This window comes from Alicyclobacillus fodiniaquatilis, from assembly GCF_042678105.1.
Classification (GTDB): Bacteria; Bacillota; Bacilli; order Alicyclobacillales; family Alicyclobacillaceae; genus Alicyclobacillus; species Alicyclobacillus fodiniaquatilis.
On sequence record NZ_JBHUCX010000102.1, the window covers coordinates 1 to 57,671 of the forward strand.

52 protein-coding genes and 1 pseudogene (1 of these 53 running past the window's edge) are annotated in these 57,671 nt (G+C 51.3%); 43 read left to right on the top strand and 10 right to left on the bottom strand.

Annotated elements, in window-relative coordinates; all coding sequences use genetic code 11:
• The first annotated feature begins 304 nt into the window (after positions 1 to 304).
• The 11 genes from menC (at position 305) to ACFSB2_RS26275 (ending at position 14,463) form a co-directional block, all read left to right on the top strand.
• Positions 305 to 1,426, top strand: coding sequence for an o-succinylbenzoate synthase (menC, locus tag ACFSB2_RS26225; protein WP_377946183.1), 1,122 nt, complete (start codon positions 305 to 307; stop codon positions 1,424 to 1,426).
• 138 nt (positions 1,427 to 1,564) lie between these two features.
• Positions 1,565 to 2,251: a cell division ATP-binding protein FtsE gene (gene ftsE / locus ACFSB2_RS26230; protein ID WP_377946311.1), complete on the top strand. Its 687-nt coding sequence runs from the start codon at positions 1,565 to 1,567 to the stop codon at positions 2,249 to 2,251.
• The gene (ftsX, locus tag ACFSB2_RS26235) at positions 2,241 to 3,128 is read left to right on the top strand and encodes a permease-like cell division protein FtsX (protein ID WP_377946185.1); all 888 of its coding nucleotides are present in this window, start codon (positions 2,241 to 2,243) and stop codon (positions 3,126 to 3,128) included. The genes ftsE and ftsX overlap by 11 nt, the downstream gene beginning before the upstream one ends.
• 89 nt (positions 3,129 to 3,217) lie before the next feature.
• Positions 3,218 to 4,516, top strand: coding sequence for a PDZ domain-containing protein (locus ACFSB2_RS26240; protein ID WP_377946186.1), 1,299 nt, complete (start codon positions 3,218 to 3,220; stop codon positions 4,514 to 4,516).
• Positions 4,517 to 4,561: 45 nt separating this feature from the next.
• On the top strand, positions 4,562 to 5,365 hold the full coding sequence (locus tag ACFSB2_RS26245) for a flagellar motor protein (RefSeq protein WP_377946188.1): 804 nt from the start codon (positions 4,562 to 4,564) through the stop codon (positions 5,363 to 5,365).
• Positions 5,334 to 6,170, top strand: coding sequence for a flagellar motor protein MotB (locus ACFSB2_RS26250; RefSeq protein WP_377946189.1), 837 nt, complete (start codon positions 5,334 to 5,336; stop codon positions 6,168 to 6,170). The genes ACFSB2_RS26245 and ACFSB2_RS26250 overlap by 32 nt, the downstream gene beginning before the upstream one ends.
• 158 nt (positions 6,171 to 6,328) lie before the next feature.
• A complete protein-coding gene (gene uvrB / locus ACFSB2_RS26255; RefSeq protein ID WP_377946312.1) occupies positions 6,329 to 8,353 on the top strand; it encodes an excinuclease ABC subunit UvrB in 2,025 nt (674 codons plus the stop codon).
• Between the two features lie 73 nt (positions 8,354 to 8,426).
• The gene (uvrA, locus tag ACFSB2_RS26260) at positions 8,427 to 11,306 is read left to right on the top strand and encodes an excinuclease ABC subunit UvrA (protein ID WP_377946191.1); all 2,880 of its coding nucleotides are present in this window, start codon (positions 8,427 to 8,429) and stop codon (positions 11,304 to 11,306) included.
• Positions 11,307 to 11,361: 55 nt separating this feature from the next.
• On the top strand, positions 11,362 to 12,309 hold the full coding sequence (hprK, locus tag ACFSB2_RS26265; RefSeq protein WP_377946193.1) for an HPr(Ser) kinase/phosphatase: 948 nt from the start codon (positions 11,362 to 11,364) through the stop codon (positions 12,307 to 12,309).
• A gap of 413 nt (positions 12,310 to 12,722) precedes the next feature.
• A complete protein-coding gene (locus tag ACFSB2_RS26270) occupies positions 12,723 to 14,057 on the top strand; it encodes a M23 family metallopeptidase (RefSeq protein ID WP_377946194.1) in 1,335 nt (444 codons plus the stop codon).
• Between the two features lie 13 nt (positions 14,058 to 14,070).
• On the top strand, positions 14,071 to 14,463 hold the full coding sequence (locus ACFSB2_RS26275) for an NUDIX domain-containing protein (RefSeq protein WP_377946195.1): 393 nt from the start codon (positions 14,071 to 14,073) through the stop codon (positions 14,461 to 14,463).
• An 86-nt stretch (positions 14,464 to 14,549) separates the two neighbouring features.
• Here the strand turns inward: ACFSB2_RS26275 and argS are convergent, their stop codons facing one another.
• Entirely contained in the window at positions 14,550 to 16,250 is a 1,701-nt protein-coding gene (argS, locus tag ACFSB2_RS26280) for an arginine--tRNA ligase (protein WP_377946197.1), read from the bottom strand.
• 159 nt (positions 16,251 to 16,409) lie between these two features.
• Between argS and ACFSB2_RS26285 the strand changes: the two genes are divergently transcribed.
• The 8 genes from ACFSB2_RS26285 (at position 16,410) to ACFSB2_RS26320 (ending at position 23,589) form a co-directional block, all read left to right on the top strand.
• A complete protein-coding gene (locus ACFSB2_RS26285; RefSeq protein WP_377946199.1) occupies positions 16,410 to 18,140 on the top strand; it encodes a tetratricopeptide repeat protein in 1,731 nt (576 codons plus the stop codon).
• 212 nt (positions 18,141 to 18,352) lie between these two features.
• Positions 18,353 to 18,922 (top strand): NUDIX domain-containing protein, encoded by a 570-nt coding sequence (locus tag ACFSB2_RS26290; RefSeq protein ID WP_377946201.1) that lies wholly within the window; start codon positions 18,353 to 18,355, stop codon positions 18,920 to 18,922.
• Positions 18,919 to 19,785, top strand: a complete 867-nt coding sequence (gene rapZ / locus ACFSB2_RS26295; RefSeq protein WP_377946202.1) for an RNase adapter RapZ — start codon at positions 18,919 to 18,921, stop codon at positions 19,783 to 19,785. Before ACFSB2_RS26290 ends, rapZ begins: the two co-directional genes overlap by 4 nt.
• Before the next feature lie 3 nt (positions 19,786 to 19,788).
• A complete protein-coding gene (locus ACFSB2_RS26300; protein ID WP_377946204.1) occupies positions 19,789 to 20,937 on the top strand; it encodes a gluconeogenesis factor YvcK family protein in 1,149 nt (382 codons plus the stop codon).
• A gap of 72 nt (positions 20,938 to 21,009) precedes the next feature.
• On the top strand, positions 21,010 to 21,951 hold the full coding sequence (gene whiA / locus ACFSB2_RS26305; protein ID WP_377946206.1) for a DNA-binding protein WhiA: 942 nt from the start codon (positions 21,010 to 21,012) through the stop codon (positions 21,949 to 21,951).
• Positions 21,952 to 22,059: 108 nt separating this feature from the next.
• Positions 22,060 to 22,323, top strand: coding sequence for an HPr family phosphocarrier protein (locus ACFSB2_RS26310; protein WP_377946313.1), 264 nt, complete (start codon positions 22,060 to 22,062; stop codon positions 22,321 to 22,323).
• 96 nt (positions 22,324 to 22,419) lie between these two features.
• Positions 22,420 to 22,965: a hypothetical protein gene (locus tag ACFSB2_RS26315; protein ID WP_377946207.1), complete on the top strand. Its 546-nt coding sequence runs from the start codon at positions 22,420 to 22,422 to the stop codon at positions 22,963 to 22,965.
• A gap of 108 nt (positions 22,966 to 23,073) precedes the next feature.
• Entirely contained in the window at positions 23,074 to 23,589 is a 516-nt protein-coding gene (locus ACFSB2_RS26320; RefSeq protein WP_377946209.1) for a DUF402 domain-containing protein, read from the top strand.
• A gap of 175 nt (positions 23,590 to 23,764) precedes the next feature.
• Here the strand turns inward: ACFSB2_RS26320 and ACFSB2_RS26325 are convergent, their stop codons facing one another.
• Positions 23,765 to 23,998: a hypothetical protein gene (locus ACFSB2_RS26325; protein WP_377946210.1), complete on the bottom strand. Its 234-nt coding sequence runs from the start codon at positions 23,996 to 23,998 to the stop codon at positions 23,765 to 23,767.
• 87 nt (positions 23,999 to 24,085) lie between these two features.
• Here ACFSB2_RS26325 and ACFSB2_RS26330 point away from each other — a divergent pair.
• From ACFSB2_RS26330 to ACFSB2_RS26370, 9 genes and pseudogenes are all read left to right on the top strand, one after another.
• Positions 24,086 to 24,885 (top strand): annotated as a pseudogene (locus tag ACFSB2_RS26330) (RNA-guided endonuclease InsQ/TnpB family protein).
• A 131-nt stretch (positions 24,886 to 25,016) separates the two neighbouring features.
• Entirely contained in the window at positions 25,017 to 26,192 is a 1,176-nt protein-coding gene (gene mutY, locus ACFSB2_RS26335) for an A/G-specific adenine glycosylase (protein WP_377946211.1), read from the top strand.
• Positions 26,193 to 26,266: 74 nt separating this feature from the next.
• The gene (locus ACFSB2_RS26340; protein WP_377946213.1) at positions 26,267 to 26,914 is read left to right on the top strand and encodes a Bax inhibitor-1/YccA family protein; all 648 of its coding nucleotides are present in this window, start codon (positions 26,267 to 26,269) and stop codon (positions 26,912 to 26,914) included.
• 227 nt (positions 26,915 to 27,141) lie between these two features.
• Entirely contained in the window at positions 27,142 to 29,550 is a 2,409-nt protein-coding gene (gene leuS / locus ACFSB2_RS26345; RefSeq protein ID WP_377946215.1) for a leucine--tRNA ligase, read from the top strand.
• Between the two features lie 270 nt (positions 29,551 to 29,820).
• Positions 29,821 to 30,507, top strand: coding sequence for a FadR/GntR family transcriptional regulator (locus tag ACFSB2_RS26350; RefSeq protein ID WP_377946216.1), 687 nt, complete (start codon positions 29,821 to 29,823; stop codon positions 30,505 to 30,507).
• Positions 30,508 to 30,605: 98 nt separating this feature from the next.
• Positions 30,606 to 31,034 carry a hypothetical protein gene (locus tag ACFSB2_RS26355; RefSeq protein WP_377946217.1) on the top strand — a complete coding sequence of 143 codons (429 nt, stop codon included), beginning with the start codon at positions 30,606 to 30,608 and terminating at the stop codon, positions 31,032 to 31,034.
• 384 nt (positions 31,035 to 31,418) lie between these two features.
• Entirely contained in the window at positions 31,419 to 31,607 is a 189-nt protein-coding gene (locus tag ACFSB2_RS26360; protein ID WP_377946218.1) for a hypothetical protein, read from the top strand.
• Between the two features lie 59 nt (positions 31,608 to 31,666).
• Positions 31,667 to 32,764, top strand: coding sequence for a sporulation integral membrane protein YtvI (ytvI, locus tag ACFSB2_RS26365; protein ID WP_377946220.1), 1,098 nt, complete (start codon positions 31,667 to 31,669; stop codon positions 32,762 to 32,764).
• Positions 32,761 to 33,258: a DUF402 domain-containing protein gene (locus ACFSB2_RS26370; protein WP_377946221.1), complete on the top strand. Its 498-nt coding sequence runs from the start codon at positions 32,761 to 32,763 to the stop codon at positions 33,256 to 33,258. The genes ytvI and ACFSB2_RS26370 overlap by 4 nt, the downstream gene beginning before the upstream one ends.
• Here ACFSB2_RS26370 and ACFSB2_RS26375 read toward each other — a convergent pair.
• Positions 33,243 to 33,821: an RsfA family transcriptional regulator gene (locus tag ACFSB2_RS26375; RefSeq protein WP_377946222.1), complete on the bottom strand. Its 579-nt coding sequence runs from the start codon at positions 33,819 to 33,821 to the stop codon at positions 33,243 to 33,245. The genes ACFSB2_RS26370 and ACFSB2_RS26375 overlap by 16 nt on opposite strands.
• A gap of 486 nt (positions 33,822 to 34,307) precedes the next feature.
• On the opposite strand from ACFSB2_RS26375, the gene ACFSB2_RS26380 reads away from it, so the two are divergent.
• From ACFSB2_RS26380 to queG, 11 genes are all read left to right on the top strand, one after another.
• Positions 34,308 to 36,578, top strand: a complete 2,271-nt coding sequence (locus ACFSB2_RS26380; protein WP_377946224.1) for a DEAD/DEAH box helicase — start codon at positions 34,308 to 34,310, stop codon at positions 36,576 to 36,578.
• 93 nt (positions 36,579 to 36,671) lie between these two features.
• Positions 36,672 to 37,958, top strand: a complete 1,287-nt coding sequence (locus ACFSB2_RS26385; protein WP_377946225.1) for a ribonuclease H-like domain-containing protein — start codon at positions 36,672 to 36,674, stop codon at positions 37,956 to 37,958.
• 187 nt (positions 37,959 to 38,145) lie between these two features.
• Positions 38,146 to 38,763 (top strand): YktB family protein, encoded by a 618-nt coding sequence (locus ACFSB2_RS26390; RefSeq protein ID WP_377946226.1) that lies wholly within the window; start codon positions 38,146 to 38,148, stop codon positions 38,761 to 38,763.
• Positions 38,764 to 38,840: 77 nt separating this feature from the next.
• Positions 38,841 to 40,259: a bifunctional metallophosphatase/5'-nucleotidase gene (locus ACFSB2_RS26395; protein ID WP_377946227.1), complete on the top strand. Its 1,419-nt coding sequence runs from the start codon at positions 38,841 to 38,843 to the stop codon at positions 40,257 to 40,259.
• A gap of 27 nt (positions 40,260 to 40,286) precedes the next feature.
• Complete coding sequence (gene nth / locus ACFSB2_RS26400; RefSeq protein WP_377946229.1) at positions 40,287 to 40,934, top strand: endonuclease III; 648 nt, start codon at positions 40,287 to 40,289, stop codon at positions 40,932 to 40,934.
• A gap of 14 nt (positions 40,935 to 40,948) precedes the next feature.
• Complete coding sequence (locus tag ACFSB2_RS26405) at positions 40,949 to 41,557, top strand: DUF2140 family protein (RefSeq protein ID WP_377946230.1); 609 nt, start codon at positions 40,949 to 40,951, stop codon at positions 41,555 to 41,557.
• Between the two features lie 135 nt (positions 41,558 to 41,692).
• Positions 41,693 to 43,510 (top strand): spore germination protein, encoded by a 1,818-nt coding sequence (locus ACFSB2_RS26410; RefSeq protein ID WP_377946232.1) that lies wholly within the window; start codon positions 41,693 to 41,695, stop codon positions 43,508 to 43,510.
• Complete coding sequence (locus tag ACFSB2_RS26415) at positions 43,507 to 44,670, top strand: GerAB/ArcD/ProY family transporter (RefSeq protein WP_377946233.1); 1,164 nt, start codon at positions 43,507 to 43,509, stop codon at positions 44,668 to 44,670. The genes ACFSB2_RS26410 and ACFSB2_RS26415 overlap by 4 nt, the downstream gene beginning before the upstream one ends.
• A 2-nt stretch (positions 44,671 to 44,672) precedes the next feature.
• The gene (locus ACFSB2_RS26420; RefSeq protein ID WP_377946234.1) at positions 44,673 to 44,846 is read left to right on the top strand and encodes a hypothetical protein; all 174 of its coding nucleotides are present in this window, start codon (positions 44,673 to 44,675) and stop codon (positions 44,844 to 44,846) included.
• A gap of 125 nt (positions 44,847 to 44,971) precedes the next feature.
• Entirely contained in the window at positions 44,972 to 45,415 is a 444-nt protein-coding gene (rnhA, locus tag ACFSB2_RS26425; RefSeq protein WP_377946235.1) for a ribonuclease HI, read from the top strand.
• Complete coding sequence (queG, locus tag ACFSB2_RS26430) at positions 45,412 to 46,557, top strand: tRNA epoxyqueuosine(34) reductase QueG (RefSeq protein ID WP_377946236.1); 1,146 nt, start codon at positions 45,412 to 45,414, stop codon at positions 46,555 to 46,557. Before rnhA ends, queG begins: the two co-directional genes overlap by 4 nt.
• 76 nt (positions 46,558 to 46,633) lie before the next feature.
• Here queG and ACFSB2_RS26435 read toward each other — a convergent pair whose 3' ends face one another.
• The 5 genes from ACFSB2_RS26435 to ACFSB2_RS26455 form a co-directional block, all read right to left on the bottom strand.
• Positions 46,634 to 47,539: a YihY/virulence factor BrkB family protein gene (locus ACFSB2_RS26435; RefSeq protein ID WP_377946238.1), complete on the bottom strand. Its 906-nt coding sequence runs from the start codon at positions 47,537 to 47,539 to the stop codon at positions 46,634 to 46,636.
• 195 nt (positions 47,540 to 47,734) lie between these two features.
• Positions 47,735 to 48,631, bottom strand: coding sequence for an oxidoreductase (locus tag ACFSB2_RS26440; protein ID WP_377946239.1), 897 nt, complete (start codon positions 48,629 to 48,631; stop codon positions 47,735 to 47,737).
• A gap of 174 nt (positions 48,632 to 48,805) precedes the next feature.
• A complete protein-coding gene (locus tag ACFSB2_RS26445; RefSeq protein ID WP_377946240.1) occupies positions 48,806 to 50,146 on the bottom strand; it encodes a CotS family spore coat protein in 1,341 nt (446 codons plus the stop codon).
• Between the two features lie 130 nt (positions 50,147 to 50,276).
• A complete protein-coding gene (locus ACFSB2_RS26450; protein WP_377946314.1) occupies positions 50,277 to 51,362 on the bottom strand; it encodes an isocitrate/isopropylmalate family dehydrogenase in 1,086 nt (361 codons plus the stop codon).
• Positions 51,363 to 51,551: 189 nt separating this feature from the next.
• Positions 51,552 to 52,412, bottom strand: coding sequence for an IclR family transcriptional regulator (locus ACFSB2_RS26455; protein WP_377946242.1), 861 nt, complete (start codon positions 52,410 to 52,412; stop codon positions 51,552 to 51,554).
• Positions 52,413 to 52,464: 52 nt separating this feature from the next.
• Between ACFSB2_RS26455 and ACFSB2_RS26460 the strand changes: the two genes are divergently transcribed.
• From ACFSB2_RS26460 to ACFSB2_RS26475, 4 genes are all read left to right on the top strand, one after another.
• Entirely contained in the window at positions 52,465 to 53,421 is a 957-nt protein-coding gene (locus ACFSB2_RS26460) for an amidase domain-containing protein (protein ID WP_377946243.1), read from the top strand.
• A gap of 88 nt (positions 53,422 to 53,509) precedes the next feature.
• Positions 53,510 to 53,974, top strand: a complete 465-nt coding sequence (gene trmL, locus ACFSB2_RS26465; protein ID WP_377946244.1) for a tRNA (uridine(34)/cytosine(34)/5-carboxymethylaminomethyluridine(34)-2'-O)-methyltransferase TrmL — start codon at positions 53,510 to 53,512, stop codon at positions 53,972 to 53,974.
• Positions 53,975 to 54,104: 130 nt separating this feature from the next.
• The gene (locus ACFSB2_RS26470) at positions 54,105 to 54,818 is read left to right on the top strand and encodes an HAD family hydrolase (protein ID WP_377946245.1); all 714 of its coding nucleotides are present in this window, start codon (positions 54,105 to 54,107) and stop codon (positions 54,816 to 54,818) included.
• 256 nt (positions 54,819 to 55,074) lie between these two features.
• Positions 55,075 to 55,530: a hypothetical protein gene (locus ACFSB2_RS26475; RefSeq protein WP_377946246.1), complete on the top strand. Its 456-nt coding sequence runs from the start codon at positions 55,075 to 55,077 to the stop codon at positions 55,528 to 55,530.
• A gap of 81 nt (positions 55,531 to 55,611) precedes the next feature.
• Here ACFSB2_RS26475 and lpdA read toward each other — a convergent pair whose 3' ends face one another.
• Both lpdA and ACFSB2_RS26485 read right to left on the bottom strand, forming a co-directional pair.
• Positions 55,612 to 57,024, bottom strand: coding sequence for a dihydrolipoyl dehydrogenase (gene lpdA, locus ACFSB2_RS26480; protein WP_377946248.1), 1,413 nt, complete (start codon positions 57,022 to 57,024; stop codon positions 55,612 to 55,614).
• A 3-nt stretch (positions 57,025 to 57,027) separates the two neighbouring features.
• Positions 57,028 to 57,671 carry the 3' portion of a dihydrolipoamide acetyltransferase family protein gene (locus ACFSB2_RS26485; RefSeq protein ID WP_377946249.1) on the bottom strand. The gene runs 691 nt beyond the window's last position, so the window shows 644 of its 1,335 coding nt (coding positions 692-1,335); its start codon lies beyond the right edge, outside the window — the gene reads right to left on this strand; it ends in the stop codon at positions 57,028 to 57,030.

Sequence of the window (57,671 nt, forward strand, 5' to 3'; positions counted from 1 at the left end):
CGCCGAGGATACTTGGAGGGAGACTTCCTGGGAAAGTAGGACGTTGCCAGGCGAGAGAGAAGAAAGCCCCCTGTGCGCCACGAGATGTGGTGGCAGGGGGCTTTCTTGTGATTGGGGTGACCCTCGCGGCGATAGCAGCGGGATCGAACCGGGTTGTGTCCGTCTGTGGATACCGGCCCCATATATAGGTAACCGCAAGGAAACCTTCGTTTCAATATTGGTAGTCAACAGGGGAGAACGCTCTCCGTTCTCCCCTGTTACGTTACGTCCATCTACCTATCTCATCCTTGGAGGAGGAAGTGCGATGCGCGTTGTCAAAGCTACGTTGCGGCAGTTAAGCATTCCATTGCGAGAAACAACGAAGACCTCCTATGGAGCATTGCATGACAAAGATGTGATCATCGTGGAAGTTGAGACAGCCGAGGGTAATCGAGGTGTGGCAGAATGCGTAGCTATGGCCCATCCATCCTACACAGAAGAGACCGTACAAACGGCTTGGCATATCCTGCACGACTATTTAATTCCGCATCTATCTGGCCTTGAATGGATTCAAAGTGAGGATTTACACGGTTTCTATAGGGGTATGGCAAATATCCGAGGGCATGCCATGGCGAAGGCTGGACTAGAGATGGCTCTGTGGGACGCTTATGCCGCCGAAACCGAAACACCGCTTCATCAATTGCTTGGAGGTCAAATTAGAGAAATTCCTGTCGGCATCAGTTTGGGCATACAGGCAGATGCGAAGAAGGCCTGTGAACGTGCAAAAATCGCCGTTGATGACGGTTATCAGCGGTTGAAGTTCAAGATTCAACCTGGCGATGACGTTGCACCACTGCGTGCTGTGCGCAACAGTCTGCCTGATGTGGGCTTGATGGCTGACGCGAACGGAGCGTACGAGCACGCATCTTTGGATGTGTTTCAAGAGTTGGACTCGCTCGGTTTACTTATGATAGAACAGCCGTTTGCCTACAACGACTTTATTCGGCATGCCGCATTGCAAAAAACAATGCGAACGCCAATCTGCCTGGACGAGAGTATATGCAGCATGGAAGATCTCCAGTTGGCGTTCAAACTCGACGCAGGGAGAGTGCTGAACTTGAAACCCGGCCGCGTAGGTGGATTTCAGGCGAGTCGAGAGATGATTGCAGTTGGGGCGCAACGTGGGATGGAAATCTGGTGCGGCGGTATGTATGAAACCGGTATCGGCCGCTTGCACAACATTGCTCTGTGTAGTTTGGATGGATTCACGCTACCGACGGATAATGGGCCGAGTGACCGTTACTTTATACAGGACATCATTTCGCCCAAAGTGGAATTTTCACGCCCAGGGTTCCTGCTTGTGGAGCCGATGTGCGGTGTGGCATCGCGAGTAGATTGGGAAGCAGTGCATCACTTTACGATCACGATGAAGGCGCTGGAGATTTAGGTTTTACAGATATTAACAACAGGAATTTTGCCGAATAACGTCGAATTGCAGGAGTTGATGCCGAATTCGGCGTTATTTTTGCTAAGTGGGGATGGGTGGAACCAACCGATCATTCGTAGTGAGGAGATTGAGTGTATCGTGATCGAAATGCAGGATGTTTGGAAGGCGTACCCGAATGGAACACAAGCGCTTCGAGGAATTTCGGTCCACATACAGAAGGGTGATTTTGTCTACGTTGTGGGGCCCAGCGGTGCTGGTAAGTCCACATTCATTAAATTGATGTACAGAGAAGTGAGACCGACAAGTGGACATATCTTTGTCAATGGATTTAACATCGAGCGCTTAAAGGATCGCAAGATCCCATTGCTGCGCCGAAGCATCGGCGTGATCTTTCAGGATTTTAAATTGTTGCCGAAAATGACAGCAGCGGAAAATGTAGCGTTTGCCTTAGAAGTGTTGGGTTTGTCACATCGACAAATTCGTCGACGTGTGGAGGATGTTCTGGAGCAAGTTGGCCTGGGGGATAAAGCAAATATGCTGCCGACGCAGTTGTCTGGCGGCGAGCAACAGCGTGTTGCCATAGCGAGATCACTGGCCAACAACCCGTCAGTTATCATTGCGGACGAGCCGACAGGCAATCTAGATCCGGATACTTCATGGGGAATTGTACGCTTGTTTCAGCGGATTAATGATCTCGGGACGACCATTGTCATGGCGACACATAACAGAGACATCGTGAATTCGATGCGCCGACGTGTAATCGCAGTTGAAAATGGAACCATCGTACGCGATGAGCAGCGAGGTTTATATGGATATGATGAATAGGATTGGCAGGCATTTGCGCGAAGGTATGCGCAACGTTCTACGAAATGGCTGGATGACGTTTGCCTCTGTAAGTGCGGTGATGGTGACGCTTGCTGTGCTTGGGTTTTCACTGGTTTTGGCCATGAACGCACAGCAGATGTCTAAGGATGTCGAGAGTCAGGTTGAATTTAGCGCGTTCCTGGATGCTTCAGCATCTCAAAAGACAGGGGTGCAGGTAGCGAATGAAATACGTCAGATGCCGGGTGTCGCTTCGGTTCAAGTGATTAGCAAAGCAGAAGGGTTGTCGCAGTTTGAGGGAGAGTTCGGGGATTATAAGGATGTTTTAAAACAACTGAATCAAAATCCGCTCCCAATTCAACTGGTTGTGAAGGCTTCAAAGCCGCAGGATACAGTACATGTTGCAAATGAAGTAAAGCAGATCTCGGAGATTAAAAAAATCAGCGACGCACAACAGGTTGTGGGATCACTGTTTAAAACACTCAACATGTTGCGCAATATTGGTTTGGTATTCGTCATCGCGCTCTTGATTACATCGATGTTCCTGATTTCGAACACCATTCGAATTACCATCTTTTCAAGGCGACGAGAGATCGAAATCATGAAATTGGTGGGGGCGACCAATGGGTTTATTCGTTGGCCGTTCGTGATCGAAGGCATGTTGATTGGCTTTTTTGGTTCGCTCGTCCCTCTGGCTGTGATTGGTTATGGATACAACACACTGTATACACATGCCCACGGTTCATTTCAAGTTTTGGGGTTTGCGCTGGTATCGAGTGGAATGTTGGTGGGGAGATTGGCGGTTGTCCTGATTGCCATCGGCGTTTTCATTGGCATTTGGGGCGGTGTCATGTCCGTGCGGAAGTTCCTACGCGTTTAAATTTGGGTGAGACATATAGAAATGAGACAGGGAAATGGCGACTTGACGCTGAATTAGTGGTGTAAGTTGCAATGGGGAAGGGATCTAGCATGCACGACTGGACTGCGGTAGGTGGTTGGGGGCGGATTATCGTTGTCGCTGTGCTCTCATTTTTGCTCAATCCGCTGCATTACGTGGCCACGACATTGATTATTTGGGACCTCATCAGAAATATACGTGCAGAACGCGCTTGGTTTGGCATTCGTGTGACGCGGATTGTGAAGCCGCTTATCATACGCTACCTCAAGGCGAGCTTGGTTGGGCTACTTGGCTCTATACTATTGCTTGCACTCGGTGTGTCTGTATCGTGGCAGTCGGTGCTGCTGGTCGCATGTGTAGCCATAGTCGCAGGCGCGGTTCGCGGTCGGTTCGCCAGTTCTGCGGTAGCCATTTCCGTTGTTCTGACACTGGCTTTTGTTGCACATTGGTTGCCAAGCGGTGAGCAAAGTCATTTGGCGAATGTCATCTCCTTTTTACAGGGCATTTCAACGCGTTCATGGCTGTTGATCGCTGTGGTCACTTGCCTTAGTGAACTGTTTCTCCAGTGGTGGAATCAGCGCGATGCGGTGTTCCCTGCGCTCGTGACAAGTAAGCGCGGTCGGTCTATTGGCGCTTTAAAGATTCAACTGGGTTTTGTCACACCGCTTGTCGTTTGGATGACACCTGTGCAACACATCTCTCTCAATTTACATGCAGGCTTTAAGCCATGGCTTTTGTCCCCCCATGCGTCAGTGGCCATCTGTGTATTACCGGTTGTGTTTGGCATCCATGGATTGTTCACAGCACTTCGCCCTGAACGCGTGCTTGTACAGTGGCGTTGGTGGAATCTGATTTATGCAGCTCTATTTGTCAGCGGCTTTGCAATCCTTCAATGGACGAACAGCCGTTATGGGTTGATTGTAGCGCCGCTGTTCATTGTGCTGAACGAATGTATCCGTAGCATCTGGCGCCATGTGGATATGGCGACAGAGCCGCTGTGTGCGCCAGATGCGCGGGGTGTGATGATTCTCTACACCATTCGCGGCTCGCTGAGTGAAAGACTAGGATTGAGGCCGGGTGAAGTGGTGACGCACGTCAACCAAACACCTGTGCACACTGCTTTTGACTTACACTTTGCATTTGAACAGAACGCTGCTTATGCAAAATTCCAAGTGATTGACGAACGGGGGGAGACTCGACTGGTAGGCAATCCAGTGTATGAAGGTGAACGACACCAACTTGGCCTTTTGGTGGCTCCAGAGGACAAACTGGCTTTGTCTTTAAAGCGCCCACTTGGTTTTCTAGAGACGCTATATCTGCGCAGACATAAGCAGGCGATGCACTCGTTTGAGGAATCCGCATCGCTTTAGAGAGACAGGGGTCTGGGATTTTGTGTTGTGCAGGGAGGCAGTTTGATGGATTTTGCAACGCTGATAGGTTTAGTAGTTGCGATAGCAGGTCTGTTGGTTGGCTTTTCGATGGATGGTGGGGCGATTTCATCCTTATTGCAACCGGCAGCTGCTGTGATTGTCTTCGGTGGGACCATCGGAGCGACGTTGTTGTCGAGTCGAATGAAATCATTTGGGAAAATCGTTCAGTATTTTCGAGTGGCTTTTGTCAATAAAGTGTCTGATCCGTATATCATAATAGATCAACTTGTGGAAATGGCCGTCATTGCGCGAAAAGAGGGTATTTTGGCGCTGGAGGAGCAAGTCGAAGAATTTGACGATCCGTTCATTCAGAACGGGGTTCGCCTGATTGTTGACGGTGTGGATCCTGAATTGGTCAAAGAGATGCTGGAAACAGAGATATCCTCTATCGAACAACGGCATGAAATCGGCATTCAGTTATTTGAGGCTGCAGGCGGGTTCGCGCCTACAATGGGCATCATTGGTACGGTAATGGGACTGATTCACGTGCTTGGCGATTTGACAGATACAACGAAACTTGGTCCAGAAATTGCAACGGCATTTACAGCGACATTGTATGGTGTGGCCAGCGCCAATATTTTATGGTTGCCGATTGCAAACAAATTGAGAGTTCGTACCGAGGAAGAGATATTGGGACGCGAGATGGCGCTTGAGGGGATTCTTTCGGTTCAAGCGGGCGAAAATCCAAGTATACTTCGGCAAAAGCTGCTATCATTCCTGGCGTCATCGCAGCGGGATCGAAAGAAGGATAATGCGGATGAAACGGATGCCGAGACGGCGCAGGCTTAATCGCAGGCAGCGGAACCAAGAGCGGTGGCTCGTTACATATTCCGATTTAATCACGTTACTGCTGGTCTTCTTTATTATTATGTTTTCTATGTCGAGTGTAGACAAAACGCGCTTCGCGTCTTTAGCTCAATCTCTTTATGCTGCATTGCATCCAACTCAACAAATCGCCCTAGACGGGTTGAATTCAAGTTCCATTCTGTTAGATGACAACCAAAATAAGGCGGGAACCACTGATCCGATGGATGGCGGGGCGCCTGTGGTAAAGACGGATCAATCGGCGGCGAAAAAAGATCAAACCCAATTGGATGACCTTTATAATGTAGTGAAGGGTTATATCACAACGCACCACCTGAGCAACCAGGTGTCTATTGTAAATCAACAACGCGGTGTTCAAATCACGATGAACGATGCGGCGCTGTTTCATACGGGTCAAGCGGTGCTCGTGCCTGCGGCTAAAAAAACCATTGCCGGTTTTGTGCCATTTTTTAAAAAGCTACCGAATGACATTGTCGTGGAAGGATACACGGATAACCAACCGATTCACACCAGCGTTTATCCATCAAACTGGGAGCTTTCAGCTGCCCGCGCGATGAGCGTTGTACACTTTTTGTCCAGTGCGGGTGTTAAACCGTCCCGTTTATCTGGAACTGGGTATGGACAGTACAACAATGTTGCGCCAAATGATACAGCTGCACATCGACAGTTGAATCGGCGCGTAAACATTGTCATTTTGCGACAAGATTTACAGCCAGGGACAGCAGCGGCACAGCCCAATGCGAATAAAAAGCCCAATCAGACTCCGTGATCGCGATGCGCAAATACAGTCGCATCTTCACCAACTACGAGTATCCTCATCGTACAAATCCACTGCATTTATCACATATTACTCAGATTATAATTTAAAGGGAACGCTTGTTCCCTTTTTAGTGTGTTCATGGTAAGGTAATGCTGTTATTGTATAACATGTGCATTCAACTTGACGGGGAGGGTTTACATTTGACGACGAAACCCGGAAAGTTTCAATTGGTTTCAGATTACAAGCCACAGGGAGATCAACCTGCGGCGATTGAGCAACTGGTCGATGGGGTGGACAGCGGTCTGCGTCATCAGACATTACTTGGTGTCACTGGTTCTGGGAAGACCTTTACAATGGCGAATATCATTGCCGAATTGAACCGGCCGACGCTCGTCGTGGCGCACAATAAAACACTGGCTGCACAGTTGGCTGCTGAGTTCCGCGAGTTTTTCCCAAACAATGCGGTTGAATATTTTGTGAGCTATTACGATTATTATCAGCCTGAAGCATATATCCCTTCGACAGATACTTTTATTGAGAAGGACGCAAAAATCAACGATGAAATCGATAAGCTGCGCCACTCTGCAACCGCAGCATTGCTTGAACGCAACGATGTGATTGTGGTTGCGAGCGTCTCGGCGATTTACGGTTTAGGTAGTCCGACCGAATACGCGGAACACGTGCTGTCTCTGCGGGTGGGCGCAACCATGGAGCGCAACCAAATTCTGCGGCGGTTGGTGGATATGCAGTATGATCGCAATGATCTCAACTTCACGCGCGGCACGTTTCGCGTCCGCGGCGATGTGGTGGAAATCTTTCCGGCTTCGCGCGATGAAAACGCCGTGCGCGTGGAGTTGTTTGGCGATGAGATCGAGCGGATCACAGAAATCCATGTGGTGACCGGCGAAGTGGTCGCGCGGAGAAGCCATGTCAGCATCTTCCCGGCCTCCCACTTTGTCACTTCGCGCCCTCGCCTTGAAAAGGCGATTGAGCGGATTAGAGCCGAATTGCAGGATCAACTGCAGATGCTGCGGGAGAATGGGAAATTGCTTGAAGCGCAGCGGCTGGAACAGCGCACGATGTACGATATTGAAATGATGTTGGAGATGGGTTTTTGCTCTGGCATCGAGAACTACTCTGCGCCGATGGAAGGGCGATCTGCTGGTGAGCCACCGAGCACCTTGCTCGACTATTTTCCGAGCGGCTTTTTGACGCTGATAGATGAATCGCATGTGACTCTGCCGCAGGTACGCGGCATGTACGGCGGAGACCGCACGCGCAAGATGACCTTGATTGAACATGGGTTCCGCCTGCCGTCTGCGGCGGACAACCGCCCGTTGACTTTCGAAGAATTCGAACGGACCGTTGGCCAGTGCATCTATGTCAGCGCCACGCCAGGGCCATATGAACAGGAGCACCAACAGCGCGTAGTAGAACAGATCATCCGACCCACTGGTCTTGTCGATCCGACCATCGACGTCCGGCCCATCAAAGGCCAAATTGACGATCTCGTCAGTGAAATTCGCGAGCGTGTCCAACGAAACGAGCGCGTGCTGGTGACGACGCTGACCAAGAAAATGTCCGAGGATCTCACCGATTATCTCAAGGAGATTGGCATCAAGGTCCGCTATTTACATTCAGATATCAAGACGATTGAGCGCATGGTGATTTTGCGAGATTTGCGCGCGGGCGTATTTGATGTGCTGATTGGGATTAACCTGCTAAGAGAGGGACTTGACTTGCCGGAAGTATCGCTGGTGGCGATTCTCGATGCAGATAAAGAAGGTTTCTTGCGGGCCTATCGCTCTTTGATTCAAACGATTGGCCGCGCTGCCCGCAATGTAAACGGCGCGGTCATTATGTACGCTGATAAAATCACCGATTCCATGCGGATTGCCATCGACGAGACGAATCGTCGCCGTCAAAAGCAGTTGGCGTACAACGAGGCGAACAATGTCGTGCCGATGACCATCCGCAAAGCCGTTCGCGATGTGATTGAATCGACGAAGATCGCTGAGACGAGTGAGGATTACATCGCATCTGCGGAAAAGGCGCAGACGATGAGCAAGAAGGAACGCAAGGCGTTGATTGCGCGTCTTGAAGCGGAGATGCGTCAGGCAGCGAAGGATTTGGAGTTCGAACGAGCAGCGCAATTGCGCGATATGATTACCGAGTTGACAGACGCATCGTAAAGGTTAAACTCGCTGCAAAGCATCGGCACTGTTCGCCATATGCCCATCCCGTTGACGGAAAGGAAGTATGTTGATGTCGCAGGATTACATTCAGGTGCGCGGCGCAAGGGCGCACAATTTGAAGAATATCAATGTCAAAATCCCGCGTGATAAGTTTGTCGTGGTCACCGGATTGAGTGGGTCAGGTAAGTCTTCGCTGGCGTTTGATACGATTTATGCGGAAGGGCAACGTCGTTATGTAGAGTCACTCTCCGCATACGCGCGGCAATTTTTGGGGCAGATGGACAAACCGGATGTCGATGGGATTGACGGGTTATCTCCTGCCATCTCGATTGATCAAAAGACAACCAGCCGCAACCCGCGTTCAACGGTGGGAACCGTGACGGAGATTTACGATTACCTGCGGCTGTTGTTTGCGCGCGTTGGGCATCCATATTGCCCAAATTGTGATATTCCCATCACGTCGCAGACCGTCGAACAGATGGTGGATCGTCTGATGCAATTCCCAGAACGGACGCGGTTGCAGGTGTTGGCGCCGGTTGTGCGGGGGCGCAAGGGCGAGCATCAAAAGATCATAGAGCAGATGCGCAAGGGTGGCTATGTTCGATTGCGCGTCGACGGTGAAGTGCGTGAGTTGGATGAAGACATTCAATTGGAGAAAAACAAGAAACACAACCTTGAGGTGGTTGTCGACCGGATTGTCTTGCGGGATGATGTGCAAAGCCGTTTGGCTGATTCTCTGGAAGCGGCTTTGAATTTGGCAGGCGGCATGGTCATTGTGGACGTGATGGACCAAGAAGAAGTGATGTTCAGTCAGAACATGGCTTGCCCGAACTGCGGCTTCAGTGTGGATGAGCTTGCACCGCGGATGTTTTCGTTCAATAGCCCGTTTGGCGCTTGTGAGACATGCTCGGGGCTAGGTGTGAATATGGAAGTGGATGAGGATTTGGTTGTGCCAAATCCTTCATTGACGATTGCCCAAGGTGGCATTGTGCCGTGGGCAGGTTCCACGTCCACATACTATCCCCAGCTACTGGCCTCAGCTTGTGCCGCGTATGGCATTGATGTAGAAGTGCCGATTGCCGAACTGCCCAAAGAGGCATTAGCCAAACTTTTCTACGGTTCTGGCGAGACAATCGAGTTTGTTTATGAGAATGATTTTGGCCAACGGAAAACGGCGCAAATTGCGTTTGAAGGGGTCATCCCCAATCTGGAGCGGCGGCATCGTGATACGGCGTCCGATTCGATTCGAGAGTTCATTGAGGCGTTTATGAGCGCGAAACCCTGTCCTGCATGTAAGGGGCGCCGTTTGAAACCACAAAGCCTGGCAGTGCGGATTGCCGAGAAAAATATTTCACAGGTGACCGGATTTTCTGTGATGGAGGCGCTAGAGTACTTTACTGCACTGGTGCTGTCGGATAAGGAGATGCAGATTGCGCGCCAGATTCTAAAGGAAATTGAGAGTCGGCTTGGTTTTTTGCGCGATGTCGGCTTGGATTACTTGACATTGTCCAGATCTGCCGGAACGTTGTCTGGCGGCGAAGCGCAGCGGATACGGCTGGCCACGCAATTGGGCTCTTCTCTGATGGGCGTTTTATACATTTTGGACGAGCCGAGCATTGGGCTGCATCAACGGGATAACGAACGCCTGATTCGCACGCTTGAACACATGCGGGATCTGGGGAACACGTTGATTGTGGTAGAACATGATGAAGACACGATGCTCGCGTGTGATTACATTATCGACATGGGCAAAGGCGCAGGCGTACACGGTGGTGAAGTAATCAGCCAAGGGACTCCGGCGCAAGTGATGACAGACGCGGAGTCGGTTACGGGGCAATATTTGTCTGGGCGGCGCTTCATTCCTGTTCCAGAGGAGCGGAGAAAGCCGGACGACCGTTGGTTGGAAGTGCGGAAAGCGCGCGAAAACAACTTGAAGAATGTCTCTGTCAAGATTCCAATCGGTTTGATGACCTGTGTCACTGGCGTGTCTGGTTCAGGTAAATCGACGTTGGTCAATGAAGTGTTGCACAAAGCGCTGGCGCGTGATTTGAACAGAGCGCGCATCCGGCCGGGGGCGCATGATGCCATTTTGGGTCTGGATAACTTGGATAAAGTGGTCGATATAGATCAATCCCCGATTGGGCGAACCCCTCGTTCAAACCCTGCGACGTACACGGGGGTATTTGACGATATACGGGATCTGTTCGCGAATACCAATGAGGCGAAGATGCGTGGTTACAAGAAGGGGCGTTTTAGTTTTAACGTCCGCGGCGGTCGCTGTGAGGCGTGTAAAGGTGACGGGATCATCAAGATTGAGATGCATTTCTTGCCGGATGTCTACGTGCCCTGTGAGGTGTGCAAAGGGAAACGGTACAACCGGGAGACATTGGAGGTCCGCTACAAAGGCAAGAACATCTCCGATGTGCTGGAGATGACTGTGGAGGATTCCGTGCGATTCTTTGAAAACATTCCACGGATTCATCGCAAGTTGCAGACGCTGGTCGATGTTGGCTTGGGGTATATTCAGTTGGGACAACCAGCCACGACCCTGTCAGGTGGCGAAGCCCAGCGGGTGAAACTAGCATCAGAGTTGCATCGGCGGAGTACAGGCCGGACATTGTACATTTTGGATGAACCGACGACGGGTCTGCATGTGGCAGATATTGAACGTCTCTTGACCGTATTGCATCGTCTGGTTGACAATGGAGACACGGTTTTGATCATTGAACATAATCTGGACGTCATTAAGACAGCAGATTATTTGATTGATCTGGGGCCCGAAGGCGGGGATCGCGGCGGGCAGTTGGTGGCCGCAGGAACCCCAGAGGCGATATGTGAAAAAGCGGGATCGTATACAGGGAAGTTTTTAGGACCGGTTTTGACCCGTGACAAGTTGCGCGCCAAAAAAATTGCCGCGGAAGAGGCGGTTCAGCTTTCCTCCGGTTTGTAATGGCCAGTGGCGCGGTGTGAAGGACAGACGATTTTAGAGGCAGGTGGGATGTAGTTTGACAGTAGAGCGCGGTGTCACAGTACGAGAGCTTGTAAAGGACTTGGACCTCAATGTCTTTAACGAGGATGCGGATTTGGATAGGGTCATTCAGACCTTGGATATCAACCGCCCTGGGTTAGCCATGGCTGGGTACCTTCGCTATCATCCAGCAGAGCGTGTACAGGTGCTTGGCCGAACTGAACTCTCGTTTCTGCGTGGAATGAATGAGCGTGAGCAGGCGTTGCGCGTATTTGCTTTCTGCTCATATCAACAAACGCCCTGCATCCTTGTGACGCGGGGAGACATCCCACCGGAGGTATTGCTGCGCGAGGCGCAAGCCAAGCGCATCCCCGTAGTTGGGACGAATATGGTCACGACACGCTTGACGGCAACGCTCTCCACTTATCTTGAGGAGCGCCTTGCGCCGGAAACGTTGGTTCACGGTGTGATGGTGGACGTATACGGCATCGGCATACTGATTACGGGTTCCAGCGGCATTGGCAAAAGTGAAACCGGTCTCGAGCTCATCAAGCGCGGCCATAGGTTAGTGGCCGACGACGCCGTGGTCATTCGTCAGATTTCTGATGAGAGCTTGGTCGGCAGCCCGCCTCCGCTGCTGCAACATTTGTTGGAGATCCGCGGGCTAGGTGTATTAAACGCCATGACGCTGTTTGGCGCAGGCGCAGTGCGTACCCACAAGAAAATCTCTATGGCCATTCACCTCGAAGCTTGGAAAGAGAATGTCGCATACGACCGCCTTGGGATAGACACACAAACCATGAAAATTCTCGATCTCGAAATCCCCAAAGTCACTGTGCCAGTTCGTCCTGGTCGCAACCTTGCGGTCATCATTGAGGTTGCTGCGATGAATTTCCGACTCAAAGCAATGGGTTACGATGCCGCGAAAACGTTCACTGAGGAACTCTCCCAGGCAATTGCGGCCCAAACGGACGGGGACGTATGATCGCAAGCGCCTGATCAGCAGCGGAATATCAGGCGCCGTTGTTTGGGAAAGGAGGGTCGGATCTTCGTTCGAATGGTAAATGTCCGTGTTTCTTATCAACCGCATCAGGTTCGATGTTCAACCAACGCTTTGCCTATTTCACCTACATCCTCCGTTAAGTCTTCTTCTAGACAATTTATGATGCGTTTTTTATGCCCCCATGAATGGTCATCAATCAACATATATTCCTCGTAGGCTATAAAGACGACGAACGAATTGTCGACGGGAAAAGGATTTTGGCTATTTGTGTCGAATAAACCGCGTTATGTCATGTGCTCTGCGCTTGATAATGTGAAAAAGTATTCGATTCATTCAATGGAAAGCATTTTCACATGTCTCCTAGAGGTGTGGATGCTTACAAGGAGGACTGCGAAGTGAAATGGACAGCGGCCTTGCGAGCTGTGAAGCAAAAGCTTGCTACCGCGCGCCCGGAGCAAAAGGCGAAGAGGATGCAACCGAACCCAACTTTACGTGCAAATACGGGCGCTTATCGAGGTCGTATGCTGCTCGCTGGCGCTATGTCGGCTATCATTTTTGTGGGTGGCGCATTTGGCATGCTACGACACATTCATCGATCAGATGCGATGTTGCAAGTCTACCAAAATGGCCACTATATAGGGCTTGTTCCGAACGATCACGACATCTATACGCGCATGCAGCGTGTAGCCGCTGGTTACAACATCGCGTTGCAAGCGTTTCCTATACATACTGATGTATCTACCACTTACCCATGGCAAAAGGTAGCCTCTTTGCCTACTGCCGCAGCGGCAATTGAGGTCAATCACCGGCCACTTCTATATACGACAAGTGTTCATGATGCCAACCGCGTGCTGCAACGAGTCAAGCAGTCTTTGACGGCCAATGTGCAGCAAGGTCAGCAAAAAACAGTTTCTTTTGTAGAGCATGTTGGCATCCGTGCTGAGACTGTAGGTGTGAAGAACATTTTGGAACCGGATGATGCGGTTGATTTGCTTTTGCACCCAGCCAAGCAAAACCAGATTGCTGGACGCGCTACTTCTCCGTCTGCCCAACTGTTGCAGCAAAACACAAACCAGGCAAAATTCGCCCAGAAACCGTTGCTCTCAGTCCGTTCACAGGTCACAGTCACCGAGACGAAATCATGTCCGTATCATGTGAAATATGTAAACGACGCAAGTCTGGCAAAAGGCAGTGAAAAGGTCGTCGCAAAGGGAAAAATGGGAACAAAGAAAGAAACGGTCCGGCAAACGTACATCAATGGACAACAAACTGCCGCAGACGTACTGAGCAGTGTGACATTGGCGAAGCCTGTTGATGAAATCGTGGAGCGGGGAACCAATCCTGGGATAGAGGACGGCGATTGGATTTGGCCTACAGACATCCATACCATTACTTCTCCGTTTGGCTGGCGTTTTGGTGGGGCTGAATTCCATCCAGGGATGGACATTGGTGTTCCAACTGGCACGCCCATTCATGCCACGAACAACGGGACGGTGATTTCAGCCGGCTGGAATTCGGGCGGGTATGGCAATTGGGTCGAGATCGACAATGGAAATGGGATCACGACCGTGTTCGGCCATATGTCGCATGTTGAGGTGCACAGTGGCGAATTGGTCAGCAAAGGCCAGTTGATTGGCGAGTCAGGCAGCACCGGAGACGCGACGGGACCGCATCTTCACTATGAGGTGCGGCTGAATGGCACACCCGTGCAGCCAATGAATTACGTGTGAGGGCGTGAAAAGTATGCCGCGTTGGATTGGATCTGCAGGCTGTTGTGTCCAGCAAGGGAGCATGCTCATGGTCAAAGGGACGGCGGAAGAGGAGTTATGGTCGATCCCGTCGGGCGGGCTAGAGGCTGATGAATCGCTCGAGGAATGTTGTGCGCGTGAAGTTTGGGAGGAAACAGGGTACCGGATAGACGTGGTTCGTGAACTGATGATTAAAAAAGCGCGTTATGGCGAATGGGATGCTGAGGTCCATTATTTTGAGGTGAAGTTGGTTGGCGGCTTCATGAAAATTCAGGATCCGGATGGTCTGATTGCGGATATCGCTTGGAAAAGTAAAACGGAAATTGATGAGATTCAGCTTCAGTATCCTGAAGACAGGGCACTCATATTGGATCTGTTAAACGAATAAGCACTCATTCTGTCACTGCAATAACAAATAAGGCCGTCCCCAAATCGGTGTAAACCTGGGGCGGCCCGTTGTTTTATCACTGGATATTACATCTCTTCAAGTGCATCTAGCCCAATCAGATAAAGCGCGCTTGCCAAAACATTGCGGGCGGCGACGGTGAGTGCCAGGCGCTGGGCACGCGTTGCTTCGTCGGCTTGCAGAATCGGGTTATGGTGGTAAAAGCGATTGAAGGTCGCGCTCAATTGCAGGATGTAGCGGGCGACAATCGACGGATCGTATTCGTCTACGGCGCGATTCAACGCTTCATTGGCCAGACTCAAGCTGACCACCAAGCCCCATTCGGTATCACTCAATGTGCCGCTGTCCTGCCACGATATGTTCGCCTCTGTAAAACCAGCCTTGCGCAATACGCTGCAGGCGCGTGCATGCGTGTATTGGACATAGGGGCCTGTTTCTCCATCGAAGTTGAGCACGTCTTCGTAGCGGAAGTCGACATCGTGCACGCGATAGGTTTTTAAGTCGTTGAAGATGACTGCGCCGACGCCGACACTGCGCGCGACCTCATCGCGATTCGGCAGATTCGGATTTTTCTCTTCAATGATGCGATTGGCTTCCGTGATGGCTTTGGTCAAGACATCTTCCAAGTACACAATTTTGCCGCGCCGTGTCGATAGCCGCTCGCCATTGTACTTCATCATGCCAAATGACACGTGTGTGCAATGTTGCGCATAAGGGCGACCCATCAGTTCCAGCACTTTAAACACCTGTTGGAAGTGCAGTTTTTGCTCTGCGCCTACCACATACACCAGGGTGTCTGCTTTGAAGTGGTTGTGCCGATAATCGGCAGCGGCCAGGTCGCGCGTCGCGTAAATGGACGTGCCATCCGACTTTTTGATAATACAGGGCGGCATATCATATGCGGACAAGTCAACCACTTCGGCGCCTTGATCCCGGACGAGCAGTCCCTTTTCGCGCAATTCATCGACAACGGCGTCCATTTTGTCGTTGTAAAAACTTTCACCTAAATAGTGTTCAAACTCGATATTTAAGAGCGCGTACGTTTTTTTGAAGGCCTTGATGCTCTCGTCAATGAACCATTTCCAGAGACGGACGGCTTGTTCATTGCCATCTTCGAGCTGTTTGAACCAATGGCGTCCTTCTTCATCCAAAGATGGGTCCGCTTCTGCTTCCTGATGAAAGCGAACGTACAACTTGAACAATTCGCGCACAGGGTCCGCTTTGACTTGTTCTTCGTCTCCCCAACGCAGATAGGCGGCGATGGTTTTGCCAAACTGTGTGCCCCAGTCGCCGAGATGGTTGATGCCCACCACGTTATAACCGTCTTCGCGCATCATGCGCACAAGCGATTCGCCGATGATGGTGGAGCGCAGGTGGCCGACGCCAAACGGCTTTGCGATATTTGGGGCAGAATAGTCGATGGCTGCGGTGTGGCCAAGACCACGTTGTGACGAAAACAGAGCTCGCGGTTTGTCGATGGCTGTCTGTACGATTTCTTTTGCAAAGCTGCTCCGCGCCACGGCGATATTCAGATACCCATTGACAGGCGTTGCCACGGCGACTTCCGGCAGCGCGGAAAGTACCTCTGCGAGCTGCTCGGCTATCTGTTGCGGGCTCTTGCGCATCGTCTTGGCAAGTTTGAAACAAGGCAAGGCGAGATCGCCCAGTTCCGGATTGGGCGGATACTCCATCATCTGATTCAGCGCAGGCTCGTCCAAGCCAGTGACAGCTTTGAGTGCGCTAGCAATGTTTGTTTTTATCGCTTTCACCGATCATCCTCCTCAAACTGATTTTCCATTATAACACGAGTCGCGTTGTGAGAGATACTTCGCGCCGGGATGCGGATGTGATATACTTTGCGTACCAGTTCACATAACACAATGCTTTACCTGGTTTAAAACCGGACGGGTAGCGTTAGGAGGTGCTGTGTGGATACGCGTTATGTGCATCGACAATCAGGCAAAGACAGCAACAACGTCATTGCCATGAATTTTGACGCAGCTTATTTTTTCGAACGTGGCGTTCGTTTTTTACAACGAAATGATTTGAATAAGGCGCTCAAAGCGTTTAAAAAGACGGTTGAATACGAACCGAACAACCCCGTGAATTATTGTAACTTGGCGGGCGTGTTTTCGGAAATGGGAGATTTCCAAGCTTCCAATGAATTGTTGGAGCACGTGTTGCAAGACTTGGACCCAAATATGACCGAATGTCAGTTTTACCTCGCAAACAACTATGCAAACATGGGTGAATATGACATCGCAGAAGAATATGTTTTGCGCTATCTCGATTCAGAGCCAAACGGGGAATATGCTGAAGATGCAGAAGAAATGCTCAGCGTCTTGCTCGATGAGTTTGGCGGCGGAGCGGCGCTTGAGAAGTGGGAAGCTGAAAAGCGGAAACGCGATGCGGCCGACGCTGAAAAAGATGGGCGTTACTTTCTTGAACATGGGCAGTTTGAGGCTGCGGTGGAATGGCTCGAGCAAGTCATCGCAGAGTCACCGGAGAATTATGCGGCTTACAATAATCTGTGTTTGGCCTATTACTACACAGGGCAGCACGATAAGGCGTTGGCGATGGCGGATGAAGTGCTGTGCCGTCAACCCGACAACATTCACGCGCTGTGCAATCGCGCGATTCTGGTAAAACATTTCGGCTGGAAAGACGTTTTGGAAGCGGCGGCGGAGCCGTTGCGCAAAGTTTTCCCCCTCCATTACGATCTCGCCATGAAAGTCGGGACTACACTTGGGCTGATCGGCTCTCATGCGGACGCTTTTAACACGTTTCGCAGATTGATGCGGCTGACCAATCCGCCAGAACCTGCGTTGCTTCACGCGGCGGCTGCGGCGGCTGCAAACAGCCAGCAGTGGAACGTCGCTGAGCGGTTGTGGCAAATGCTTGCGCGGGAGCGGGAATACCGTTCGATTGCGGATTACTATTTGGAACGGCTTGTCACTGTGGATGAGCAAGCGACGGCTGACTGGAAGGTCAGCTACCAGTTGGATTTGCCTGTGGAAGAGCAACTTGCCGAAATGAAGGATAAGTTAAAGGAAAACAATCTCGACGAATGGCGCCGAGATGCACTGTTGCGCGCTTCGCTCTATTGGGGGCTGCGCCACGGCAATCACGAGACCAGGCGGCGGGTTATCCGCGCTTTGGCGGTGGTTGCGGATGACGATGCGGAAAAGGCTTTGCGGTTGTTTCTGGAGCGTCAGGATATCGATGAGACGCTGCGACTACATACCGTCATTGCGCTCAAACGGATTGGCGCCAAGGGTGACGTCTGTATCAAGATGAATAATGAAATGCAGACGGTGCCGCTTGAGCAGATAGCGGAAGATATCATCTTTGAGCTCAATCCGAGTTGGCGGATGGTGTGGCAACGAACAGAGGTATGGCTTCAGGAGCAGCAATTGGCAAGACTGATCCCTCCGGCAAAAAAGGTATGGCTGGGCTATTTGTACGACATGTTTTTGCATGCGCATCGCCGAATCGGCAAGGCGGATATTTGGGTGGCTGGTTTGCTGTATATCACCTTGCGCTATTTCGGTGTTCCTGTGGTGCAAAAAGAGTTGGCGGAACAGTTTCATGTCGCCGCGTCATCCATACGCAAATGCAGTGTGCGGTTGGAGCAAATTCTCCTTAACGCCGGGATTTAAGATTTGGTCATCGGCACTTTGAAAAGCGCAGAAATATGAATCATAGCGATGTCACAGATTTTTAATGCAGTTGTAACACGTTTGAAATATGGGCAGAGTACTATACACATGTAGCACATTTGACCCCCTTTTAACATATTATCTTGGGCGCCGAAAGGCGCCCACTTTTTTTGTGCTGATTTGCGAACGCCCTCAGAAACTGGTGAAACGGGATGCGACATGCTATCCTTTTGACGAGTGAGGTGAACGTATTGCAAATCATTGTGAACTGCTTTGTCCCCTGGCAAGAAGGGGTTGTTATGTTACAAAAACCACGGCACGGATGGTGGTACTTGCCTGGTGGCAAGGTGGAAGATGACGAGCTGTGGCGTCACGCAGCCATGCGCGAGTTCACCGAAGAGTCCGGATTAGAATTGGCAGATGCGACGTTGTCAGGTATCTATCGTGTACGCGTCGCAGCCGGGGTGGATAGCCCTGAAAAAGAGCGGCTGATTGCCCAGTTTATCGGCAGCGGTGCGCGGGGGGAATTGCATCACGAACATCGTGAGGGGAAACTTGCGGTGGTCACGACGGCTGACATCTTACACTTGCCAATGGATGAGGGAGACAGGCTGATGGTGCGGCATACATTGGCAGCCTATCAGCGTAAAGATAAAAATGTGTTTTTTGGCCGTTTTTCTTATACGGCAGACCAACAAATGCTGGACTGGGAAATTGAACCGCATAATTATCTACATTCAGCCCAAACTCTGTCCGATAGTGAGGGAGATGATGCCAGATGACGTTGCGCCCACAAACTATCATCCTCACCGGGATGTCCGGCGCGGGGAAATCGGTCGCGATGCAGGCGCTCGAGGATATCGGTTTTTTTTGCGTCGACAATTTGCCACCAGCGTTGATGCCGAGGCTGCTGGAGATGGCCGAGCACGCTTCCGGCACGCTCGGCAAAGTGGCGTTTGCGTGTGACTTGCGCGGCGGCGCCTTGTTTAAGCCGCTTTTGATGACGGTCGAGGAGTTGCGGCAGCGCAAGGACATGGATGTGGTGTTGGTGTTCCTCGATGCAGATGACGCGACATTGGTTCGCCGCTACAAGGCTTCGCGTCGGCGGCATCCACTCTCGCCGTCCGCTCGGTTGACCGAGAGCATCCAACAGGAACGAGAAGTGCTGGCGAGCGTTCGGGTGGCGTGTGATATCGTGATCGACACGAGTGATATGGCTGTGGGTAGACTCAAACAGGAACTCCAACGGCATTTTCAGCTGCATGCTGAGCGGATGCCGGTACATGTGCTTTCCTTTGGTTTTAAATACGGTGTTCCCTTGGACGCGGACATGATTTTTGATGTGCGTTTTCTGCCTAATCCATACTATGTGGATGATCTTCGTCCGTTTACAGGGGAGGATGACCCTGTTTACGACTACGTAATGCAGTGGCCTGCTTCCAAACAGTTTGTCACGAAGACCGAGGAGATGTTGGATTTCTTGTTGCCGGAGTTTCAAAGCGAGGGAAAAACGCACTTGGTTGTGGGGATCGGTTGCACAGGCGGTCGGCATCGCTCTGTGGCCATTGCTCGTCATATCGCAAATCACTTGCGCGCGCTTGCGGACGTGGACTTGACGCATCGGGACAGGAATCGGGAGGGGTAAACCATGCGGCAATGGTGGTTGCTGGCTTGGACGATTGCCTGTTTCGGCGTCGGTATTTTAGCTGGTGTGTTGCGATTGGCGCATTGGCGGCATGGGACAGAGCTTGGGCTGGCAGTGCTTGTGGCGGCTGTCGTGCTGCTCGCCTTCGGTTGGTGGTCCGATATGCGCCAAGCCAAGAAACGAGCAAAGTGGCGCGAACGGCGGTTGAAAATTGTCGCTTTGGGCGGTGGAACAGGTTTATCTACCATTTTGCGTGGTTTAAAGGAATTCCAGGTGGATTTGACCGCAGTTGTGACGGTTGCGGACGATGGCGGCAGTTCAGGTCGGCTGCGCAATGATTTTGCGATGCCGCCGCCGGGGGATATTCGCAATTGCTTGGTGGCGCTGGCAGATACGGAACCATTGCTGGAGCGGTTGTTACAGTTTCGCTTTCCGTCTGGGGAAGGTTTGGAAGGACATAGTTTTGGCAATCTATTTCTCGCTGCGATGACACACATTATGGGCGACTTTGAATCTGCCATTCGTGAAACCAGCCGCGTCTTGGCTGTGCGAGGACAGGTACTGCCTGCCGTGAATGAAGATGTGCGCCTGCGCGCCTATCTTACTGATGGCAGTGTGGTAGAAGGAGAGTCAAATATTCCGGAGGCGCGCGGTCAGATCGAACGGCTTGAGCTGGTGCCAGGTGGTTTGGAGCCTTTGCCGGAAGTCATCAAGGCCATTGCGCAGGCGGATGCCATCGTGGTTGGGCCAGGCAGCCTATACACCAGCATTTTGCCAAACCTGCTGGTGAACGGCATGGTGGACGCCATTCGCGCCAGTGACGCTCGCAAAATTTACGTGTGCAATGTGATGACCCAACCGGGTGAAACAGATGATTTGTCCGCTTCCAGTCACGTGAGCGCGATTTATCAGCATGTGGGTGAGCGACTGTTCGATTATGTTCTGGTCAATGCGGCACCTTTGCCGGAAGAAGCTTTACAGCAGTATCAATCGCAATCCAGTTATCCCGTGCGCGTCGATATCGAAGAGTTAAACCGCTTGGGGATCAAAGTTGTCGCGCGGGATTTTGTCCACTATGCGACATATGCTCGTCACGATAGCCGCAAGGTTGCGGAGCAAATTGTCAGTTTGCTGGGCTATGAGCGGGGATAGTCGCAGTGTGGCCAATGCGCATGATGCCAGGCGTTGCGCAAAGGACGAATGCTTGAAGGGGGAGGAGCCATCTTGTCGTTCGCTGCCGAGACGAAAAAGGAACTCACAAATATTTCACAGGACGCCTGTTGCGCACAAAATGAGCTGCGGGCCATTTTGGCGATAAGCGGTGTTTTTCGTTCTGTCGGCGAACGGCGTCAGTTGGTTGTTGAAACGGAGAATGTGGCAACGGCTAGACGCATTTACACCGAGTTGAAGGCGCAATTTGACACGCGACCGGAAGTGTTTGTGCAAAAAAAGATGCGGCTGAAAAAGAACAACGTCTATGCCATTCGGCTCCCCGCTTCGCATGCGGAGTCCGTGCTGTCGAAACTTGGCTGGCGCGGTAATGTGCAAGAGGGTTCGCTTGAGCCTGTTTGGCCGCTGCCAGATGATGATTGTTGCAAGCGGGCATTTTTACGCGGCGCTTTTCTCGCTGGAGGTTCTGTCAATGCGCCCGGCAGTCCATCTTACCATCTGGAGATATATGTGACAGAGGTTGTATTTGCAGAACAACTGTTGGCAATGATGAATGCGTATGAGTTGCATGCACGTAAAACGAACCGCAAAAAAGGGTACATTGTCTATCTCAAAGAAGGCGAGAAAATCGTTGACTTTCTCAATCTGATTGGCGCCGTGCAAGCGCTGCTCAAATTTGAGGATACACGCATTTTAAAAGGCATGCGCAATCAGGTCAACCGTTTGGTCAACTGTGAGACAGCCAATATGAACAAGACCATCGCTGCGGCCGTACGGCAATTGGAAACCATTCGTTACGTGGATCATCGCATGGGCATTGCGCAGTTGCCGGATCATCTACGAGAAATCGCGGAAGCACGGTTGCGTTATCCGGAGGCGAATCTACAGGAACTGTGTCAACGCTTGGGCAATCGCGTGTCAAAGTCTGGGTTGAATCATCGGTTTCGCAAGTTAGAAGACATTGCAAATCAATTGCGTGGAAACCGCTCGACTTAGTCAGAATGTCGCCACAAATTGAGGCGGCACAGCGCTTTTTCTCGATTTGCCCACGTGATATACTGATAAACAAAATAAACCAAATAAAAATGAAATATGGTGATGTTGATGGTGCAAAAAGAAGTGGTTGTGAATTTAAAAGGTGGTTTGTTTGCGCGCGCGGCGGCGAATTTTGTGCAGGCAGCCAATCGGTTTCATGCAGAAATTTTCCTCGAAAGAGATGGCAAAGCCGTAAACGCGAAGAGCATCATGGGCGTCATGTCCTTGGCCGTGGCTGCAGGGCAACCTGTCATCGTACAGGCAAATGGCCAAGATGAAGAAAGAGCTGTAGAACAGCTTGCCCAATTGATCGCATCAGATCAATTGAATTAAACCGGGTTAAGCGCGTATTCGGCGTTTCCGTTTCCGTTCTGGCTGCATGGGCTTGGTCATAGACTAGGACATGGGGCTGAAAGGGGGAACGCATGCATGAAAATGCGTGTTCGGAGGCGACGCCGTTTACCCTTGCGTATCCTCTTGATTTTGTTCGCCGTTGGCGCGCTGGCACTATTTGAGCTGTACCACTTTGTCATGCCGTTTGTCGCTCGCAACCCACTTTACCATGAAGTGACGATTGGGGAATCGGTCATTGGCGACTGGCGGTATGAGGGTGAAGACGAGGAAGGATATCTGCGTTTCGCCAACAAACCGTTGGAAGAAAACGTGACACTGCCGCCAACATCGAAGCTGTTCGGGGCTGACGGGAAGTTTGTCGTGATCGAAAATTACGAACCCGGTTCACTCACATTTGCTGAACCGTTGCAAAGTGCGCCGCCGATTTGGTATGTCATCATGGTGGGCGTAGTTGGGGCATCTTTATGGTTTTTTATCTTTCGTATCAAATCTCGACGCAAACATCGCATGCAAATGCGCAATTCCTCAAAAATGAAATCTCCCCTTGAGCATATGCCCAAAGTTTCTCGTGGTCGCCGCTTTCGTGCGTCCAAACAACAGAGGACACGTTTCTTCCGCTAGATTGTCAACTGCAGTGGCACACGTTCCCTGGTCTTGGTTTGGCCTTTTCCGGAAAGTCATGGTACGCTATAGGGAAAACGCGGTTTTTGGATTGAAGGAGGGGCGTGCGTGGCGCTGCGAACAGGCCGTGTTCAACAGATTCACAAGCGGGACGAGCGCGGGATTGATCGGTCAAATGAGCCTTTTACAATTGAGCGGTTCTTCCGGAGACCAGGTCTAGTGGCGGTCCAACGCCCTGCATTTGAGCACGGATATAGTCAACACCTGCGCGAAATTTACCCACAATGGGGAATCGCGGTCAGTACATGCCTGGAAGATAATACGCCTGTAAAACATCCCCGCCTGCGGTTTGATCACTACGTCGATTTGGTGAAAGTGTGGGAAGATCAGGAGTACATCTACGTCGAGGATATGTATGTGGATGTGTTGATATATGAACGCTCATATTACCATGTTATCGATTTAGAGGAATTCGGCGAAGCCATTTTTATGCGCCAAGTCAGTATGGCAGAGGCTCGACGCGTTTTAGAAAATACACAAAAGTTTGTCGACAGCATGAAACGCAGTCGGTTATCCTACCAGGTTTGGAAACACAAATACGGCATTCACAGAAAATACCTCTAAACGACAGTTGGCTGTTTTCGTCATGAGGAGTAGACAGAGCCCACAACTTTGTGGACTCTGTCTATCGACGCCCGTGTCTAGGGGACATGTGAAAATCCATCAGATTGAAGGACTCTGGATACATATCCGGTGTTCGATTCTGATTGTATAGAGGATTTTTTCACTTGTCCCTAGGTCAGTCTTCAATTTCCTGCATGACTTCTTCTGCGATACCAGATGCACTCATTTTGGATGCAGGTGACATTCCGCCGAGCTTTCCGCCCAATTGCGATTTTCGCATGGCTTCCCATGCGGCGATACCGACACTCGCTCCGACAAAGAGCGCGGTCATGGTACCCATGCCGCTTCTGCGTCTCGGCGCGACGCGGTGACGCACAGAGCTTGCCATGGCACTCATAAGATTCAACATGGACAGCACCTCCTCGCGTGTATTCTGCCCTGCTTTTTCGTTTGTATTATCGGGATGTTTTGCAAAAAAAGACAAAGGATGATCCGGATGTTGAGTGCCTACAAAACGGAGATCCATCCTACGGACGAAAAACGCCGACAGATTAATCGGACATTCGGTGTATGCCGCTATCTGTATAACCTGTTTATCGCGGTGAACAAAGAACGATATACTAAAGGCGAGAAATTCATGTCTGCCAACGCCTTCGATAAATGGATAAATCATGTCCATTCACTGGAACGTCCGTGGATTAAGGAAGTCTCGTCCAAAGCCCGAAAGAAAGCAATGGTCAAGTGTTCAAGAACATCAACAAGTCTTCCGCAATCAAACGCATAGAGAAGCGTTTGAAGCGAGCGCAGCGGGCGCTATCCCGCAAATACGAGCAAAGAAAGAAGGTGAAGCCTGCTACTGAATGCGGAAGCAACATAGCCAAAAACGTGTTAAGAGTGCAGAAGGTACAAATGTGTCTTGCGAACATGAGAAGCGCGTATCGTGCGGATGTCGTGAGTGAGTTGGCGAAAACCAAGCCAGCATACATCACAATTGAACATCTGAACGTCAAAGGCATGGTATGCAACCGACATTTGAGCAAGTCCGTCGCAAGTCAAGGGTTCTACGACTTCAAAGAGAAGCTCACAAATGCGTGTCGGAAATTTGGCATCGAATTGAGAGAAGCGCTGCTCTTCTACCCATCCCGCAAAATTTGTTCTTGTTGTGGGCATAAGAAAGTGAACCTTTCCCTTGCGGAGCGCGTATATGTTTGTGAAGTCTATGGAAATACGATGGACAGAGATTTGAATGCGGTGATGAATCTCATGCAAACGCGAGCGTATGTGGTGCTCACATAACAAGACCGTATACATGTACGGCGGGCTACGTCGGAATTCACGCCTGTGGAGTGTCACATAAACCGTAGTAGTGAGCAAGTGGCGAGGCGGGGCACGGTGAAGCAGGAACACTCTAGCATGGACATTTATCTATGTTTTCAGTAGCAGGATTTGGGCTCGTGTGCAATCAGTCGGAAAGCTTGGATGAGTTCGGACATAAATTAGTTTTGTGGTATGAAGCGCACCATCGAGCTTTGCCGTGGCGCCAGACGTCAGATCCATATCGCATCTTAGTCAGTGAGACGATGTTGCAACAGACACGCGTTGAGACGGTGATCCCGTATTATCATCGCTTTCTGGAACGATTCCCGGACATTTCGAGTTTGGCGGCTGCAGAGGAATCGGACGTGCTAAAATTGTGGCAAGGTCTCGGTTATTATTCGCGGGCCCGCAATTTACAGCGCGCGGCAAAAGCGGTGTGTGAACAGCATGGCGGCGAGATTCCAGCCGATGCCGAGCTTGTTCGGGCCTTGCCGGGCGTTGGGCCGTACACGACCGGCGCGGTGATGAGCATTGCTTTTAACCAACCTGTTGCGGCGGTCGATGGCAATGTTTTGCGGGTGATGGCGCGTTATCTGGGGATAGAGGAGCCGATTGATGAGGCGCGTGTGAAATTGGACATCGAAAAACAGGTGCAGCAAATGGTTGAAGGCAGTGTGCCACGGCTGTTCACACAGGCTTTGATGGAACTTGGGGCGGTGGTCTGTACGCCCAAGCGCGTCCAGTGCCTGGTCTGCCCGGTTCGGGATGGCTGCGTGGCCACGGCGACAGGGCGCACCGCCGAATTGCCGCGACGCAAGCCGAAGAAAGCGCGCAAACAATATGCCATCATGGCGCTTTGGCTTGAACAGGACGGTCATTTGCTAGTGGAACAACGTCCTGACACTGGATTGCTGGCTGATATGTGGCAATTGCCAATGGTGGAGATGACGGCCAGCAAAGCGACAGCGGACAATTTGTTGCTGGCGGCAGAACGACGTTTAGCCACACTGCTGGATGTCGACACTGATGCTGTTGTCGTGCGAGAAACGCCAGATGGGGAAGCGGCGCAGAAATTTGTGCAGATTGCAACTGCGCGGCACATTTTTACACACTTGGAGTGGGACGTGTCCGTCTTGCGTCCTGTTGGATTGCACAATGTGAGGTTGTCGCAAAGCGAGACAGGCGCCTTGCGCTTTGTGCCATTGGCGGATCTGAAAAAACTGGTTTGGCCGAAGGTGTACGAAAACATTTTACATGAGGTGCTCGACATCGATGTGGCACACTGAATTGTGAATTGCATGAGGCCCATAAAAACGATGGGCGCCACACAATCGGATGTCTTGTAAAGGAGGTATTTCACATGCAAGCTTATACGCTATCGCAAAATAAACTGATGAGTCGAGTCTTTCTTGGTCTATTTGGCACGCTCCTCATGGCGCTCGTCGGGGTGTTGGTGGGGACGCAACTTCCATATGGACTGATTCCTTTGTTGAGTATCGTTGAATTGGTGATGATAGTTGTCGCCATGTTCATGCAGCGCCGCCGCAATATTGGGTTTGGCTTTGTCTACACTTTTACGTTCATATCTGGTATCACACTGTGGCCGATCATTTATAGCTCCAGTATAACTCTGGGCACTGGCTTGGTCATCAAAGCCTTGGCTGTGTCGGCGGGGGCGTTTCTCATCGCCTCTATCGTGGCTGCGAACACGTCGCTTGATTTCTCGTTTCTGAATGGGTTTCTGTTCATTGGGTTGATGGCGCTGTTGCTCATGGGGATCGTATCCATATTTACGGGTTTTTCATCTGTGATGAGTTTGGTTTACGCGCTCTTGGGCATTGGCGTATTTGTCGGTTATATTCTATTTGACGTCAATCGCATTGCTCGGCAGGGGCTGTCCGCGCAGATGGTGCCGTGGGTCGTGCTCTCACTGTACCTTGACTTTGTCAATCTATTCTTGTTCGTCTTACGCCTGATGGGTGTGTTGCAATCCTCGGATAGGCGTTAAAGGCGAATGCGCGTAAAAACATGGCGTATTTGGTTGCAAAGTGCGCGTACTTGAGTATACTGGAAAGCAATTCAATCAAAACTGTTGCAGAAAAGCAGCCAGTCGCAACTTGCTGTTATAGGTGAGTGGGAATGACGCTTTCAGTCGTTTCAACATAGGTGTTTGCGGGAATCATGCCTCTCGTCCTATATGGGACGAGAGGCTTTGTAGTTTCAGGAGGATGACGGATGGAATACCAACCCCAAGAGATTGAACAGAAATGGAAAACGCGCTGGCGCGAACAGCACGTACACAAGGCGCGGCAAGACAGCGGCAAGCCGAAATATTACTGTTTGGACATGTTCCCATACCCATCGGGAAATGGATTGCATGTGGGGCACTGGCGAGGATATACGATTTCAGATGTTTGGAGCCGCTTTAAAAAATTGCATGGTTATGAGATTCTGCATCCCATGGGTTGGGACGCGTTTGGCTTGCCAGCCGAAAACTATGCGATTCAAAACGGGATTCACCCACGGGTGGCGACCGAAAAAAACGTCGCTAAATTCAAGCAGCAGCTTGAGGAAATTGGCGCGATGTACGATTGGGATCGAGAAATCAATACGTCTGATCCCGACTATTATCGTTGGACACAATATTTCTTCGTGAAGATGTTTGAACGGGGGTTGGCTTACCGGCAAAAGATGCCTATCAACTGGTGTCCAAGCTGTAAGACCGGTCTGGCGAACGAAGAGGTCATCGATGGCAAGTGTGAGCGCTGTGGCACAGATGTCACCAAAAAGGAAATGTACCAATGGATGCTCAAAATTACCGCATATGCGGACCGTCTCCTCGACGACCTGGACGAACTGGAGTGGCCAGAGCATGTAAAGCGGATGCAACGCGCTTGGATTGGCCGCAGCGAAGGCGCGCGTATTCGCTTCCAACTGGTCGATCACGCCGAACAAATCGAGGTCTTCTCGACACGGCCGGACACCATCTACGGCGCGACTTACATGGTATTGGCGCCAGAGCATCCGCTGGTCGGAAAAATTGTGACAACAGCGCAAAAGTCTGCTGTGGACAGCTATGTGGACGAAGCGCTGCGCAAATCCAATATCGAGCGCCAAATTGTCGACAAGACGAAAACGGGCGTCTTCACGGGCGCATATGTGGAGCATCCGCTGTGTGACCGGAAATTGCCCGTTTGGGTGGCAGATTACGTGCTGATGGATTATGGCACGGGCGCCATTATGGCTGTCCCTGCACACGACGAGCGCGACTATGATTTTGCCGAGCAGTTTGAGTTGCCTATCATTCCGGTCGTCCAGTCGCCAGATACGCCGACAGAGGGGCTTTACACGGGCGATGGCGTGATGGTGAACTCCGCGTCGTTAAACGGCCTTGCCGTGGACGAGGCGAAAAAGGCGGCCATTCGCTTGTTGGAGACAACGGGGCAGGCGGAAGCGACCGTGAACTATCGCCTGCGTGACTGGGTGTTTGCGCGGCAGCGGTACTGGGGCGAGCCGATTCCGGTTGTCCATTGTGATCACTGCGGAACTGTGCCGGTTCCTGTGGAGCAACTGCCGATTCGTCTGCCGGATGTGGAGCGGTATGAGCCGACAGGCACAGGTGAATCACCGCTTGCGGCGATTGAGTCGTTTGTCAACACCACCTGTCCGCAATGCCAACGACCGGCGCGCAGGGAGACGGACACCATGCCGCAATGGGCCGGGTCTTGCTGGTATTTCCTGCGTTATGCAGATCCGCACAATCACGAAGCGCCGTTCGCCAAGGATGCGATAGATTACTGGTTGCCCGTGGATATGTACATCGGCGGCGTCGAGCACGCGGTGTTGCACTTGCTCTATGCGCGCTTCTACACGAAATTTATTTTCGATCTCGGCTTGATTCAGTTTTCCGAGCCGTTCAAGCGACTGTTTACACAGGGGATGATCACCCTCAACGGCGCTAAGATGAGCAAGTCGAAAGGCAACGTGGTCAACCCGGACGACATCATTCATCGCTATGGCGCCGACGCGCTGCGCATGTATGAAATGTTCGTTGGCCCACCGGAAGATGAGGCGGAATGGAATACGAACGGCCTGGAGGGCGTCGCGCGCTTCCTTGGGCGAGTATATCGCTTGACGGCGACCCATCGGACGAAGTTGGTCGCCGAGCGAGATGCGTTGACGAAACTGCGGCATCGCTTTGTCGCTTCGCTCACCGAGCGGATGGAGTCATTCCGATTCAATACGGCTGTCAGCGCGTTTATGGAGTATATCAATGCGCTTGCCAACGAGGCGAAGAATGGCATTGATCGCGCCACGTTGGAGACGCTCGCGGTGACCATCGCGCCATTTGCGCCGCATCTTGGCGAAGAAATGTGGCAGCAGCTGGGGCATGAAAAATCTGTCTTTGACGCGGTTTGGCCAGTGTTTGACGAGAAGTGGTTAGTGGATGATGAAGTGGAGATCGCCGTACAGGTCAACGGCCGCGTGCGCGCGAAAACCAACATTTCCACAACAGCGACACAGGATGAGGCCATTGCACGCGTCAAACAATTGCCAGAAGTTGCCGAGTGGATTGAGGGCAAGCAAACGGTGAAAGAGATTTATGTCCAGGGTCGCCTGGTGAATCTCGTTGTGAAGGGGTGAGTTCGCCTCTTTGCGCGAGCTTGTCATAGAGCGCGATGCGTTTCGCGCCAGCCGACTCATGAAAATGTGAGTCGAACGAGGCGGCGCGGATGGCACACACCAAGGTAGCGTATGATTTCAGGCTAGGGGAGTCGCTGAGGGATGAGCATCGTTTTGCCTGCCTTAGCGGCTTCTCTTTTTGTTGTTTGACAAGAGCAGACGCGGCGTCATCGGTTTTTCTGCGATATGATACTATTAAAATAGATCGGCAGACAAAAGAGGGAACGGACATTGGACGGAACGACATCACCGTATGGACAGAAGTTATATATGCGGATTGCGCAAAATATCCGATCCATGATCGAAGAAGGACAATTGCGTCCAGGTGACAGATTGCCGCCTTTGAAAGACTTGGCGGAGGAATTCTCCTGTAGCCGCGCCACCGTGCGTGAAGCGCTAGGCGCTTTGCGGGGACAGGGTCTGGTTGAGTTTCGTCATGGCAATGGGACATATGTGCGTACAGCGAGTGTCGAGATGTGGATGCAGCCCTTGGACGCAGCCATCTTGCTTGGAACGGATCAAGTTCGTGATTTGCTTGAGCTTTTGACGTCCGTTTTGGCGGCAATTGCAGCCTCTGCGGCGCGGGCGCGGGCGACGCGGGACTATTCGGCCCTTGCGCGGGCTTTGTTCAATTTGGAGGCCGCCAGTCGGCAGGGCGAACATGGCATTGCCAGCGAGTTGCATTTTTATGCGGTATTGGCCGAGTGCTCAGAAAATCACGTGTTACTCAATACCTTTCGCGTGCTGCAAGAGGCTTTGCGCAGCAGTCTGCGCTTGTTCAGCCCGAAGCGCGAAACAGGGCTACGCACGTGCCGGGCGGTATATGACGCTGTGCAGATGGAAGATCCGCGTTTGGCGCGAGAGGCGATTTATGACTACGGCGATGTACTGTTGCGGCGTGCCAGTGAAAGATCTTAGAGGAACATGGAGAAATGCACTACAAAATTTGCGTGGTTTAGTGTAGAATAAAAATGTAAGCGCTATCAGCAACTTAGGCGGAAAGGTCGGATTGTATGGTGCCGAAATTGCTTGTCGCGACATTTTCAGCTGACGATAAAGCGTTCATTGAACAAGCAATCAATGCAGGCGTCGATGTACGCGTTCTTAATTGTTTTGAAGAAACACAAGCCAAGCTGCGCGCATGGTATCCCAATCACTGCTTGAATGTGCCAGCGCACAGGTCTACGGTGAAAGAAGCCGTACAGTTGTCAGGCTTTGATGTGGCGGTGATTCGCGCTACGGCAGATGACTTTGTCAAGAGCGCTTTACTCACCCAGACGTTGCGGGAAGCGCGCGTCAATTGGGTGTTGGTGATCGCGGCGGATCCAACGCGTGTTTCTTTATATCGCAGGTGTGGAGCGCACCACGTCATCTTGGAAAGTGGAGCGGCGGAGATTTGGCAGGAAATTGCCCCGTTTCTGTCAATGCACGTAACTGCCTCGTAAGTAGATCGCCATGTGTGATGCGTCCCGCATCAGCAAAATCATGATAACTACCAGTCAAGCAAGGCATCGTAGATGGGGCACGCACAGGTATCGACTTTATTTTCAGGATAGACTCAAAGTTGGCGGTGCGTGCCTGTTTGGTGCATGCCGCCTGTGCTTATATAGAATGTGTCGCTCTCGTAATTCCGGTATGATACATGATTGATATCGTGTACAATGATTACATAGACTGCAACGCGTGGTGTTCCACGCTTTATGCCGATTAGACCCGCCATGCGTGATGCGTTTCTCACCAGAGCATCATGAAAATACCAGTCATATCAGGCATCGCGGATGGCGCAGCACCAAGGTGTTGTATGATTTTTAGGATAGGAGGGACAGTTGGTGTCCACTTCAATGCGGATTGTATTTTTTTTCGTCGCGCTGATCACGATGGTGTGTTTGGCGGTTGCGTCCATTTTGATGGCCCAGGGACAAGGGTGGCTGGCAACGTTGTTTTTTGTGCTCGCGTTTGTTCTGATAGGGTTTGCGTTTATGACCAAGCGTAGGGTGTATCGACCACAATCACAGTAAGACCCAATGGGAAGGGAGCTTTGCATGTGCGATTCCCGCGTTCACAACGAGCGTTTGAAATGCAGAGATACCTGTTGCGTCTTGTGGAAGTTGCCTTGTTGTGCGTGTTTATTCTCGTCGTCGCACTGTTATTGGCGCTGCTGTTAAAGTATATATTGCCGTTTGTCATTGGCTGGGTACTGGCTATTCTGTTGATTCCTGTAGTTCGTTGGGGCGAGGAACGGGGGCTCCCGCGTTTGGCTGCAGTCATCGTCGTCTTGGCACTCTTGGTTTTGCTTGTCGCCCTGTTTTCTGGGGGCGTCATTGTCGGGATCACACGTGAGGCCACATCGCTCATTGTGAATAGCCAGTCATTCTTTGCGCGCGAAAACGTGTGGATACGTCATCAACTGTCTGCGGGAAAAGTGTTTTATGGACAACTCCCTCCTCAAGTGACCACTGAACTTCAACATGCGTTTCAGCAAGTCGTTCAAGCTGGCGGCGTTGGGCTGAAAAAGACTTTGACATCTTTCCTAGGCTCCTTCACACACCTGCCAGAAATCTTGTTTATTGCTGTGATCGCTGTCATTACGTCGTTCTTCATCTTGTTAAAACACGAGCGAATGATGGTCTTTTTCTTCCGTATGGCTCCACCAGGTTGGGAAGGGAAACTGAATGTCGTTTTGACGGACATGTCGAACGCTTTTTTGGGGACGATTCGAGTTCAATTTATCCTGATGTGCCTGTCGACGGTTCTCGGTATTTTGGGTATGTACGTGTTGGGCATTCCGTACGCGCTGCTTTTGGGTGCTTTTTTTGGTTTGGCAGGCTTCATCCCGGTTTTAGGATCCGCCATTCTGACAATTCCCTGGGCGTTAGGCGCGCTTGTCATCGGCGATGTGTCGCTGGCCATCAAAGTGATCTCGCTGCAAATCGTCATCTCCATCATTCGGCATATCGTCGAGCCGAAACTCCTTGCGAACACGGTTGGACTTGACACGCTGTCCACATTGTTTGCACTCTATGTGGGTTTGAAATTGATGGGGATTCTCGGACTGTTCATTGGCCCCATCATCTTGATTGGTGTCAAAGGTCTGTTGTCCACTCATCTGTTTGTCGATTTTCTGCCGGATATCTCGCGTCAGGCGTTCGATGCAGGGGAGGATGACGACCATTGAACTTGATCAGCCTTCACGCGGATGGCGGCGCCCACCGCATCTGGACGCAAGCTAGCAAAACCAGCGTGGCGCACACGTATCTTGTACCACCTGGCGCCCCGGTCATAGAGGCGAGCGGTGAACAGTGGTCTAGTGACTTTCCTGTTGTCATTTGGTTCTGGCCTAGCGCTTATTTTCAGGTATGTATGTTGCTGAAAGAAGATAGGACGGATTATTATTGCAACATTATCACGCCAGCGCTGTTCGGCACTGAGGTCGTATTTGTCGATCTCGACTTAGATGTCCTGATCAACGACGGAGAGACGCTCGTCGTTGACAGAGATGAATTCGAGGTGCGCAAATACGCGTATCCAGCCGACTGGATTGAGCGTGCTGAAGCGGCGACAGCATGGCTCGTGCGGGCGGCGGAAAAGCAGTGGGGGCCATTTCAGCCCGCCACTGCACGGGTGTGGCGTGAGATTGCAAAGCGAATGTCAAATCAGGTATCAGAATGATTGCCGCCGCCATCGTTCAAGAGTTTGCGCGCGCGTTCCATAATGGCAAACAGGGTTCGCGAATCTTCTTCCAGTTGTTCAGGGCTCACTGTTTGTTCTAAGGGCGTTTGCTGCGTGCTCAATTGTTCTTCCAGTGCTTCCACTCGACTGGCGAGCACTTCGTTTTCTTGTTCGATTTGGGTTAAGTATGCCCGTAGCTTGTGGTATTGGGCGTCATATGTCTGCAAGAAATCAATGACGTCTTTGATGGATTCACTGGTAGCCTGGACCGCATGATTCGTGTTGGCGGCGGTTTCGGGCGTGGTTGGGGCTGACGCTTGGCTGCTATGCTTGCGCGCCTCTTTCGCTTTTTCTATTTCACTACGATAATCCTTGCGGACAACGCCGTTCCAACGGTAGCCGCAAGCCGCGGGGGTACGGCCTAACAGACTTGCTGCTTCCTCAAACGCCTTGAGTTGCGTACTGCCGTTGCTGATGTGATTTAGCACCAAATCAGCTAAGCGTTGGTCGTCTTCCGGTGTCCACGCATCTGAACGCGAGGCCCATTTTTCTACCGTTTGCAAGGTGATTCCTCCCTCTAGTCTGTACTATACTTTATTTCCATGGTGTACAAGATTCATACAGTGCCTCTATGCTCTGTTCATTATCATGCTATGTTCGATTTTGTAATTCGTGACCTACAACCGAGAAATTTCGTAGAGAACATTTAAAAAAGCAGATCGCCATGCGTGATGCGTCCCGCGCCAACAGCATCATGAAAATAGCAGTCAATCAAGGCATTGCGGATGGCGCAGCGCCAAGGTATCGCATTATTTTCAGGATAGGCAAAGGAATGCTAAATTACCAAGAAAAACGAACAGGAGTTCGCATTGTTCCTGTCGAAAGTAAAACAGAGTTTGCTCATGTATACAAAATGTGGATGATAGACCACCATGCGTGACGCATCCTGCAAGAGCAGAACCGTGAGAATGCCAGTCATATCGAGGCATCGCGGATGGCGCAGCAACCAAGGTGCCAATTAATTTACAGGACAGAGAGGAGCGTTCTAAATGAATTTGGCGCAGTTGTTGAGTGAGTGGCAACGAGACGAGGCTTTCATGCAGCAGGTCGCGGCGTGGCGTGTGCGTGAAGCGCGGCCTGGGCGGTTCCGCGCGCTGCCGGATTCTCTTCACCGCAATGTGGTCGAGGCGCTCCACAGTCGCGGCATTACACAGTTGTACAGCCACCAGGAAGCGGCCTGGCAGGCTGCGCATGAGGGGCGCGATGTCATGGTTGTCACACCGACCGCGAGTGGGAAAACGCTATGCTATAATATGCCAATTTTAAATGCCATCTGCGAAGATTCGTCAACGCGGGCACTTTATATATTTCCAACCAAGGCGCTCGCGCAAGATCAAGTCGCCGAACTCAATGCGCTGATTGCCAATGTCAAAACACAAGTTCACTCCTTTACATATGACGGCGATACGCCAGTTCACGCGCGCCAGAAAATTCGCGAGGCAGGGCATATCGTGGTCACAAATCCAGATATGTTGCACGCTGCCATATTGCCGCATCATACCAAGTGGCTGCGTTTGTTTGAGAATCTAAAATACATCGTGATCGACGAGACACATATTTACCGTGGTGTATTTGGTAGCCATTTCGCCAATGTGCTGCGGCGGCTCGAACGGCTTTGCGCATTTTATGGAGCGAAGCCGCAATACATCATGAGTTCAGCCACCATTCGCAATCCGGGAGAGCTTGGGCACTTGTTGACCGGGCGGGATTTGTGCGTGATAGATGAGTCTGGCGCGCCGGAGGGAGAACGACATACGCTCTTGTACAATCCGCCAATCGTTCATCAGCAATTGGGATTGCGTCAGTCAAGCCTGCAGACCGCGCGCCGAATTGGCACGCGTTTACTGCGAGAAAACATCGCGACCATCGCGTTTGTCAAGACGAGGACACAGGTAGAAGTGCTGTCTTCATATCTGAAAAACGATGTCAGTGAACGCATGAGGGCGGGGATTGTGGGATATCGCGGGGGATATCTGCCCAGTGAGCGCCGAGCGATTGAGCGGGGGTTGCGCAACGGTGATTTGCGTGGTGTCGTGAGCACCAATGCTTTGGAATTGGGCGTTGATATTGGTTCGCTAGACGCGTCGCTGACGGTGGGCTATCCGGGTTCCATTGCGTCGGTGTTGCAGCAAAGCGGGCGCGCAGGTCGACGGCGCGGCGTCTCGCTGGCGATGTATATCGCCAATGCATCCGCGTTGGACCAATACCTGATTCATCATCCGGAAGCGCTGCTCGACGTCTCGCCGGAATCCGCCCGAATCTATCCGGATAACTTGTTGATTTTGATGGACCATCTCAAGTGCGCCGCATATGAACTGCCGTTTGCGTCAAATGAGTCGTACGCTGTGGAAACTACGAACGAGTTGCTCGATTACTTGACCGACGCCCGGATTCTCCACCGTGGTCGAGATGAAAAATACTACTGGATGGCCGATGCGTTGCCGAGTCATCATGTTTCTCTGCGCAGCGCGGCGCAGGAAAACGTGGTCATCATCGACGAAACGGCGGCAAAACCGAATGTCATTGGTGAGACGGACAAGTTTAGCGCTTTGACGATGTTGCATGAAGAGGCGATATATCTGCATCAATCCAAGTCGTATCAGGTGGAAAAACTCGACTTGGACAACGGCAAGGCGTTTGTCCGCGCGGTGGAGGCGGATTATTACACAGACGCCGAATTGGCGGTCAGACTGCAGGTATTAGACGAGTTGGAGCAACAGACGGGCGCGGCGGGCACGACACATACATTCGGTGAAGTCGCCGTCAATGCGACACCGACCTTGTACAAAAAAATCAAATTTGACACGCATGAAAACCTTGGCTGGGGGCGCATTCACCTGCCGGAAGCGGAATTGCACAGCGTAGGCTACTGGTGCGCTTGGGAAGCGGGAATGTTTCCGTTCAGTCAAGACACGTGGGAAAGCGCGCTGAAAGGAACAGGCTATCTGCTCAAACATGCCTGCGCGCTGCACTGCATGTGCGCGACGTCCGACTTGCACATCACGGTCCAAGTGCGAGATCCGCTTCACGCGCGGCCGACACTGTACATCTATGATGCATATCCGGGGGGCATCGGCCTGGCGGAACGGGTCTATCGGGATAGAGATCTGATCCTTCCTGCCGCGTTCGACATGGTTCGACGGTGTGTATGCACATCGGGTTGTCCGTCGTGCGTAGGGCCAGGTCAGGCGGATGAAGAATTAAAGACGCACGTGTTGCAGTTGCTTGCCACATTGTGTGATACACCGGTATATGTTTGATTTGGCAGAATCGGATGAAATCGCGGTCAATTTGTCGGTGTGTGGCGAAGTTAGGGAACTGATGTAGGATGAACCATTTGTGGAGGGTATCGTATGGCGCGCAGCTTGCTAGATAAATTAAAGTCGCTTGAGCAATCGGTTCGTGCCCGTACGGTGCCAGAGGAGCCGATGCCTGCCACTTCTGTCAATCAGTTTGCGCAATCGCCAGTCTCGGGAGCACAATCGCTTCTTCTGGCCGGTTTTGAACAAGTAGATACCCCTTATGGCGCGTGTTGGCGGCGTCAGACTGCGATAGATTTGTTGACGCGTCACGGGGAACGCGTTTTCGCAGAAATTCTCAACGCCGATTTTGCTGTGTTGGCCAACTTGGTAGGGACAACTTTCTCAGTGTCGCAACTGCGGTTTTATGATGTTGAGACCAACGGCTTGGGAACTGGGGCAGGCACATTTCCCTTTCTTCACACCATCGGCTCTGTGCAAGCGGACGAGCTGTGCCTGACGCAATTCCTGGTAGACGATTACGATGCTGAAGCGGCGGTTTTATTCAGTCTTGGCGAGGAGCACCTTCAGGATGACACCGTCATCGTCACATTCAACGGCAAGTCCTTTGATTGGCCATTGCTGCAAAATCGACGTTTGTTACACCGTCTCCCACCATTGCAGCGTCCACAGTTGGATCTGCTCCATCCGAGTCGCCGTTTGTGGCGGCATCAGTTGTCACGAGTCACATTGGCCAATGTGGAATCGCATGTACTTGGCTTTCAACGTGTGAACGACTTGCCCGGAAGTGAAGCGCCCACGCGTTATTTTCGCTATCTGGAGACGAAGGATGTTGACGAGATCGCGCCAGTTTTGCAGCACAATGCGATGGATGTCTGTTCGCTCGTTGTTTTGCAGGTCGTCATCACCTGCTTGCTCAACGGCGAGACAGTTCCGACATCAGCAGCCACCCATGTCGCGCTTGCGAGCTGGTATGACGCCTGGGACAATGTGCAGGCAGCAGGCGCAGCGTATCAAAATGCGGTCGCCGCAGCCGATGCGGATTGGCATGCGCACTTTAAATATGGATTGTTCCTCAAGCGCCATGCGGATGCGGCAGAGGCAGCCGATTGGTGGCGGATTGCGGCGGAGCGGTTTCCAAAACACGTCGAGCCGCTCGTCGAATTGGCCAAATGTTACGAGCATCGTCTGCGGCTGCTGTCAGAAGCGGAGATGGCGGTGGAAGAGGCGCTGCGCCGGATCGTCAACACCACCAATTCATTGCTTCTGCCGCATCGCGTAGGTGTATCACTTGAGGGACCGCCTGACTCGCCACTGGAGGCAGCGCTCAAGCATCGTCTACACCGCATCAAGCAGAAGCAGGCCCGTCAGTCGCATTAGTCGCATTAGTCGCAGAAAGACTGCATGCGCAGGGGACAGCTGAAAATCCATCAGTTTACATGACAAAGACACATATTCCCGATATGTTCGATTTTGATTCGATAAAAGACTTTTTCACAAGTCCCCTTGCACACGGCAAAGGTCTTGTCTAGTGTATTAGATAACGTTTGAAAGTGAGGGCTTTTGCATGTTTTCTGGATTCCTGGATGAAGATTTTGATGTCTTTGCGATTGCTGGTTTGGATGCGAGAATGGACGCTATCAAATCGCGAGTTCGGCCAAAGCTGGAGGCGCTAGGCGCGCATTTTCAGACCTATTTGTCGCTGCGTCTGGGGGAAGACGTCTACGCCCATGTGGCAAAGCATGCACGGCGCACGGTGAATCCGCCGGACGACACGTGGGTTGCGTTTAGCACGAATCAAAGGGGATATAAGCAACATCCGCACTTTCAGATTGGCCTGTGGCAAACGCACTTGTTTGTCACATTCGGATATATCTATGAAGCAACTGCCAAAGCTGCTTTTGGCGCAAAACTGTTTGCGCAGGCAGAACAGGTGCTAGCAGCATTGCCGCAAGATTTTGTGCTCATCCCAGACCATATGAGCCCAGATGTCGTTCCACTTAAAAATATGGATGTGTCAGAACTGCAACGTTATGCCAAGCGACTGCAAGAGGTCAAAAAAGCTGAACTGCTGCTTGGCGTCAAGTGGCCGCGAGATGAAGTGACTTCCTGGACTGGTGCGCAGTTTATCTCACAGGCAGAGTCGGCGATGGATGAACTAGTGATGCTGTATCGACTAGATTAAGCGATGCCAGCTTGGCCTAAGTTGCGGAAATGCCGCATATAATGTTGCATATTTTCGGCGCATGATGAGGTGAACTTTTGTTAATCCATCTATTGCATGTCAATGATGTACATAGTCGCTTGGAAAGCTACATGCGCTTAGGTCGCCAGCTTCGCCACATGCGCCAATCGCTTGCCGCGGCTGGGGATATTGTATTGACGTTCGATCTCGGTGATTTGATGGATAGGGTTCGCCCCGAAACGGAAGCGACGATGGGGCTGCTCAATGTGGACATGATGGCGGGGCTAGGGGTCGATGGATGGGTTTTTGGCAACAATGAAGGGTTGACCATTCCGGTTGCGGATTGGCCGCTCCTCGCCAAGCGGTCGCAAACGGTCGTCTTTGGGACGAATCTAAAGAGAGATGCACACGCTGATTTTTCCTTTTTCGCAGATCATCATGTGTATGAGCAACAGGGCGTCCGCATTGGCGTTTTTGGATTGACACCGCATTACGAGTTGCCCTATGACATGTTGGGCGTGAAAGTGTTAAATCCGTTCGATCGCGCTGCCACAGCGGTGGCTGCTCTGAACGCCAGGGGCTGCCAGGTCATCATTTGCTTATCCCATCTTGGTCGGCGGACGGATCATCAGCTGGCAAGTGAAGTGTCGGGGATCGACGTGATTCTTGGTTCGCATACGCATGAATTTATGACTGCTGCGGAGTGGGAAAATGGGACAGCCATTTTTCAGCCAGGTAAGTTCGCGCACGTGTTTGGACACACTGTGCTGACTTTAAACCGCGAATCCCGGGTCACAGATGTCGTGAGCCAACCTGTGCCTGTGGACCTACACGGTCAATACGATGGAGAAATGGCTTCGGTTTACGCGGCGTACTTGCCCCGCATCAATCAGGTGCTGTCGCGCAGTGTCGTCACTTTGCCGGAACGGTTGCCGGTGGTTTATGAGCGGGAATCCTTGTTTGCCAACATGATGGCGGATGTATTGTATGACGAGTTTGCCGGGGATTTCTCCGTGATGATGACGGGCGCCCTAAATGCCAGTTTGTTACCCGGCATTGCGACATTGGAGCATTTGCTGGGCGCGTGTCCGACCCCTACTCGTCCGCTGGTGCTTGGTCTGACGGGCGCTGAATTGTATACCATTTTTCAGCAGGGGGTACAAAGAGAGACCTATATGCGTCATGGGATTGGATTTGGGTTTCGTGGAGGCCGGATAGGCTACCTTGTGGTATCAGGCGCCACGATTGAACTGACTGTTGCTGATGATCAACCGCTGGTAAAACGTGTGCTTGTGCAGGGAGAACCGCTGGACATGCAACGGACATACCGTGTCATCACGTGTGAATACTTGTGGCTATCGCCTGTGTTTACGCCGTTTCGACAGTCGCGGGACGTGACTTATCAGGCGCCGTTGGTGCGTGAAGTTTTGCTCGCCCGCATGCAAGAAAAAGGACGCTTGGAGCGAGCGAGGGTACCTCGCTATATCAGTAGCTAAAATGATTCACGAAGGGACTATTTTTCTGTGCGACTCTTGACAAAAAAAGAAACGCTCACAGTGATGGAACAACTGGCGAAGCGTTACCCAGACGCGCGATGCGCGCTCAATTTTAGCACACCTTTTGAATTGCTGATTGCGACCATGCTATCTGCGCAGTGTACGGATGTTCGGGTCAATATGGTCACAGAGAAGCTGTTTCAAAAGTATCGTGGACCAGCTGCGTTTGCTGCAGTCACGCCCGATATCTTGCAAGAGGACATTCGCGAAGTTGGCCTGTTTCGCAACAAAGCGCAAAATATCGTGGCGACCAGTCAGATGCTGCTCGAACAGTTTGGCGGAGAAGTGCCGCGCACGCGTGAGGAGTTGGTTTCCCTCCCCGGCGTTGGGCGGAAGACGGCGAATGTCGTACTCTCCAACGCATTTGATATTCCTGCGCTGGCGGTGGATACACATGTTCTGCGCGTTTCAAACAGACTTGGTCTGGCGCATAGCGATACACCTGATGAAACAGAGCGTCAAGTCTGTCGGCGCATCCCCAAGACAATGTGGTCACAGGCGCACCACTATCTCATCCATCATGGACGACAGGTATGTGTAGCGCGGAAGCCAAAGTGTGAACTTTGTCCTATTACGGATGTCTGTCAATATTATCGCCAGCACGCAAACACTTGAAAGGGGTCCGTTCAATGTGGTGGAAACGCGCATTTATCATTCTGCTCTCGTTAAATATTCTCGTATTTGCAGGGGGATTAATTTTGCTGGACACGTTTCCCGCTGCGAATTCCACTCGTGCGAAGAACCTTGAGGTGCAGCAGACGCCGGCAAATGCCGCTTCCATCCAGCTGGACATCGGACAGGATGCCATCAATTCGTATATTGGTTACGCGCTGACGCAAGAAGCGGATGTGCACCAAGTATTGGACTATGCCGATATCCAGTTTACCTCTACCTGGAATTGCGAACTCGGCATCAAATTGCTGGGCAAAGTGGTTCCTTTCCATCTCGTGCTCATCCCGAAGGCCGTCAATGGCAATCTCAACCTACAGGTGAAAAGCGCGGCCATGGGTCAAGTCCCGGTGCCAGACAGCCTGTTGTTTTTAATGCTAAAGCACCTGCCCTGGCCAAATTGGATTAGCCTTGACGCGAATCAGCACACACTCGATCTCAACTTCAGCGCTCGACCTCAAAAGCCGTTTGGCGTCAAAATCCTCGGTTATTCGGCGAAGACTCAAAAAGTCAGCCTTATCGTGACCATGCAGCCAAAAGCCCTGTTGCAAGGCGCGACCACTTCTTGATCTCCTGTGCCATCGGAGATCGGCAAACCAGTCTATTTGGTATGCCGAAAATCATCAGATATCCCTATTTTAGGAATAAAGACTGCGTCCATGTCACACCTTAAAGGAGATTATAGGTCCGGGAGGGTGTAACTGGTGCGGAGTAAAGCAGGCACTTGGTTAAAGCGGCTCCTCGTGGTTGACGAGACGGTTTTGGAAAAGCAATTTACCTTAGTCGATGATGAGAGCGATACAAGTTACGACGATACAGAAGAGGCCAACCCCACGCCAGAAGAGATCGATTTTGACACGCGCGAAAATAAAGAGGAACTCCGTCGGCCAATGACCATGAAGCAATTCCTCAAGAAGGGGGAAGAGCTGTACGACGAAGCGGTTCGCAAGGCGCATGACGGTCAGGATGAAGAACTGCCTGTAGATCTTGAAGAGATGAAAGCTCGCCTCAAGCGCTTTTTCCATCTGCCAAAGAACAAGGACATCATCGTCCGCGATTTTTCCGTCGGTGTTGAAACAGAAAGACCCTGGCAGGGCATTGCCGTGTTTGTCGATGGCATGGCGGATAAAAATGTCATAAACAACGCCATTCTGCAGCCATTGATGTTACTCGCGCACATCGGGGAAGAATCGCCGAAGCGCCAACTGGATCATCTGTCAGAGACCCTGCTGCCAGGCAACCAGTCGTCCATCGTGGAAAAATGGGGCGAAGTGGTCGCCGCGGTATTGACGGGATCGACTGTGGTCATGTTGGACGGCTGTAATGGGGCCTTGGTCATTGAAACCAAGGGATGGGAGCACCGCAATGTCGGCGCGGCGCAAACCGAGAATGTCGTGCGCGGTTCACACGATGCTTTCACTGAGAGCTTTCGCGCGAACACGGGCTTGGTGCGAGCTCGCTTGCGCAGCGAGCACTTGGTCACCGAGATGTTTAGCGTTGGTAACTTGGCGCGCACAGATATTGGCCTGATGTACGTTCATGGTTTGACGAATCCGCGCTTGGTGCGCGAAGTGCGGCGGCGCATCAACGCCATTGATGTCGACGTTGTGATGGACAGCGGTGAATTTGAGCAGTTTCTCGAAGATAGGCCCTCGATGTTGATCCCGCAACTACTGGCGACAGAGCGGCCAGACCGGATTGCGGCTGCTTTGGCCGAAGGCTACGTCGCGATTTTTGTCGGCAATAATCCATATGTTTTGATCGCGCCGGTGGTGCTGTGGTCGATGGTGCACTCTCCCGAGGATTCAAATCTGAGGTTCCCAATCGGCACGTTTGTGCGGGGGATACGTTGGATCGCCGTTTTTGTTTCGTTGTTGCTGCCCGCCCTTTATGTAGCGGTGACAAATTACCACCCGGAGATGCTCCCGACAGATTTGATGCTGGCGATTGCGGGCAGTCGCGAGCAGGTGCCTTTTCCGGTTATTATCGAAATTCTGCTGATGGAATTCGCCATTGAGCTGATTCGTGAAGCGGGCATCCGCATTCCGTCGGTGATTGGCCCGACCATCGGCATTGTCGGCGCTTTAATTATTGGCCAAGCTGCCGTCCAGGCGGGCATTATCAGTCCGTTGTTGGTGATTGTGGTCTCTGCCACCGCCTTGGCCAGCTTCACGATTCCAAACTATGGTCTTAGCATGGCCATCCGCATCACGCGCTTTATTTTCTTGATTGGCGCCGGCTTTTTCGGTTTTTACGGCATTGCCATTCTATTTTGTGTTTACATCGTGCGCCTGTCGATGCAGAAATCGTTCGGCGTTCCTTTATTGGCACCGCTCGCGCCGAGTTCCCCAAGCTCCAGAGATGTGATTCTGCGGGGTCCAACCTTCGCCATGAACAAACGGCCGACCTTTTTGCAACCCCTGCGCAGTTGGCGGCAGCAGCCGATGACGAGGCCTTGGAGTGCGCACACGCAGCAGCGGGAAGGGCGTTCGTCTGCCACGAAGGGGGGGAAACAAAAATGAGAGATCAGCAGAAAGACGCGAAAGTGGGCGCGAACGAGATGTCCGCGATGTTGATTTTGTTCGTGGCGACCAACGCCTTTCTCACATATCCACGTTATGTCAGCAACTCCGCCTATGAGGCCGCGTGGATGGAGCCCATCATTTCAGGCGCCGGGACACTGGTTTTGTTTATCTTCGTGGAATGGATTTTAAGCCGCTACTTTAATGGCCTAGATATTGTGGAAGTTTGCAAGGAAGTGTTTGGACGGATTGGTGCAGCATTTTTTGCATTAATTTTCTCTGTTTATTTTTTGCTGTCGACGGCGGCTGTGGTGCGTGAGTTCACGGAAAACGTCATCAGCACGGTGCTGCCCTCCACGCCCATTTTGTTGATTGGCGCCGTCTTTATGGGGGCAGTAGGCTACATTGCGTATGCCGGTCTGGAGGGAATTTGTCGAACTTCTTATATTTTCTTACCTGTACTGTTTGTGGGGATTGTCGTCTTATGCCTTGCGACGGTCAACTGGTGGCATCCATCCCTGTTATTGCCACTCTGGGGGCGCGGAATTCCGGATGTATTCGCGGGTTCTTTCCGTTACAGTGCCATTTTCGCGAATGTGTTGCTGCTGACCATCATCTATCCGCATGTCAAAGATTCCAACCAGATGCGGAAAATTGGCTATGTGAGTATCATTGGGTCAACACTGGTGCTAGTGATTTTGATTATCACGTATCACATGGTATTTCCTGCCGCAGAGACAGGGAAATCGACATTTGCCATGTACCGTTTAGCGCGAATGATTTATATCGGCCGGTTTTTTCAACGAACGGAGAGCGTGTTCATTTTCCTTTGGGTGACGTCGGCCACAGTGAAGATGGCCGTTACAATATGGGGCGCAGCGTATCTCATGGGAAAAGCATTTGGTTGGCCGAGTTACCGTCCAGGTATTCCGGCGCTGTCCCTGCTGTCATTTTCGTTGAGTCTATGGGTGGAAAACTGGATACAAGTCATCAACCTCGATGAAAAGTATTTGCTTAGGTGGGGGTGGATCGTCGTTTTTGCGTTACCGCTACTCATTTGTGTATTAGGCATGTTCGCGGTGAAGAAGAAAGGCAAAGGTGGCAAAAACAAGAGAAGAACGGATAGGCGATCACGCCAGGCGGCACCGAAGGAGGCATAACGATGTTTAAGTTTATCTTTGCGATGATCATTCCGGTCATCATTTTCATCTACACACTTTCGTTTATGCGTTGGATGTACAGACAGAAACATACGGCCGCTGCCGCATCAGCGGCCGTCCTGGGCATTCTGGCGGTTTTTATCAGCGGCGCCGCATTGTGGCGCATGATCACTTGACTCATCAGGAGTAGAATCCTATGCGCAGGTGTTTGACCCGTATACAGCATCGTTATATGCTGGGGTGGAAAACTGGGCGCTGTCAAAGCCCTGGACAGCGCGTCGAAGAAAGGGATCATCTACTAATGGGAGAACAGAGAAAAGAGATTGTCGTTTATACAGATGGGGCGTGTTCCAAAAATCCCGGCCCTGGCGGCTGGGCGGCTGTGTTGAAATTTGGTGAACATGTGAAAGAAATCTCTGGCGGCGCGCCACAGACGACGAATCAGCGCATGGAAATTCAATCTGTCGCCGAGGCCTTGAAAATGTTGAAAGAGCCTTGTCAGGTCACAATATATTCCGATTCTGCCTATGTCGTCAACTGTTTTAAGCAAAAGTGGTATGTGAATTGGCAGAAGAATGGATGGCGCAACAGCAAGGGGGATGCCGTGCAAAATCGCGACTTGTGGGAAATGCTGTTGGAGGCGATGAAACCACATCGCGTGGAGTTTAAAAAGGTGAAAGGACATGCGGGTGTCGCCTGGAATGAACGGTGTGACGAATTGGCGCGGGCGGCGATTCCGCGATGACGCGCTGCAGCAAACAACAGATAAAGGCACTTGCCGCACAAGTTGGTCTGATGGAGGTCGGCGTGACAGACGCCAGTCCGTTTCCCGAGATGATACCTTGGCTCACGGCGTACGCGGAGCGCGGACGCACTGGTTTTGAAGCGGCGGACATCGCACAGCGGATTCAGCCGACGTCCTGGTTGGCAAGCGCCAAATCAATTGTCGTAGCGGCGCTTCCGTATTTGACCGACACCGGTCATACGACAGCCCGCACGCATCCGCGTGGACGTCAGCATGGAAATGTGTCCACTTATGTATATGGCACGGATTATCATCACGTTTTGACAGAACGGCTCAGGGATCTGGGTGAGCGGTTGACAGATTTGTACGGCCAAAACGTTGAGTACAAAGTGGCGGTGGACATGTCGCCGCTCGTGGACCGACGCGTGGCGGAGCGCGCGGGGCTGGGTTGGGTTGGGAAGAATTGCATGTTTTACAGTCATAGGTATGGCTCTTTTGTTTTTCTAGGCGCTCTTTTGGTCAATGTGGAGATTGAATCAAACAATCAACCGCCTGCATTGGGCAGTCGATGCGGGGAATGCGCCCTTTGTCTCAAAGCGTGCCCTACCGGCGCGTTGGTGGCGCCTGGTGTCATTGAGGCAACGCGTTGTCTGTCATATGTCACGCAAATGAAAGGCGTGATTCCGCGCGAATTTCGCAGCAAGATGGGGCGGCGCGTATGGGGGTGCGACGTTTGTCAGTGGGTCTGTCCGGAAAATTCCGGAGCGGAACACAGCGACATTCCAGCTTTTGAACCACTTCCGGAATTGGCTTACCCAGACTTGATTGAGTTTCTGCACTTGTCCAATCGCCAATTTTTGCGCCGCTACGGCCATACAGCCTTGGCTTGGCGCGGATTGCGCACCTTGCAGCGCAATGCGCTCATCGCCTTGGGAAATGCCGGGCATGTAGAAGCCATTGCGGAGATCATTCCATTTCTGCAGCATGCGCGCCAAGAATTGCGAGTGAGTGCGGCGTGGGCATTGGGACAGCTAGGTGGACAAGAAGCCCTCGTTGCGCTTGAGTCGGCATTGGCGCAGGAACTGGATGAAGTGGTATCTGATGAGTTGAAACAGGCAATCAAGCGCGTGATGATGCACTGAAGCGTGAATGAAACAATTGAACCTGTGGAGGCGCGGCCAGCGAGTTGGCTCAAACGCGCGTGGCGATAGCGATACGTCACTTCAAACTGTTGCGCTTAAAGCGACGAGCTCCAGTGGGATATTTCATAACGGGAATGCCCTGTTTCATCTGTTTCGGACGTAGTCCACGAACGTGATCGATGGTAATGCCAAGTTCCATGCCAAATAAAAAGAGGACGCTCACGATGTAGATCCAGAAGGTGAACAGCATTGTAAATGCGAGTGTCCCATAAATCAGTTGGTAGTTCCCTAAATGACGTGTATAAACAACAAACAGCTCTCGGACGATGTAAACGCATAGTGTCACTACAGACGCGCCTGTCAATAAAGCCGACATCGACAAGGTTACAGAGGGCAGAATCCGATAGCAGACAAAGCAGGTTAAGAACATGACAAACAAAAAGAATACTCGGGAGACCGCATGGACAATACGTATCCACCAGAATCCATCAATGTGTGCGATACTCGTGACAAATTCGGGCGAAATGGCCGACACGAGCGACGACAACAGAATCAGTGCAAGTAAAATACCCAGCATCACGAACCCAACCACGTATTGCTTCATAAAGGAGCGTCGTTTGCGCACCTCACAAATGGTGTCCAGCGTCGTTTGCAAAGACAAAAATCCGCCGATAGACGCCCACAACAATCCGGCCATCCCCATCACCCCCACCGAAGTGTGAAACCGCGTCAGACGATCAATAGTGGCGGCGACAAATGATTGCTCGCTCGGCAAGGATGGGATAAACGACTGAAGCAGATGATCGAGGAAGTACTCGACCTCCGACCCGGATATAAACAGAGAAGCGACTAAAATCAAAAGCAGTGTCAGCGGGATCGTCGAGGCAAATCCGAAATAGGCGATGATGGAGGCAAAATACGTGATATTGTGGCGAATGAAGCCTTGAATCAAGGTTTTGAAAAACAATTTCACCATCTGCATCTGCTACAAAACCTCTCCTGGTAGTCCTGTCTGCATAGTTTGTGCGAGGAGTTGAAAAATATTGCACGCACCATCGCAGATGTACCGAATGGGACATGATAGCCAGGCGCGGTTGGCGCATTAATGGAGAATTTGCTTATCACATCACTGCCTCGATTTGCTTTGATGCCCTTTCACACAGGCCAGTGTTTAAATTCACGAAGAAAAAGGGTAATGAACTCCCGTCATTTGTTCGGAAATGTCCCAAAGTTTTTTCATTGTATTTTCATTATAAACGCCATTCGCTGGCTGTTCGATTGCGGGATAACCACTGCGGTTTCCTTTCCCATCAGGACCAATATACTCTCCACCAACTAAGCCAGCTTCTGTTGCAGCGTAAATGGTCGGCAATGCGCCCATTGATGCAGGTTGAAAGAAACGGTTCGCTATTTTCACAATTGGTTGAAGGAATTTTCCGCCCATTTTAAACAGGTTTGTGGAAGAGACACCTGGATGACAAGCGATACTCAAAGTTTCGATTCCATTTGACTTTAAACGGTTATCCAGTTCTTTTGCGAACAATAAATTGGCTAGCTTACTTTGTCCATAAAACTTAAATGCTTTATATCCTTTTGAGCCATCCAAGTTCTCAAAATCAATGGAAGCGCCTCTATGGGCAAGGCTACTCACGGTCACAACACGGGAACCTTTTGTTTTTTTCAACAATGGTAAAAGTAAGCCAGTCAATGCAAAGTGACCTAGATGGTTGCTTCCGAACTGCAATTCAAACCCATCTTTTGTCTTGGAATAAGGCGGCATCATGACGCCTGCATTGTTGATTAGAATATCCAGTGAATCGAATTGAGCAGTGTACATTTCGGCGAAATGCTGGATTGTTTTTAAATCAGCTAAATCCAGAAACATCATCTGAACGGAAATGTCGGTATTGATCGCCTTTAACTCAGCAATTGCTTGATTTCCTTTTTCTTCGTTCCGAACAGCCAAGATGACTTGGGCACCTTTAGCCGCTAATGCCTTAGCCGCTTCATATCCGATCCCGCTATTGGCGCCTGTAATCACGACTTTTTTTCCGCTCACACTTTGTGCTCCCATAGAAGCACCTCCTATGTATGTATCTGATGTAAACTAAATCTAATTATCTTTCACCATACATGAAGAGGGGCGCGATTGCATTCCTTAAATGGAACAAGGGTAACACAACTGGAATCAATCACGGCTGTATTTCCAGTGTGTTACCCGTTCGGGACGTCCTACATCAAATAATTTTTAAACCTCTGCGGTTGATAGACCTTGAACCTGTTCTGTGAGTGAAGTGAGAAACTGATGTCTGCGTGCTTCTTGATTTTTGTAGGCGTACAATTCGTCAATTTGCGCATCGTCGGCAAAAAAATGGTAGCGTGTGTGCGCTAGCCGCCAGGCTCGGTAAGGAAAGTAGAGCAGGGCTGAGACCAATGCATATTCCACTTTAGGCATGGTTTTTACCGCATTGTAGTGGAGGAAGCAGGCGTACGCCACATCGCCGTTCCAGTTGGTCAGTTGCAGGCTGCGTCGCAACAGATGCGCGACATCCAGCGCGCGTGGCGCAAATGTCGACAGCTCAAAGTCAATCAAATGCACATTGTGATCCGGCGTATAAATGCAATTACCGGGTATCACATCAAGATGGCATAGGCCTGCATGGGCCCGGTCTTCGCTCAAAAACGCCACACTTTCACTTTGCTGCAACAACTGCAAGCTTTGGGCGGCATCTTCCAATAGCTGTTCCTTTAACGAAACGAACAGTGAATCAAATCTGTCTTTATCGTCTTTAGCCTCGGCCCGATGGAGCATCTTTTGTAGATCCCGATTGCGCTGTTGTGTCATCGTGAACAACTCGAATGCATCGGGCGGTGTATATTTCTCGGATGTGAAACCTCGTGTCGCTTCATGGAATTGAGCGAGTGCGTAGGCTGTTTGGGCGACATGTTCTGTGGAGGCAAAATTGACATGCTGTCCGTCTATCCATTCTGTGGCGTAATAGACCTTATCGTCATGCATCAATACAGGGCCTTTCTTCTTGGTCAGCGCAAAGCGACTAAAGCGCGTAAAACCCTGTTTCTGGGCATACTGCAGTGCGCGATGGATGAAGCGAACGTGCTGCGGCGACAGTTCAGTTTTTTTGAGCGCATATCGTTTTCTATCAGGTGTTTCAACGCGCAATATGCCTGGTAGTTGTTCGCGCCGTTCAACCGTAAATGGAAACTTGTCGAGCACCGCTTGTGGGATAGGGGTGTATGTGGTTCGCATCGGCACGCGGGTTGACGCCGTTTTGATTGGTTCTCCTGCCCTGGCTGTCGAATTGGCTTTCCCTGGATTGCGTGTTGGTGGTTCAGATCTGTGCTCACTGACCGGTATAAAGTTGTCCGTCCTGGTGCCATGGGACGAACTGGGTGCCGTTTTTTTCACAGCATGATTGGATGACGCATGAGATATAGGTGTGCTGTGCTGCGGTTCATCAGCATGATCGGCTGGCTGTTTTTGCTGACTACTGAGCTGCAAAAAATGAGGCGGTTTTGTCATTTCACCGTAAAGGTATGCAAGCCAGTCGGGCATTGGTCGTTTTAACATCATCATCACCTTACTTGCTGGGCTTATGATGTTAGCCTATGCAGGGGCGGGGGAGAATGAATGGGCGATTCTCACAAGAGATCTCCGCAAGAAAAAGCCGAGGCGTCGTCAACGCCCCGGTTAAGGATTCTTACATGCTTTCTCCGAACGTGCTCCACACTTCCAATTTGGTGCGAACGCGCTTAATGACTTCATCCGTGAATTCTGTTGTCGAAGCGCTGCCGCCCAAATCAGATGTGCGATGTCCATTGATGATGGTTTCCAACGTGCTTTCGTACATCGCCCGCGACACGGTCTGACCCTGTTTGTCGCTTTGATAGCTCAATAACGATGCACCAGCGAGAATCATGGCCATGGGATTTGCGATATTTTTGCCAAACAGGCTAGGCGCGGTGCCATGTGGCGCTTCCGCCATCACGACATTCGGATGGAAATCATCGTCCAACGCCAGCAAGATGGATTCTGATCCTGCGATGGAACCGAACATCTGCAACACTAAATCGGACAGACAGTCGCCGTCGCGATTGAGTGCGGGAATCACCAGTGGTTCGCCCGCTTTTACCAATAACAACGCATAGGTGGCGTCGATCAGCTGCGGTTCATATTGAACTTCACTGTACTGCTTGGACGCCGCGTCCAGTTCTTCTTTGAACATGCCTTCATAAATTGGGCTGACCGTAAACTTTGGACCGCCGAAAACAGTCGCATTCAATTTCTTTGCATGTTGGAAGGCGTATTTGGCGACACCTTTACAGACAGAGCGAGAAATCTTCTCTGTACGGAAGGAATACTCATCACCGTCTACCTCTTCCCGCCATTCCTTAGCGCCATAAGCATCATCGACCGCCATACGGACAACGGAAATCGGCGAGTAGACGCCAACCGGCGGCGCGATACCTGGAATGCGACGGCCTGTGCGGACAATTACCGTCCCATTGATTTCCTTTCTCAGGATGGCGTTCGGACTGCCGACGTCGCCTTTGGTTTCTGGTGTAATGGTCGCGGCTTTGAGTCCAAGCCCAGTCTCACGCATGGCTGTTGCAGCTTCGTGGACAATCTGGTTGTTCGTCTTGCGGCGATTTTCCAAGCTCAAATCAAAGCGTTCAAAATTTACGTCATAACCCGTGACTTCTGGCGACATGACGCGCAGGGCCTGTTCAAGCAATTCTTGCCCTGTCTGATCCCCTTCCATGACGACAATGGTCGGTTTAGACATTGTGTTCACCTCTAACCTGAAATTAAATCGATACCTTGGTGCCGCGCCATCCGCGATGCTTCGATTGACCAGCATTTTCATGGTGTTGCTAATGCGGGACACATCACGCATGGCGGTCTAACCTAAAAATTAAATCGGCGCTGCCGAAATGCCGATGGTCATCGGCAAAATCGTCTCCAGTGCAATGAATCAATGGGATAGCAGTTTGGTTAACCACGCAGCCGCTGTGCAAAGTGCTTCTACGTGCAGATGCATCTTCGCTTGTGTGAAGCGAGAAACTGGACCAGAGATAGACAATGCCGCAATACATTCGTTATTTCGACCAAATACTGGCGCAGCCATCGCGACTGCGCCAGCATCCCGTTCCTGAATGCTGATGGCATACCCGTCCACGCGTATTTTGTCCAATTGTACGCGTAAATCATCGCGTGCAAAGTCACTTGGAATCTGATTGCGCGCAAAAATCTCGTCAAGTACTGCATCATCGGCAAATGCGAGTAGCACTTTGCCTGAGGCACCGACGTAAAGTGGATATGTTCTGCCAATGGCAACCACGTTGCGAATGGGTTCGTTGCTTTCGACTGCCTGGATACGAATGCGTTCAAGGCCGGATCGAATATACAGGCTGATGGTCTCACCTGTCACGTCCCGCAATTTTGTCATCTCAGGCAAAGCAAGCGTGGTTAATTCGTCAGATAAGTAAACATTCCCAAGCAACTCCAGGACGCTCCAGCCTAGAACGTACTTATCCGACCCTGTTTGTCTACGCACAAACCCCTTATTCTGCAGTGATAGCAGAAGGCGATGGGCTGTACTTTTGTGCAATCCGACCTCACGAGCAATTTCACTGAGGCTCAACTCACGCGGCGATTTTGCAAAACAGAGCAGGATGTCGAGTGCTCGCTCGACGGCCCGGACGGATGTGCCTGTTGATTGGATGTCCGGCAAAATGACCTCCCCCTCTGTCTCGTCATGCAGAACGGCGCTCCAGAGCGTAGTATAGCACATTTCCTCAATGGTTTCATGGCGCGCAAAATGATAGATGCACATGTTCTGGGCATCCGCATAGGATAATGGCAAGGATTTCGTGAGGTGTTGCAGAGTGAAGTCTTGTATTGAAGCGGTTCGTGGATATTTCGACGCGCGAACAGAAAATTGGCTTGCATGCGATGCGGCTTTGTTTAAAGCGGTTGCCCAACCGAATGTGAAATGGCTCGCCAGAACGGTTCACCAGGCGAAACAAAAACAACGCGCCTATGCGGCACAAGGGAAACGCCTGTGTCGTGCGAGCACAAAGGTGAATGTGACGGAACTAAAACACAATTCAGATAAAAGATCAGTACAAATCATGGCAGTGGAGCAGATTTGTTGGGCCTACAGCGACAAGCAAGCGCCTGCCGTCGAATGTCGGTTAATTTATCATCGCCAACTTTGGCAATATGTCGATCACGCCTGGTTGCTCATGAAAGCCTGGGAGAGCAGCGACGGTCGTTCATTATCGAAGGAAGATGAAGTCGCTCGTGTGAAAGAAACGTTGCCGACGCCAAAAGGGTTTGTGCGGACAAATGGGTATGACCGTGTACGGGCGACACGCTATGCGGATGTCTGGTGGGATCAGTTCAATCCGCGTTACCCCAAGCTGAGTGATGACTGCACAAACTTTATCTCACAGTGTCTTCACGCTGGCGGCTTGCCAATGACGCACAAAGGGAATCGCCAAAAAGGTTGGTGGGTTGATGGCGCATCAGGCAACAGTGGGGCATGGAGTTACAGCTGGACCACATCAAACGCGCTTTATCAGCATCTGCGCAAGAATCATCACGCGACACTTTTGCAACGAGCAAGCGAGTTGAAGATGGGGGACTTAATTTTTTATGATTGGAGCGGATCTGGCGGTTATCATCACACCACCATGGTCACTGATTTTGACGATGCAGGGGAACCGCTTGTCAACGCGCACACAGATCCGAGCTTTCATCGGCCATATACGTACTACGATAGCCGCGCTTGGACGGAAAATACGCGCTATGCGTTTGTCCACATTCCAGATGGCTTATAATTGTCGTTCAAGCACCGCGAAAACCACCAGTTCTGTGTGCGATGTGCTACTATGAACGGTAGCAGAATCGTTGGAGGGTTAAACAAGCATGCATATTGTACTCGTAGAACCGGAAATTCCAGCAAACACCGGAAACATCGCACGTACGTGCGCCGTGACGGGGTGTTCCCTGCATCTCGTGTTGCCATTGGGGTTTTCCACGGATGACAAGCAGCTAAAACGAGCAGGGCTGGACTACTGGTCGCTGCTCGATATTACATATCATGATTCTTTGTCTCAATTGTGGGACAAGTATCCCGACGGCCGTTTTCATTACGCTTCAACCAAAGGCGGGCATTGGTACAGCGACGTGCAGTACCAGCTCGATGATTTCCTCGTATTTGGCAAGGAGACACAGGGGTTACCGCGCGAGTTGATTCAGACGCACGCCGATGAAGTCGTGCGCATTCCCATGCGCAATGACGCGAAGGCGCGCAGTCTCAATTTGTCGAACGCGGTCGCCATCGTCGCATTTGAAGCCCTGCGTCAAAACGGCTTCCCGGAAATGGTGTAAATCTCGTAGAGCGCGCATGGATATGATACATCCCGCACTCAGAGAACTGTGAAAATACCTGTCTATCAGGGCAGCATCGATGGCCGACACAAGGCGCCTTAATTTGCAGGATGGGATGGAGGGGACAGGCGTGATCGACACACTATTGTTCGATCTCGACGGCACATTGTTGCCATTTGACGTGGAGCCTTTTATGGAGGGCTACTTTGCGCGATTGGCGCCGTTGTTGACGGACTTTTATCAGCCAGCTGACGTGGCTCGCTGTTTGCTTGTGGCTTTACAGCAGGTGGTGGAAAATGAACATCCATCGCAGACGAATATGGATAAGTTTCGCAAAGCGCTGTTCGACAAACAGCCTGCGTTAGAAGAGCAGGTTTGGCCAATTTTCGAGCATTTTTACACCAGTTCGTTTGAAGAGCTGCAGCATTTGACAAAGCCGACGGCAATTGCGCGGGAAATATGTCGAACTGCTGCAGATAAAGGTTACCGACTGGTACTGGCGACAAATCCGGTTTTTCCGGAAACAGCGACGCGTGCGCGCATGCGTTGGGCGGGCATTGACGAAGTGCCGTTTTCTCTTGTGACGACAATGGAAAACAGCCATTTCTGCAAGCCGAATCCGAAGTATTTTTTGGAGGTGCTCCAACAAATCGACGCCACGCCCGAAACTTGCCTCATGGTGGGCAATGACGTGCAAGAGGATGGTGCTGCAGGATACGTTGGACTGCAAACCTATTTGGTGACGGATCATCTGATTGACCGGGAAGTAGGGACATTTCATTTTGATCACCGCGGCACGCTGGAAGAACTGCAGCGGTTTGTGGAACAACTGCCGGTTGTGTGAGCACAATTGATATCGCGAAATCATGTGCAAAGAGATCGACAAGTGTAAATACAAAGATGGTCAGCTTGCGCTGAACGGGTTCCTGCAGAGGTGCAAAACAGTGAATAACATGATAAACGGAGTGCAAATTCGCAAAGCGCGTTGCACTCCGTTTTTTCTTACTGTAGAGGTATTGAGAATCTTATGCTAAATCAACATGCCGAACGGTATAATGAAGCCTAACTATATACGCCTTTTGTATAGCGGGGTGATATACATGAGTAAAGGAATCAGATTATGGGTTATACATGTCATTGCGCCGGGATTAGCGATAATCTTTTATTTGTTGTTGACACAGGTGTGCTGGCACAGCATGGGCTACAATTCCGCTTTCTGTTTAATTATGTGGTCTTTTATGTATTGGGTATTCCCATATTGGTTCTCAAGTTTGAGTAGCTCAGTACAATCAAATAAACTCAAACGGATGGGAACATATTGTGTTTACGCAGTAGTTATTATTGGAATTGTATATTTTGGTAGCTGGATTGGTGTTCATGCTTCTGGATATTTTGATAAATACATGAAGGATCCTAGGATTGCTGGCTCCGGTGAAACAAGGGCAATTGTGCCATTAGTAAGACTCTTACAATGTGTTTTGGCAGTTGTGATCTATAGTGTTTACTATGTTCGCAAACGTGCAAAATCAGAGTTCATACGGTTTATCCCGCAGTGATGGATGCTGAAGAGTACTGCTTTAACAAAAATGGCGTGCCAATTGTGGCACGCCATTTCTATAACTGTAGTTTAAGTGCGCTTAGCGGCTGACGATGTGAATCGGCTCGCCAAGACCGACTTCTGCGGCTTCCATCACCATCTCGCCAAGTGTTGGATGTGCATGAATGGTGAGCGCAATATCTTCAAGTGTCGCGCTCATTTCAATCGCCAGTCCCAATTCGGCAATCAGGTTGGAAGCTTCCAAACCAACCACTTGGGCGCCGACCAGAACGCCGGTTTCCTTGTCCGAAATCAGCTTCACAAAGCCAGCGTCCGCATTCAGCGCGGTTGCGCGGCCATTTGCTGCATAGGGGAAGCGGCCGACAGCGACAGATGCATATTCTTTCTTTGCTTCTTCTTCACTGAGTCCGACGGAAGCCATCTCTGGATCAGAGAAGATGACCGAAGGAATACAACGATAATCCACGACGCTTGCCTTGCCTGCAATCACTTCCGCAGCCACTTTGCCTTCGTACGACGCCTTGTGCGCGAGCGCAGCGCCAGGCACGATGTCACCGATGGCAAATACGTTCGGATTGGTAGTGCGGCCTTGTTGGTCCACTTTGATGAGGCCTTTTTCGTCCAATTCAATGCCAGCGTCCGCCAGGCCAAGCTCGTCCGTATTCGGGCGACGGCCGACAGTCACCAACAAATAGTCGGCTTCAATGGTCTTTTCCTCACCAGCTTTGTCGGTATAGGTCAACTTCACACTCGAGTCGGTCTCTTCGACCGATTTGGCCATTGCTTTCGTCTCGATTTGCACGTCATATTTCTTCAGACTGCGCTCGACGAGGCGGGTCATTTGTTTGTCAAATAGCGGGAGAATGCCGTCCGTTCCCTCGATGATGGTCACTTTTGAGCCGAACTTCGCAAATGTTTGACCCAATTCAATGCCGATGTAGCCACCGCCGACGACAATCAAGCTGCCCGGGACTTCTTCCAGCGACAATGCTTCAGTTGAAGAGAGGACGCGCTTGCCATACGGGAGGGCCTTCAGTTCAACTGGGCGCGATCCCGTTGCGACAATGCAGCTTTCGAAGTGAACGCGTTGGCCGCCATTTTCGTGCATGATGCGCACTTCGTCTGGTTTTGTGAAGAATGCCTCGCCATCCAGCACAGTGACCTTGTTGCCTTTCAACAAGCTGGACACGCCGCTTGTCATCTTGTTGACAACAGACTGTTTCCATGTTTGAACCTGCTTGAAGTCCAATTTAGCCGTGGTTTCGATGCCAGGGATGGACGATTCATGGGCAGCTTCATATTTTTCAGCGGCGGAAATCAGCGCCTTGGACGGAATACATCCGCGATTCAGACATACGCCGCCGAGTTCTGCTTTATCGACAATGGTGACGGACTTGCCGAGTTGCGCGGCACGGATTGCTGCGACATAGCCACCAGGGCCTGCGCCGATGACAAGGACGTCAACTTCTTCTAACAATTCGCCAACTACCATGTATTACACCTCCAGGAGTAAGAGACGCGGGTTTTCCAACAACCGTTTGATATCGTTGATGAAGTTCTGGCCAAGCGCACCGTCAATCACGCGGTGGTCAAAGCTCAAAGTCAGAGACATCATCTTTGCAGCAGCAAATTCGCCATTCTTGATGACAGGTTTATCACTGATCCGACCGACGCCCAAAATGGCGACTTCCGGGTAGTTGATGATTGGTGTGAAGAACATCCCGCCGGCAGAACCAATGTTGGTGATGGAGATGGTGCTGCCCCGCATTTCGTTCGGCGCCAGCTTCCCTGCGCGGCCACGTGTGGCCAAATCGTTGATTTCCTCTGCAATGGTCCACATGCTTTTGCGGTCAGCGTCGCGGACGACAGGCACCAACAGTCCACGTTCGGTATCTGTCGCAATGCCGATGTGGTAGTAGTGTTTCAAAACCAGTTCCTGTTTTTCTTCATCCAGCACGGAGTTCAACTTCGGACTGCGGCGCAGTGCGCCAATCAAGGCTTTGACGATGAAGGGCAGATACGTGATTTTGACGCCGCGTTGTTCCATCGCAGGTTTCAATTCTTCGCGGAGCGCGACCAATTCGGTGACATCTGCTTCGTCCATCAGCGTGACATGCGGCGCTGTGAAGGCGCTCTTGA

What these genes read in the sequence shown, in the direction of transcription:
- ACFSB2_RS26475 (WP_377946246.1), top strand. Translation starts at nt 55,075, where the DNA reads ATGAGTAAAGGAATCAGATTATGGGTTATACATGTCATTGCGCCGGGA.
- uvrA (WP_377946191.1), top strand. Translation starts at nt 8,427, where the DNA reads ATGTCGCAGGATTACATTCAGGTGCGCGGCGCAAGGGCGCACAATTTG.
- ACFSB2_RS26275 (WP_377946195.1), top strand. Translation starts at nt 14,071, where the DNA reads ATGCCGCGTTGGATTGGATCTGCAGGCTGTTGTGTCCAGCAAGGGAGC.
- ytvI (WP_377946220.1), top strand. Translation starts at nt 31,667, where the DNA reads ATGCAGAGATACCTGTTGCGTCTTGTGGAAGTTGCCTTGTTGTGCGTG.
- ACFSB2_RS26290 (WP_377946201.1), top strand. Translation starts at nt 18,353, where the DNA reads ATGCGACATGCTATCCTTTTGACGAGTGAGGTGAACGTATTGCAAATC.
- ACFSB2_RS26440 (WP_377946239.1), bottom strand. Translation starts at nt 48,631, where the DNA reads ATGGGAGCACAAAGTGTGAGCGGAAAAAAAGTCGTGATTACAGGCGCC.
- ACFSB2_RS26240 (WP_377946186.1), top strand. Translation starts at nt 3,218, where the DNA reads ATGCACGACTGGACTGCGGTAGGTGGTTGGGGGCGGATTATCGTTGTC.
- ACFSB2_RS26315 (WP_377946207.1), top strand. Translation starts at nt 22,420, where the DNA reads ATGAAAATGCGTGTTCGGAGGCGACGCCGTTTACCCTTGCGTATCCTC.
- ACFSB2_RS26300 (WP_377946204.1), top strand. Translation starts at nt 19,789, where the DNA reads ATGCGGCAATGGTGGTTGCTGGCTTGGACGATTGCCTGTTTCGGCGTC.
- rnhA (WP_377946235.1), top strand. Translation starts at nt 44,972, where the DNA reads ATGGGAGAACAGAGAAAAGAGATTGTCGTTTATACAGATGGGGCGTGT.
- ACFSB2_RS26380 (WP_377946224.1), top strand. Translation starts at nt 34,308, where the DNA reads ATGAATTTGGCGCAGTTGTTGAGTGAGTGGCAACGAGACGAGGCTTTC.
- ACFSB2_RS26445 (WP_377946240.1), bottom strand. Translation starts at nt 50,146, where the DNA reads ATGTTAAAACGACCAATGCCCGACTGGCTTGCATACCTTTACGGTGAA.
- ACFSB2_RS26385 (WP_377946225.1), top strand. Translation starts at nt 36,672, where the DNA reads ATGGCGCGCAGCTTGCTAGATAAATTAAAGTCGCTTGAGCAATCGGTT.
- ACFSB2_RS26250 (WP_377946189.1), top strand. Translation starts at nt 5,334, where the DNA reads ATGAAACGGATGCCGAGACGGCGCAGGCTTAATCGCAGGCAGCGGAAC.
- ACFSB2_RS26435 (WP_377946238.1), bottom strand. Translation starts at nt 47,539, where the DNA reads ATGCAGATGGTGAAATTGTTTTTCAAAACCTTGATTCAAGGCTTCATT.
- ftsX (WP_377946185.1), top strand. Translation starts at nt 2,241, where the DNA reads ATGATGAATAGGATTGGCAGGCATTTGCGCGAAGGTATGCGCAACGTT.
- leuS (WP_377946215.1), top strand. Translation starts at nt 27,142, where the DNA reads ATGGAATACCAACCCCAAGAGATTGAACAGAAATGGAAAACGCGCTGG.
- ACFSB2_RS26310 (WP_377946313.1), top strand. Translation starts at nt 22,060, where the DNA reads ATGGTGCAAAAAGAAGTGGTTGTGAATTTAAAAGGTGGTTTGTTTGCG.
- ACFSB2_RS26340 (WP_377946213.1), top strand. Translation starts at nt 26,267, where the DNA reads ATGCAAGCTTATACGCTATCGCAAAATAAACTGATGAGTCGAGTCTTT.
- ACFSB2_RS26325 (WP_377946210.1), bottom strand. Translation starts at nt 23,998, where the DNA reads ATGTTGAATCTTATGAGTGCCATGGCAAGCTCTGTGCGTCACCGCGTC.
- rapZ (WP_377946202.1), top strand. Translation starts at nt 18,919, where the DNA reads ATGACGTTGCGCCCACAAACTATCATCCTCACCGGGATGTCCGGCGCG.
- menC (WP_377946183.1), top strand. Translation starts at nt 305, where the DNA reads ATGCGCGTTGTCAAAGCTACGTTGCGGCAGTTAAGCATTCCATTGCGA.
- ACFSB2_RS26455 (WP_377946242.1), bottom strand. Translation starts at nt 52,412, where the DNA reads ATGTGCATCTATCATTTTGCGCGCCATGAAACCATTGAGGAAATGTGC.
- ACFSB2_RS26420 (WP_377946234.1), top strand. Translation starts at nt 44,673, where the DNA reads ATGTTTAAGTTTATCTTTGCGATGATCATTCCGGTCATCATTTTCATC.
- lpdA (WP_377946248.1), bottom strand. Translation starts at nt 57,024, where the DNA reads ATGGTAGTTGGCGAATTGTTAGAAGAAGTTGACGTCCTTGTCATCGGC.
- mutY (WP_377946211.1), top strand. Translation starts at nt 25,017, where the DNA reads ATGTTTTCAGTAGCAGGATTTGGGCTCGTGTGCAATCAGTCGGAAAGC.
- ACFSB2_RS26405 (WP_377946230.1), top strand. Translation starts at nt 40,949, where the DNA reads ATGTGGTGGAAACGCGCATTTATCATTCTGCTCTCGTTAAATATTCTC.
- uvrB (WP_377946312.1), top strand. Translation starts at nt 6,329, where the DNA reads ATGTGCATTCAACTTGACGGGGAGGGTTTACATTTGACGACGAAACCC.
- ACFSB2_RS26450 (WP_377946314.1), bottom strand. Translation starts at nt 51,362, where the DNA reads ATGTCTAAACCGACCATTGTCGTCATGGAAGGGGATCAGACAGGGCAA.
- ACFSB2_RS26245 (WP_377946188.1), top strand. Translation starts at nt 4,562, where the DNA reads ATGGATTTTGCAACGCTGATAGGTTTAGTAGTTGCGATAGCAGGTCTG.
- ACFSB2_RS26390 (WP_377946226.1), top strand. Translation starts at nt 38,146, where the DNA reads ATGTTTTCTGGATTCCTGGATGAAGATTTTGATGTCTTTGCGATTGCT.
- trmL (WP_377946244.1), top strand. Translation starts at nt 53,510, where the DNA reads ATGCATATTGTACTCGTAGAACCGGAAATTCCAGCAAACACCGGAAAC.
- ACFSB2_RS26415 (WP_377946233.1), top strand. Translation starts at nt 43,507, where the DNA reads ATGAGAGATCAGCAGAAAGACGCGAAAGTGGGCGCGAACGAGATGTCC.
- queG (WP_377946236.1), top strand. Translation starts at nt 45,412, where the DNA reads ATGACGCGCTGCAGCAAACAACAGATAAAGGCACTTGCCGCACAAGTT.